The sequence below is a fragment of the Streptomyces diacarni genome (assembly GCF_003323715.1).
Lineage (GTDB): Bacteria > Actinomycetota > Actinomycetes > Streptomycetales > Streptomycetaceae > Streptomyces > Streptomyces diacarni.
On sequence record NZ_QOIN01000024.1, the window covers coordinates 57,672 to 114,944 of the forward strand.

Annotated in this window: 47 protein-coding genes, 2 pseudogenes and 1 riboswitch (2 of these 50 running past the window's edge); of the genes and pseudogenes, 14 read left to right on the plus strand and 35 right to left on the minus strand. The window is 71.0% G+C overall.

The window, feature by feature from the left end:
• From hemA to DTL70_RS35035, 4 genes and pseudogenes are all read right to left on the minus strand, one after another.
• Positions 1-465 carry the beginning of a 5-aminolevulinate synthase gene (gene hemA / locus DTL70_RS01390; RefSeq protein ID WP_114019968.1) on the minus strand. It extends 795 nt beyond the left edge of the window, so 465 of the gene's 1,260 nt are visible here — the first part of the coding sequence; its start codon is at positions 463-465; its stop codon lies off the left edge, out of view.
• A 55-nt stretch (positions 466-520) separates the two neighbouring features.
• Positions 521-2,104: a class I adenylate-forming enzyme family protein gene (locus DTL70_RS01395; protein WP_114019969.1), complete on the minus strand. Its 1,584-nt coding sequence runs from the start codon at positions 2,102-2,104 to the stop codon at positions 521-523.
• Positions 2,105-3,309: 1,205 nt separating this feature from the next.
• Positions 3,310-4,092 (minus strand): thioesterase II family protein, encoded by a 783-nt coding sequence (locus DTL70_RS01400; protein WP_114019970.1) that lies wholly within the window; start codon positions 4,090-4,092, stop codon positions 3,310-3,312.
• Between the two features lie 172 nt (positions 4,093-4,264).
• Positions 4,265-4,740, minus strand: a pseudogene (locus tag DTL70_RS35035) (carboxyl transferase domain-containing protein).
• Between the two features lie 766 nt (positions 4,741-5,506).
• Between DTL70_RS35035 and DTL70_RS01420 the strand changes: the two are divergent.
• The 4 genes and pseudogenes from DTL70_RS01420 to DTL70_RS01435 all read left to right on the plus strand — a co-directional run.
• On the plus strand, positions 5,507-7,084 hold the full coding sequence (locus DTL70_RS01420; protein WP_114019973.1) for an MFS transporter: 1,578 nt from the start codon (positions 5,507-5,509) through the stop codon (positions 7,082-7,084).
• Between the two features lie 278 nt (positions 7,085-7,362).
• Positions 7,363-9,390: a HelD family protein gene (locus DTL70_RS01425; RefSeq protein ID WP_245978908.1), complete on the plus strand. Its 2,028-nt coding sequence runs from the start codon at positions 7,363-7,365 to the stop codon at positions 9,388-9,390.
• Between the two features lie 947 nt (positions 9,391-10,337).
• Complete coding sequence (locus DTL70_RS01430) at positions 10,338-10,925, plus strand: helix-turn-helix transcriptional regulator (RefSeq protein WP_181860729.1); 588 nt, start codon at positions 10,338-10,340, stop codon at positions 10,923-10,925.
• Positions 10,915-11,404 (plus strand): annotated as a pseudogene (locus tag DTL70_RS01435) (transposase family protein); the annotation flags it as partial. The gene DTL70_RS01430 and the pseudogene DTL70_RS01435, both read left to right, overlap by 11 nt.
• A gap of 194 nt (positions 11,405-11,598) precedes the next feature.
• Here the strand turns inward: DTL70_RS01435 and DTL70_RS01440 are convergent.
• The 4 genes from DTL70_RS01440 to DTL70_RS01455 all read right to left on the minus strand — a co-directional run bounded on the left by DTL70_RS01440 (position 11,599) and on the right by DTL70_RS01455 (position 15,852).
• Positions 11,599-11,991: a type II toxin-antitoxin system death-on-curing family toxin gene (locus DTL70_RS01440; RefSeq protein ID WP_114019975.1), complete on the minus strand. Its 393-nt coding sequence runs from the start codon at positions 11,989-11,991 to the stop codon at positions 11,599-11,601.
• The gene (locus DTL70_RS01445; protein WP_114019976.1) at positions 11,988-12,182 is read right to left on the minus strand and encodes a ribbon-helix-helix protein, CopG family; all 195 of its coding nucleotides are present in this window, start codon (positions 12,180-12,182) and stop codon (positions 11,988-11,990) included. Before DTL70_RS01445 ends, DTL70_RS01440 begins: the two co-directional genes overlap by 4 nt.
• Before the next feature lie 138 nt (positions 12,183-12,320).
• Positions 12,321-13,676, minus strand: coding sequence for a class I SAM-dependent RNA methyltransferase (locus tag DTL70_RS01450; protein ID WP_114019977.1), 1,356 nt, complete (start codon positions 13,674-13,676; stop codon positions 12,321-12,323).
• 85 nt (positions 13,677-13,761) lie between these two features.
• Positions 13,762-15,852 carry an APC family permease gene (locus tag DTL70_RS01455; RefSeq protein WP_114019978.1) on the minus strand — a complete coding sequence of 697 codons (2,091 nt, stop codon included), beginning with the start codon at positions 15,850-15,852 and terminating at the stop codon, positions 13,762-13,764.
• A 69-nt stretch (positions 15,853-15,921) separates the two neighbouring features.
• On the opposite strand from DTL70_RS01455, the gene DTL70_RS01460 reads away from it, so the two are divergent.
• Positions 15,922-16,581 (plus strand): potassium channel family protein, encoded by a 660-nt coding sequence (locus DTL70_RS01460; RefSeq protein WP_114019979.1) that lies wholly within the window; start codon positions 15,922-15,924, stop codon positions 16,579-16,581.
• A 25-nt stretch (positions 16,582-16,606) separates the two neighbouring features.
• Positions 16,607-17,269: a potassium channel family protein gene (locus DTL70_RS01465; RefSeq protein ID WP_114019980.1), complete on the plus strand. Its 663-nt coding sequence runs from the start codon at positions 16,607-16,609 to the stop codon at positions 17,267-17,269.
• 196 nt (positions 17,270-17,465) lie between these two features.
• Here DTL70_RS01465 and DTL70_RS01470 read toward each other — a convergent pair whose 3' ends face one another.
• From DTL70_RS01470 to kdpF, 9 genes are all read right to left on the minus strand, one after another.
• Positions 17,466-18,290, minus strand: a complete 825-nt coding sequence (locus DTL70_RS01470; protein WP_181860730.1) for a DUF3159 domain-containing protein — start codon at positions 18,288-18,290, stop codon at positions 17,466-17,468.
• Between the two features lie 3 nt (positions 18,291-18,293).
• Complete coding sequence (locus tag DTL70_RS01475; protein WP_114019981.1) at positions 18,294-18,698, minus strand: OB-fold nucleic acid binding domain-containing protein; 405 nt, start codon at positions 18,696-18,698, stop codon at positions 18,294-18,296.
• Between the two features lie 30 nt (positions 18,699-18,728).
• Complete coding sequence (locus DTL70_RS01480) at positions 18,729-19,415, minus strand: response regulator (protein ID WP_114019982.1); 687 nt, start codon at positions 19,413-19,415, stop codon at positions 18,729-18,731.
• A 32-nt stretch (positions 19,416-19,447) separates the two neighbouring features.
• The gene (locus DTL70_RS01485) at positions 19,448-22,156 is read right to left on the minus strand and encodes a sensor histidine kinase (RefSeq protein ID WP_114019983.1); all 2,709 of its coding nucleotides are present in this window, start codon (positions 22,154-22,156) and stop codon (positions 19,448-19,450) included.
• A 56-nt stretch (positions 22,157-22,212) separates the two neighbouring features.
• Positions 22,213-22,980 (minus strand): ABC transporter ATP-binding protein, encoded by a 768-nt coding sequence (locus DTL70_RS01490; protein ID WP_114019984.1) that lies wholly within the window; start codon positions 22,978-22,980, stop codon positions 22,213-22,215.
• A 108-nt stretch (positions 22,981-23,088) separates the two neighbouring features.
• Positions 23,089-23,691 carry a potassium-transporting ATPase subunit KdpC gene (gene kdpC, locus DTL70_RS01495; protein WP_114019985.1) on the minus strand — a complete coding sequence of 201 codons (603 nt, stop codon included), beginning with the start codon at positions 23,689-23,691 and terminating at the stop codon, positions 23,089-23,091.
• Position 23,692: 1 nt separating this feature from the next.
• On the minus strand, positions 23,693-25,840 hold the full coding sequence (gene kdpB, locus DTL70_RS01500) for a potassium-transporting ATPase subunit KdpB (RefSeq protein ID WP_114019986.1): 2,148 nt from the start codon (positions 25,838-25,840) through the stop codon (positions 23,693-23,695).
• Positions 25,840-27,549: a potassium-transporting ATPase subunit KdpA gene (kdpA, locus tag DTL70_RS01505; protein ID WP_114019987.1), complete on the minus strand. Its 1,710-nt coding sequence runs from the start codon at positions 27,547-27,549 to the stop codon at positions 25,840-25,842. Before kdpA ends, kdpB begins: the two co-directional genes overlap by 1 nt.
• Positions 27,550-27,557: 8 nt before the next feature.
• A complete protein-coding gene (kdpF, locus tag DTL70_RS01510; protein WP_114019988.1) occupies positions 27,558-27,647 on the minus strand; it encodes a K(+)-transporting ATPase subunit F in 90 nt (29 codons plus the stop codon).
• 239 nt (positions 27,648-27,886) lie between these two features.
• Between kdpF and DTL70_RS01515 the strand changes: the two genes are divergently transcribed.
• The gene (locus DTL70_RS01515; protein ID WP_114019989.1) at positions 27,887-29,107 is read left to right on the plus strand and encodes an IS110 family RNA-guided transposase; all 1,221 of its coding nucleotides are present in this window, start codon (positions 27,887-27,889) and stop codon (positions 29,105-29,107) included.
• A gap of 419 nt (positions 29,108-29,526) precedes the next feature.
• On the opposite strand, the gene DTL70_RS01520 is transcribed toward DTL70_RS01515, so the two are convergent.
• From DTL70_RS01520 to DTL70_RS01530, 3 genes are read right to left on the minus strand one after another with little or no spacing between them, the layout of a single operon-like run.
• Positions 29,527-30,321: a DUF3710 domain-containing protein gene (locus tag DTL70_RS01520; protein ID WP_114019990.1), complete on the minus strand. Its 795-nt coding sequence runs from the start codon at positions 30,319-30,321 to the stop codon at positions 29,527-29,529.
• A gap of 1 nt (position 30,322) precedes the next feature.
• Positions 30,323-30,934, minus strand: a complete 612-nt coding sequence (gene dut / locus DTL70_RS01525) for a dUTP diphosphatase (RefSeq protein WP_114020035.1) — start codon at positions 30,932-30,934, stop codon at positions 30,323-30,325.
• A gap of 44 nt (positions 30,935-30,978) precedes the next feature.
• Positions 30,979-31,581 carry a PaaI family thioesterase gene (locus DTL70_RS01530; RefSeq protein ID WP_114019991.1) on the minus strand — a complete coding sequence of 201 codons (603 nt, stop codon included), beginning with the start codon at positions 31,579-31,581 and terminating at the stop codon, positions 30,979-30,981.
• A 57-nt stretch (positions 31,582-31,638) separates the two neighbouring features.
• Between DTL70_RS01530 and DTL70_RS01535 the strand changes: the two genes are divergently transcribed.
• Entirely contained in the window at positions 31,639-32,106 is a 468-nt protein-coding gene (locus tag DTL70_RS01535; protein WP_114019992.1) for a DUF3093 domain-containing protein, read from the plus strand.
• Between the two features lie 69 nt (positions 32,107-32,175).
• Here the strand turns inward: DTL70_RS01535 and DTL70_RS01540 are convergent, their stop codons facing one another.
• From DTL70_RS01540 to DTL70_RS01555, 4 genes are all read right to left on the minus strand, one after another.
• Positions 32,176-32,901, minus strand: coding sequence for a hypothetical protein (locus DTL70_RS01540; RefSeq protein WP_114019993.1), 726 nt, complete (start codon positions 32,899-32,901; stop codon positions 32,176-32,178).
• A gap of 18 nt (positions 32,902-32,919) precedes the next feature.
• Positions 32,920-33,219 (minus strand): DUF4193 domain-containing protein, encoded by a 300-nt coding sequence (locus tag DTL70_RS01545; protein WP_114019403.1) that lies wholly within the window; start codon positions 33,217-33,219, stop codon positions 32,920-32,922.
• 458 nt (positions 33,220-33,677) lie between these two features.
• On the minus strand, positions 33,678-34,952 hold the full coding sequence (locus tag DTL70_RS01550) for a sensor histidine kinase (RefSeq protein WP_114019994.1): 1,275 nt from the start codon (positions 34,950-34,952) through the stop codon (positions 33,678-33,680).
• A gap of 6 nt (positions 34,953-34,958) precedes the next feature.
• On the minus strand, positions 34,959-35,612 hold the full coding sequence (locus DTL70_RS01555; protein WP_114019995.1) for a response regulator transcription factor: 654 nt from the start codon (positions 35,610-35,612) through the stop codon (positions 34,959-34,961).
• Positions 35,613-35,999: 387 nt separating this feature from the next.
• Here DTL70_RS01555 and DTL70_RS33375 point away from each other — a divergent pair, with 387 nt between their 5' ends.
• On the plus strand, positions 36,000-36,161 hold the full coding sequence (locus DTL70_RS33375; protein ID WP_181856676.1) for a hypothetical protein: 162 nt from the start codon (positions 36,000-36,002) through the stop codon (positions 36,159-36,161).
• A 74-nt stretch (positions 36,162-36,235) separates the two neighbouring features.
• On the opposite strand, the gene DTL70_RS01560 is transcribed toward DTL70_RS33375, so the two are convergent.
• Together DTL70_RS01560 and DTL70_RS01565 are read right to left on the minus strand one after the other, a co-directional pair.
• Positions 36,236-37,069 carry an inositol monophosphatase family protein gene (locus tag DTL70_RS01560; RefSeq protein ID WP_114019996.1) on the minus strand — a complete coding sequence of 278 codons (834 nt, stop codon included), beginning with the start codon at positions 37,067-37,069 and terminating at the stop codon, positions 36,236-36,238.
• Between the two features lie 76 nt (positions 37,070-37,145).
• The gene (locus DTL70_RS01565; RefSeq protein ID WP_114019997.1) at positions 37,146-38,306 is read right to left on the minus strand and encodes a ferrochelatase; all 1,161 of its coding nucleotides are present in this window, start codon (positions 38,304-38,306) and stop codon (positions 37,146-37,148) included.
• 233 nt (positions 38,307-38,539) lie between these two features.
• On the opposite strand from DTL70_RS01565, the gene DTL70_RS01570 reads away from it, so the two are divergent.
• Positions 38,540-39,865 (plus strand): D-arabinono-1,4-lactone oxidase, encoded by a 1,326-nt coding sequence (locus DTL70_RS01570; protein ID WP_181860734.1) that lies wholly within the window; start codon positions 38,540-38,542, stop codon positions 39,863-39,865.
• Between the two features lie 129 nt (positions 39,866-39,994).
• On the opposite strand, the gene DTL70_RS01575 is transcribed toward DTL70_RS01570, so the two are convergent.
• Positions 39,995-41,359 carry a hypothetical protein gene (locus tag DTL70_RS01575; RefSeq protein WP_114019999.1) on the minus strand — a complete coding sequence of 455 codons (1,365 nt, stop codon included), beginning with the start codon at positions 41,357-41,359 and terminating at the stop codon, positions 39,995-39,997.
• Between the two features lie 459 nt (positions 41,360-41,818).
• Between DTL70_RS01575 and sepH the strand changes: the two genes are divergently transcribed.
• Positions 41,819-42,943: a septation protein SepH gene (sepH, locus tag DTL70_RS01580; protein WP_114020000.1), complete on the plus strand. Its 1,125-nt coding sequence runs from the start codon at positions 41,819-41,821 to the stop codon at positions 42,941-42,943.
• Positions 42,944-43,106: 163 nt separating this feature from the next.
• On the opposite strand, the gene DTL70_RS01585 is transcribed toward sepH, so the two are convergent.
• A complete protein-coding gene (locus DTL70_RS01585) occupies positions 43,107-43,955 on the minus strand; it encodes a sulfurtransferase (RefSeq protein ID WP_114020001.1) in 849 nt (282 codons plus the stop codon).
• A 229-nt stretch (positions 43,956-44,184) separates the two neighbouring features.
• Here DTL70_RS01585 and DTL70_RS01590 point away from each other — a divergent pair, with 229 nt between their 5' ends.
• Positions 44,185-44,979, plus strand: coding sequence for a VOC family protein (locus tag DTL70_RS01590; RefSeq protein ID WP_114020002.1), 795 nt, complete (start codon positions 44,185-44,187; stop codon positions 44,977-44,979).
• A gap of 21 nt (positions 44,980-45,000) precedes the next feature.
• On the opposite strand, the gene DTL70_RS01595 is transcribed toward DTL70_RS01590, so the two are convergent.
• The 4 genes from DTL70_RS01595 to DTL70_RS01610 form a co-directional block, all read right to left on the minus strand.
• Complete coding sequence (locus DTL70_RS01595) at positions 45,001-45,681, minus strand: thymidine kinase (RefSeq protein WP_114020003.1); 681 nt, start codon at positions 45,679-45,681, stop codon at positions 45,001-45,003.
• A 134-nt stretch (positions 45,682-45,815) separates the two neighbouring features.
• Positions 45,816-47,036, minus strand: a complete 1,221-nt coding sequence (locus DTL70_RS01600; protein WP_425470296.1) for an alkaline phosphatase family protein — start codon at positions 47,034-47,036, stop codon at positions 45,816-45,818.
• Positions 47,033-47,641, minus strand: coding sequence for a DUF5998 family protein (locus tag DTL70_RS01605; protein WP_114020004.1), 609 nt, complete (start codon positions 47,639-47,641; stop codon positions 47,033-47,035). The genes DTL70_RS01600 and DTL70_RS01605 overlap by 4 nt, the downstream gene beginning before the upstream one ends.
• A 70-nt stretch (positions 47,642-47,711) precedes the next feature.
• Positions 47,712-50,459: a bifunctional acetate--CoA ligase family protein/GNAT family N-acetyltransferase gene (locus tag DTL70_RS01610; RefSeq protein WP_114020005.1), complete on the minus strand. Its 2,748-nt coding sequence runs from the start codon at positions 50,457-50,459 to the stop codon at positions 47,712-47,714.
• 147 nt (positions 50,460-50,606) lie between these two features.
• Between DTL70_RS01610 and DTL70_RS01615 the strand changes: the two genes are divergently transcribed.
• A complete protein-coding gene (locus tag DTL70_RS01615; protein WP_114019415.1) occupies positions 50,607-50,888 on the plus strand; it encodes an HPr family phosphocarrier protein in 282 nt (93 codons plus the stop codon).
• 144 nt (positions 50,889-51,032) lie between these two features.
• Here the strand turns inward: DTL70_RS01615 and DTL70_RS01620 are convergent, their stop codons facing one another.
• From DTL70_RS01620 to DTL70_RS01630, 3 genes are all read right to left on the minus strand, one after another.
• A complete protein-coding gene (locus DTL70_RS01620; protein WP_114020006.1) occupies positions 51,033-51,854 on the minus strand; it encodes a M23 family metallopeptidase in 822 nt (273 codons plus the stop codon).
• A 13-nt stretch (positions 51,855-51,867) separates the two neighbouring features.
• Positions 51,868-52,029, minus strand: a riboswitch (cyclic di-AMP (ydaO/yuaA leader).
• A gap of 214 nt (positions 52,030-52,243) precedes the next feature.
• Positions 52,244-53,614, minus strand: a complete 1,371-nt coding sequence (locus DTL70_RS01625) for a M16 family metallopeptidase (protein ID WP_114020037.1) — start codon at positions 53,612-53,614, stop codon at positions 52,244-52,246.
• A 65-nt stretch (positions 53,615-53,679) separates the two neighbouring features.
• Positions 53,680-55,011, minus strand: coding sequence for a M16 family metallopeptidase (locus DTL70_RS01630; RefSeq protein WP_114020007.1), 1,332 nt, complete (start codon positions 55,009-55,011; stop codon positions 53,680-53,682).
• A gap of 348 nt (positions 55,012-55,359) precedes the next feature.
• On the opposite strand from DTL70_RS01630, the gene DTL70_RS01635 reads away from it, so the two are divergent.
• Positions 55,360-57,273, plus strand: partial view of a DNA gyrase/topoisomerase IV subunit A gene (locus DTL70_RS01635; RefSeq protein ID WP_114020008.1) — the 5' portion only. The gene runs 546 nt beyond the window's last position; the window shows 1,914 of its 2,460 coding nt (coding positions 1-1,914); it begins with the start codon at positions 55,360-55,362; its stop codon lies off the right edge, out of view.

Here is a 57,273-nt window from a genome sequence, read left to right on the forward strand (position 1 = left end):
CTGCGCACCGCTGTGCCGTAGACCATCGATGATCGAGGCGTGGTTCTTCGCGTCGGAAAACACGACGGTGTCCTTGGGCGTCCCCGCCAGCACGGTGAGAGAGCCTTCGTTGGCCGTGTAGCCCGAGGTGAAGAGGAGCGCGGCTTCCTTACCGTGCAGATCCGCCAGCTCATTTTCGAGAGAAACGTGATGGTGGTTGGTTCCACCGATGTTCCGGGAGCCTCCGGAGCCCACGCCATGGGTGTCGATCGCGGCCTGCATGGCCGCGATGGTCTGGCGATTCTGACCCATCCCCAGATAGTCGTTACTGCACCAGACGCTTACTTCGGAATCCACCCCATCGCGCCGCGCAGTCGCCATGGGGTAGTTACCGGAACGACGGCCGATCTCCAGGAACTCGCGCTTGCTTTGAGCAAGATCGCCAGCGATATTCCCGTCCAGATACGATGCCAGGTGAGCGTGCATTCATTTGCCTTCTCGACGTAGCGGGTGTGTGGATGTGCGGACCAGCGGGCCTACGCTAGACATACTGCGATCGCAGGAGCACCTTGTCGGGCTTGTCGTTGCGATTCAGCGGTAGCCTGTCCAGTACGTGAATCTTCTCGGGTACGTGAATCGGGGACAGCGACTCAGCGATTCCCGCGCGGATGTCGGCCACTTCGACCACCGCGCCCGGATCACATTCGATGGCGGCGTGGATGTGCTCACTGCCATCCTCGTCTCGCACGCCGTAGACAGCGGCGTGCCGGACGCCTGCGTGGGCAAGAATTTCCGCCTCGAGAACTATGGGATGAACCTTGACGCCACCGACCTTGATCACATCGGCCACCCGACCCAAGAGAGTCAAATAGCCTCGCTCGTCGAGATATCCGATATCTCCGGTGGAATACATGCCGTCCCGAAGAACCCGTGCAGTCAATTCCGGGTCGCCGTTGTAGCCGTCCATCATCTGAGGTGAGCGGACGTGGACCTCACCGACTTCCCCCGTCGCCAGCTGCGCACCCGTATCCGAGTTGCAGACTGTGACCTCCACCTGGGGAAGGGGCTGCCCGACGGTGCCGGCGAGATCGGGGTCGCCGTGGTCCTGAGGTGTGAGGTACGCGATGTGACCGCACTCGCTCGTGGCATACCCCTGCGTCACAACAGGGCCGAGAAGCTGAAAAGCCTGTGCAATTCTGGCGGGTGCTGCCGGGCTACCGCCATAGGGGATCAGTTTCAGCGAAGACAAGCCCGCGGCTGCCACCGCGTCACGGTCGCAGATTCCCCGCTCAAGCAAATGGTCGACGAGTTGGAACACGTGGTTTGTCGCCATGAAGGTCCATGAGATTTCCTTCTCCGTGGAGAGCGTGTCCACGATGTTCTTGGCATCGAAGCTCTCATGGAGATGGATCGTTCCACCCAGGGCGAAGACCGCGTCTGCCAACGGGGCAACGGCATGGCTCAGCGGGGTCGACAGCAGCGTCGAGACGCAGTCGTGTCGACGACCAAGGTCCATCCACGCACGCACGGTGGCTTCCCACGCGCGGCCGGACAACCGGATGCCCTTCGGTCGTCCTGTGCTGCCACTCGTGAAGTTGAGGGCGGCCAGCGCATCCGGGTCCCAGGGCACGGCGTCCGGGGTGGCGGCGCCATCGGCCCGGCCGGCCTCATCGCGGCCCCCCTGCTGACGCCGCGTTACCGGGATGCCACTCCGCTCGGCGAGCTCTGTCGCGCGCTCCGCCCCTTCGGTATCGGCATAGACGGTGACGGCTCCGGTGTCGTGCAGCATTTGGATTTGGTGATCCACGGGAAGGACCGTGTCCCTGGTACCAGGGTTGGTGGTGCGCAAATAGCACACGGCGCCGCCGAGCAGATGTGCCGCATACCGCACGGTGAGCATCTCGGGACTGTTGGGGGCGACCAGAATCGCCACTACATCCCCCTTGCCCACTCCACGATCGCGCAGCGCAAGGAACGTCTCAGTCACGTACTGAATCAAGTCGCCTGCGGAGAAGGCTTCGCCACGCCAATAGACGACATCTCGACCCGGCTCGGCTGCGAGCAGGGAGAGGGTCTCCGACGCATAACTTTGACTTGCGCTCCACCAATGCTCGCGCAGGCTCATGGAATCCCCTTTGATATTGCCGGCATAACGACGCCATCCAATTGGCGGATTCAATCTTCGCCACACAGCCGAAGTGATCGGCAGATCGTTCGAGTAGGTATAACGGAGCGTCGGCAGGGGCGTCGGTAGGAGCGTCGGTAGGCGCCCCGGTCGGGGTAGCCGTTCGGGGCAGCCGTACGGCTGCCCAGGGCGGTCGGCGTCCTCGATCGGGTGCCGGTGGAGTCGTCGTTCGAGGCGATCGAGGCCGAAGAGGCCGTGGCCCGGGTGCCTGTGGAAGAACCCGGAGGCCCGGTGGCCGAGTTGGCGGTGCGGATGGAGGCCGGGGCGTGAGCGGCTGCCTCGGCTGGCGATCGCACAGGGGGCGGCCGGCGGGCTTCTCGCGAGGACGGTCTTCGATGATCCGGGAGAGACAGTGCGGGAAACGCCGCAGGCGCGGTGGAAGAGGTGTCGTCGTTCGAGGCGAAGCGGCGGGTCGTGAAGGTTCTGGCGGCACCGAGTGGCGGCCGGACCTGGAGCCGGGTGTGCTGCCACGGGCCCACCAGGACATCCAGGAGGTCGCGGGGGACGCTCCGGGGCCGTGCGGGCCAAGCAGATCGGCCGCGGTCCGGCCTTGCGGCCGAGACCGCGAAGATCGGGGGAGCACGCGCGAAGCCGATGCGTCTGGTCGAACGAGGCTGTCCCGGTCCGCCCACCTCGCCCTGACAAGCGCCCCCTCGCTCGTATCGGGCCGCCACTCGTGCGGAGAGCACGACGGACAGCTCCTCGAAGGTCACGCCGCTGTGCCAGGCCGTCGCCATCCGGGAGGTGTGCAGGTGGCCGTGCACCACCGACCGGGCGCGGAATGCGGCGGCGCCAATCGGCCGTCCGCACAGTGCCACACCGTTGCGCGAACTCAGGGTGCTACGGGATCCGGGAGTGGATGGCGCACCAGCGGAGAGTGGTCGATCAGCACCCCCGGAGCCGCACCGGGTCGCGCGGGGCGTCCCCAGCTCATCGTCGCCCGGCGACGCCCAGACGACCTTGGCGAAGTGGCCCGCAGCGTGCTCAGCGGCCGCTCGGTGTCCTCGGTCAGCTCCCCGACATCACCGGCGACCAGCAGCCAGATGTTGTCCCCCGTCGGCCGCGGGTTCTCCACCGATCTCGCGGTTCCCCGGACGGCTGACGTGCACATCGCTCACGCCGAGCGGGTTCGCGGGGGCCATCCGTCACCGGTCCGACGCGGGCGGGCCGGTCATCGACGGCTCCGCGATACCGGCCGAGATCACCTCCAGCACCGCCGCGGTATGGGAGTTGAGGTAGAAGTGACCGCCCTCGTACACCTTGAGTGCGAAGCCGCCGACCGTGTGCTCGCTCCAGGCCGTCGCCTCGTCGAGCGTCACCTGCGGGTCGTCGTCGCCGGTGAGGGCGACGACGGGACAGTCCAGCCGAGGGCCTGGAGTGTGGCGGTACGACTCCACCGCCTTGTAGTCGCTCCTGACCGCCGGGAGGATCATCCGCAGCATGTCCGGGTCGTCCAGGATCTGGGAGTCGGTCCCGCTCAGCTTCTTGAGCTCGTCTATCAGGCCGTTGTCGTCGCGCTGCCGCACACGTCCGCCCCGCGTACGCGACGGGGCGCGCCGGCCGGAGACGAAGAGGCGCAGGGGCTTGATCTCCTTGCTCTCCAGACGCCTGGCGACCTCGTACGCCACCACGGCGCCCATGCTGTGACCGAAGAGGGCCAGCGGCTTGGTGTTCAGGGACAGCAGCTCCTCGACCACGCGGTCAGCCAGCTCGCCGATGTCACTGACGCACGGTTCGCCGCGCCGTTCCTGCCGGCCCGGGTACTGGACCGGCACCACCTCGATCGACGGTGACAGCATGCGGGAGACAGGCAAGTAGAAGGTCGCCGAGCCTCCCGCGTGCGGGAAGCAGACCAGCCGCACACCGGCATCCGGGGCCGGGTGGAATCGGCGCAGCCACGCTCCGCCGTGCCTGGTGTTACCTGTCATGGTTCCTGAACATCCCCTCTGTCTCGGGCTCTTGCCGTCTCTGTCCTGCGTTCTGCGGTCTTGCCGGATCACGTCGGCGGGTTGTTCCGCCCACGCGAGGACAGCCGGGCGCCCTTCGTGGGCGGTACCTCAAGTGCTCGGGCCACTACGGGTTTTGTCTCGGTGGGGCCGTTCACGATGTCCGCGATCCCGCGTTCGGCGGCGTAAGAAGGACGCAGTGATAAGGACGCCTCAGCTCCTGTTGGTACTCCTTGATCCGCCGGCCCGCACATCCTCGGGGCCGCGATCTCCTGGCAGAACACCACGTTCGCCGCGTCTTGCCCTCCATGACGGCCATCTCATCGGCCGGAGGGGCGAAGGACAGGTCCGCACCGATGGAACGCGAGTCGATGACGAAGAGGACCCGCCGTACGCCTTGCGGAGAATAACCCGGATTCGGGCGCACCGTAGCATTGCGGCAGGCATAGAGCAGCTGCGCCCCGTGACGCATGATGCCGTCGTGCTCCTGCTCGCTGCCGGCAGAAATGCCGGTACGTCGACGAGCGTGATCAGCGGCAAGCCGAACACGTCGTAGCGCTGCACGAACCGCGCGGCCTCTTCCGCGACTCGGGTGTCCCACGCCCCGGCCGACGCCGGGGGCCGGACCACCCGAGCGCTCGACTCAACGACCCGAAGAAACAGTGGTTTCAAGGCCGAGGCAGCGGAACCGAACGTGTCCGCGCGGCCACCAGGCCGAGGGCGTCACCCCGCCCCACTCCGCGGCCACGGGCGCGTATGGCGCACACGGCAAGGGGAGCACGCGCCCCGCCCGGTCATGCCGCTGAGCGAGGAAGCGTTGCAGTGCGCCCGGCATCTGGCGGATGGCGCCGCGGCTCTCCTTGCGGGACGGCGCGGGGTGATCCTCCCGGGAGCGCGTATCGGCTTCCTCGGCCTGGGCACAGGTCGGTGAACTCGTCATTGCCGACGGCCTTCAGGGACGTGACAGAGAAGTGACGTTGTTCCTCTTCCAACTCCTCCGAACCGTCGGCGTCGTCATCGCCCCCCTCCGCCTCCTGTACTGCCTCGGTCGCCGGAGACTCCCGCTGCTCGGCAAGGGACAGCACACGGGCGGCCGACGGCGGCGAACCGAAGTCATCGGCCGACTGATCGAAAAGAGCCAGGGCGACCTCTTCACGGGGCCCAGCTCCTTCATCCGGCGGAGGGGCAGGCCCTCCGGGCGTCCATGCGGGCTTCGGCCCAGGTGACCGAAGCCTTTACCGTCAGAGGCATAAAATTGTTCAGTCCGCAAATCCCGGAGAGGCATATAGCGCGCTGGGTCGCAAGTATTTTGGCGAGTAAGTCCAAGGTTGACAGCGTTGTGGAGCTTGCTTATAGTCCACACGTTCTGTGCTCCCGCTGATATTCAAAGGTGGCCATGGCTACGCCTCCCACACTGTCGAAGTTCAGGCAGCGGTTGATTCTTTCCGTTCTCATGGTGTGTTCGCTGCTGATTTGGCTGGACAACACCGTTCTCAGTATCACTCTGGAGACCCTCGCGGACCCGGTCCTTGGACTGGGGGCCGACCCCGGTGAGCTGCAATGGGCCACGGGTGCCTACACCCTGGTCTTCGCCACCTTGATGTTCACCGCCGGCGCGCTGGGCGACAGCTTCGGCCACCGGAATGTCCTCGCAGTCGGCTTGGTGATCTTCGCCGGGGCTTCGATCTGGGCCGCATACGCAGGCGATGCCGGCCAGCTGATTGCCGCCAGGGCCGCGATGGGAGTCGGCGCCGCATTGATCATGCCCGCCAACTTCGCCGTCCTGTTGTGGACCTTCACCGGCCCCACCCGGGCGACCGCAATCGCCATTTCCTCGACCTCCACCGGCGTCGGAATGGCAGCGGGCCCGGTATTGGCAGGACTCCTGCTCAGCCATTTCTGGTGGGGTTCGGTCTTCCTTGTCAACGTCCCGATCGTCGTGGTGGCATTGGCCGGAGTCATCCTGCTGGTCCCCAATTTCCGCAGTCCCGTCGTGCGGCCCCTGGACCCGACTGGCATTCTGCTGTCGATCAGCGGACTCGCGGCATTGACCTACGGTCTGATCCGCGCGGGGCAGGTGGACGCCTGGAGCCGTTGGGACGTGTGGGCACCGATCGCGGCCGGGCTCGTCCTGATGGCCGCGTTCGTGCTCGTCGAACTGAGGACCAGGGAACCGAGCTTCGACCCCCGGATGCTTGCACAGCGGATGTTCGGTGGCGGCAACGTGTCCATGGCGTTGCTGTTCTTCTCCGTGGCAGCCATCACCTTCTACAACGCCTTCTACATGCAAGGCGCACTGGGCTACTCCCCGATGAAGGCCGGCCTGGCCAACGTCCCCACCGCCCTCGGCGCAGTCGTAGGCGCCCCCCTGGGCGCACGCCTGGTCCGCCGATGGTCACTGCGCCCTGTCGCCTTGCCCGCGCTCACGGCGGCGGCACTCAGCTTCGGCGCGGTCGGCTTCCTCGGGCTGCACACCCCGCTCGTCTGGATCGAAATCCTGCTGCTGGTGCAGGGCCTGTCCGTCGGTCTGGTGATGGCCCCCGTAACCGGAGCGCTGATCAGCAGCCTGCCGCTGGAACAATCCGGTGCCGGATCCGCCGTCACCAACACGGCACGACAGGTCGGCAGCGTGATCGGCATCGCGGTAGGCGGCACCATCCTGTCGATCGCCTACCGAAGCGCGATCGAACCCGCACTGAACGATGTCCCGGCATCACTCCAAGACAGCGCACGGGTATCCGCGGAACAGGCCCGGCACGCCGCCGCCACAGCCGACCGGCCCGCCCTGGCGCAGTCCGCCGATCACGCGTTCATCCACGCCATGCACGTCGGCGTCGTCTGGATCATGTTCATCGCACTCTTCGCAACAGCCGTACTGGCCTACGCCCTGTCCGCTGCCAAAAAGAAGAAGGATCCGACACCGGAGCTGGACCACGAAGAGGCCCGTGTCTCCGAGTCTCCCTCCCCCGCGTGACGGGCTGTGCGTGGACGGCATCGCGCAAGCCGATTTCCCTACGACGATCCGGCCGGCCGAGCGGTGCGGGCTGCCCGCCATGGTGGCCGAGAAGGCGAGACGTGTCGGCGTGGCCAACGTACCGCGAGGCCGCCGACGTGAAGGCACTGTCGCTCGTGGGTGGGACGGTGGCTGGGGACGACCCGGACGTGCAGCCCCTGTGTTGAAGAAGAAGGAGTCCCCTGTTGTCGGAAATGAATGATCCTGCTGTGCGTGAGGTCGAAGCGGAGCGGGATTATGTGTCGTCCTTGTACGAGCTGCTGACCGAGCGGCTTTCCGAGGCGCGAGTACAGCGGGTGAGTGTGCTGAAGGCCCCGACGGAAAGCGCCGGTGAGGCATACGAGCGGGAAATCGCCGCCGAGCGTCTTGCCAAGGAAATCGGCCGACTGGAGGGCGCCGAAAGGGGGCTGATCTTCGGGCGCATCGACTGGACGGACGGCATGGCCCTGCGCATCGGGCGGATCGGACTCCAGAGGGAGGAGGACGAGCTGCCTCTGCTCGTGGACTGGCGCGCGAACGCGGCGCGGCCTTTCTACGAGGCGACACCGGTCCACCCGATGGGCCTGCGGCGGCGCCGGCACCTGCGCCTCGAAGAGCGCACGGTCATCTCGGTGAGCGACGAGTTGCTGGACGGCAGCGCCCCGACCGACGGGGATGTCGTGGGAGACGGCCCGTTGACCGAGGCTCTGTCGGCACGGCGTACGGGCAAGATGCACACGGCAGTCGCGACACTGCAGTCCGAGCAGGACGAGATCGTCCGCTCCGCCCATCGCGGGGTGACCGTGGTGCAGGGCGGGCCCGGCACCGGCAAGACGGTGGTCGCCCTGCATCGGGCAGCCTACGTCCTGTACGCGTTCCCACGCGCCGCGGAAGAGGGCGTCCTGGTGGTGGGCCCGAACGCCCGGTTCCTCGACTACATCTCCCAGGTTCTTCCCTCGCTTGGAGAGAACGACGTCGATCTGGCGACCTGCCGGGAACTGGGCGGCGTGTCCACGGACACGGTGAGCCCGTTCGACGCGACACGCGTGAAGGGCCACTCCGACCTCGCCGAAGCTTTGGCCGGCCTGCTGCGCATCCACCAAGCCCCCGCCGGTGACTTCACCGTGCGGGTCGGCCAGCAACTGGTTCACCTCTCCGGCGAGGAAGTCGCCACGGCGCGCGATTCCGCCTTGGCGGCCGCACTGGGGCACAACCCCGCGCGCCAGGTCTTCAAAGAGCTCGTGGTCGATGCCGTCGCCGACGCGATGCAACGAGACATGGGCGACGTCCTGGAGCAGATCGACGCCGATGCCGAAAAGATGACGGGCATCAACCTCGACCGGTTCACGGGAGCCGCCCAGCGCCGTGCCGAAGGTGCGCCCGAGCCGGGTCCGGCCCACGAGTTGGACTTGGACGCCATCCGCGCCGATCTCCTTGCCGACGCCGACGTCGACCGGCTGATCGAGGTGTTGTGGCCGCGGTTGGTACCCGGTGACCTCGTGAAGGCGCTCCTGACGAGTGCCGACGCTCTCGCCGAGTACCTGCCCCGTCTGACCGCGCAGGAGCGGTCCCTTCTGCTGCGCGGTCCCGACGACCCGTGGACCGATGCCGATGTGCCGTTGCTGGACGAGGCGGCGAGCCTGGTCGACGGCCCCCCCGAGCGGACGTACGGGCACGTCGTCGTCGACGAGGCGCAGGAACTGACCGCCATGCAGTGGCGGATGATCGTCCGCCGCTGCCCGGCGCGGGCGATGACGCTGGTGGGTGACTTCGCCCAGGCAGGCCCCGTCGCGACGGCACGCGACTGGAAGGAAGCACTGAGCCCCCACGTCGGACCGCGGTTCAATCTGCACAACCTGACCGTCAGCTACCGCACCACGCAGGAGATCCTGGAGAGCGTCCAGGATCTGCTCAGACGGATCGCCCCGGACCAGAAGCCCACACGGTCACTGCGCAGCGGAGAGAACCCGCGCACCGTGACCACACCTGTGGACGGGTTGGTCGCCGCAGTCGTTCAGGAACTCCGCGCCCAGAGCAGCGCGCACCCGGGCGAGCTTCTGGGAGTGATCTGCGCGGACGCCAGGGTGAGCGAGCTGACGACCCAAGGCGTCGCTCACCACGCACGCATCGTGCCGGCATCCGAAGCACGCGGTCTGGAATTCGACGGGGTCGTCGTCATCAACCCCGAGGAAATCACCACGGCCCGTCCCGGTGGGGAAAGGGACCTGTACGTGGCCCTGACCCGGGCCACCAAGCGCCTTTGCACCATCACCGCCCAGCCCGCCTGACGGCTCGGCGCCCGCGGCGTCGCCGCGGGCGCGCCCGGCGCGGTACAGACATCGGCCCCGCGTGTACGGGACTGCCCGCTGCCTTACTGCTCTCGGCCGTACCCGGCAGCATGCGGCTGTGCATGCCGACGGTGTTCAAACAGACCGCTTCGCGCAGCAGGGTGACGTCGCTGGTGGCCGCCGTGGGCCACCAGCTCGGCGGCCCACGCTGCCTCCTCACGCAGCGGCGCGAAGAACAAGTACAGCTCGTGCGCGGTGATCCGCCGCCGGAACGGCGCACACGCCGCCGGCAGACGCGACAGGCCACAGGCCACCTTGGCGCAGCACGTCCAGGTCGTCGATGCTGTCCGCCCCAGCCACCATTCCGCGCGATCGACAGCGCCTTCTCGTCGGCGGCCGTCCCCGCGCCGTTGGCCACGTCCACGAATTCCACCATTCTCGGCCATCAGGGCGGGCAGAGCGCATCGCTCGGCCAACCGGATATTCGGGATGAACCTGGCATGCATCATGCACGATTAAGCCGGGGCCATCGGACGCGGTAAACAGTTTCGCGATCCTTTATGAAACTTTAACTTTTTGCGGGTGACTCCCCCTACCGTAGGCAGCAGGCGCCTCTTCCTATTCCTCGTCCACCAACAGTCCGTCACGCTGTGACTAGTTCGGGGTGGACAGGTCGAGTCACTCTGTGCCATCCTAATCTACCAGTGATTGAACCTACTAGGTTTTAACGTGCGCAAATGCGGGATCACTGATAGAGGGCAACGGGGGGCTCTGACATGAGTAGGTCGACGTGGCAATCGATCTCCAGCAGCGGAAGCAGCCAGGCAGGCCGCTTGGCGCCTGATGCATATGGCGGCCAAGCCTCCCTGCGGGCCAGACGCTCCCTGTTGCAGACGGAGATAACGCTGATAATCGACGACTCCTTTCGTCGATACAGCATCGAGGGAATGCTTCGTTCCCTCGACATCCAGTTCACAGCGCAGTCCGTTGCAGATTTCGTCGCTCTCTCGGTGTTCTGCGACGGCCAACTGATCATTTCAGACAGCGCTGCTTTGGGGTCTGTACCTGGCGAGATCGCTGAAAATCTACGCCTCCAGAACATTCCTATACTGATCCTGGTGGATTCGGCAGACGTTGTTGAACCGCCCTGGGTCGATCACGCAAACGGTTTTCTGGACTGGGCAGGCCTCCACCCCGAGACTCTGCGCGAAGCGATCGTCGACGTGAAGGCTGGACGCTTTCATGTGTCGGCGAACCTGGCACGACGCTCTTTGACGGCACCCGACAAAGCCGGTGAGGATGCCGCCTCGAAGCGCGCGTCGATGATTGCGCTGACGGCACGTGAGCACCAGGTACTGCGCTTGATTGCCGAGGGGCTGAGCAACCGAGAAGTTGCTCGATCGCTGGGTATATCCGAACACGGAGTCAAACGCGCGGTCGGCATCATTTTAGCCAAGCTCAACTGTCCGAACCGGACCCTTGCGGTGGTTCGGGCCATAGAGTCGGGCCTCCTCGTCATGTCAGGTGCCGAATGATCGGCGCTGCTTCGGGGAACTGGTGACCGTGGCCCGGCGCGAGCAGGCAGCCTATGTGCGGCGGGGACGTCCGTGGAGTCCCCGCCGCGAGACCGCTTTTTGCTGGTCGCGGCCTACTGGCGCACGACCCTGACGGCGCGTCAGCTGACGCCGTCGTTCGGGATCGCCAAGTCGGCCGCGGCCGGGCCGTCGACCATCTGGGGCCGATACTCGCGGCAGCCGCGCAAGCGGTTCGCCAGGGACGCCGTGCTCATCGTCGAAGGGACCCTTGCGCCTACCCGCGACCACCGCATCGCCGAGCAGTCGAAGAACTCCTGCTATTCCACGGCGCATCAGGTGGTCATTCGACGCCGCGAGCTGCCTGGGTGGTCGTGGCCGGCCTCCCCTCCCCGGCAACAGCCACGACGCCCGGCTGAGAGGAATTCGACGCAAAGGACATCGTCGGCAAGACCACAATCACCGCCGGCGGCCGACGCCCCGCCGAAGCCGATGGCCAAGGACAAGGAGCAGCAGCTGCCGCTCGGTGGGCCCTACACCCGGCACGAGACCCGTCGCCGCCACTCGCCTGCCCGCAGCCCGATTCAGACCGATCCAGGCCCCGGCGGACTGCCAGGAGCCATCACCGCTCCCCGAACCTCATTCCGTCCCGTACCTACCCTCACGACGTCGAACGTCAGGAAAGGGGGAACCAGCCCGACAGGTGCTTGGCAATGGCCGGTACAGCGATGTGGTCCTGCGCGACTTCCTCGACAAACGGGCCGGCGACGGAGAAGTGCGGCGGGACAGTACTGGCGCTGACGCCGTTGAACCGCAGGAAGACGCGCATGGCAAGCCAAGCGGTGCGTTCATTGCCGTCGATCAGCGCGTGATTGCGGGCGACGGAGTGCAGTAGCGCCGCCGCCTTCTCGTGCAGCGTGGGATACAACTCGGCCCCGAACACGTTCGTCCGGGGCCGTTCGATCGCCGACACCAGAAGACCCACGTCGCGCACGCCGTGCTCGGTGCCGTTGACCGTGCGGGCGATGGCCAGGAGCTCGTCGATCTGGATGTAGCGCACGTCGATCACTTCAGGTAGTCCAGGATCTCCGCATCGCTGTCCATGAGCTCGGTCAGGACGTCGTCGACCTTCAGCTCGGCCCGGTTCTGGGCGTCACGGATGGCCTCGATGGCAAGTTCCTGCTTGCTGCGGCCCTCCCGACGAGCCCGCTCGGTGAGCTGCGCGTCCAGGTCGTCGGGGAGCCGGAGTGTCATCGCCATACGCAGATGATACCTGGCCGGTATCAATGGCGCAGTCGGGCGTTCTCGACGCCCGGACCATGGGGCCCGGATGGTCACTCGCACCGCTGCACGGAGGGAAACAGTTCGAGCACCCCACCCGGCCAAGAAATGCGCAGGTCAGGACCCCTTCTCGGCAGGCTCCAAAATTGCCACGCACTCCACGTGCTGCGTCATCGGGAACAGGTCGAACGCTCTCAGGAAGCGGGGGCGGTAGCCCGTGGTGGAGAAGTAGGCGAGGTCGCGGGCCAGGGCCGCGGGGTCGCAGGCGACGTAGGCGATGCGGCGGGGGGCGAGGGAGGCGATGCGCTCGACGAGGGATTTGCCGGCGCCCGCGCGGGGTGGGTCGAGGACGACGAGGTCGGCCTCGGTGATGCCGGTGCGGGGTAGCACCTTGTCGACTTTGCCGTGCTCGACGCGGACGCGCGGGAAGTCGGCGAGGTTCTTGCGGGCGTCGGCGACCGCGCGTTTGCCGGACTCGATGCCGAGTACGGCCCCGCGTTCGCCGACGCGGTCGGCGAGCGCGCCGGCGAACAGGCCGACGCCGCAGTACAGGTCGAGGGCCATCTCGCCCTTGCGGGGGGTGAGGCCGCGCATCACGGCGTCGACGAGGAGGTCGGCGGCCTGCGGGTGCACCTGCCAGAAGCCGCCCTCGCCGACGCGCCAGGTGCGGTCGTCGGCGCGTTCGCGGACGAAGTCGCGGCCGTGTACGCGGTGGACGGCGCGGTCCTTCTCGCCGACGCGGAGGACGGAGACCTCGCGGTCGAGTTCGACCAGCGGGAGGCGCCCGCCGGGGCGGGGGGTGAGGACGACCTGGCGGTCGGCGGATCCGGTGGCGGCGATGGCGTCGACGGAGGCGAGGGTGGGCCACTCGCGGGCCTCGATGCCCAGTTCGTCGACGCCGGGGGCCGCGATCAGGCAGTGGTCGATGCGCTGCACTTCGTGCGAGCGGTGCTTGAGCAGTCCGGGGTGGCCGTCGGCGTCGATGGTGTAGTGCACGCGGGTGCGCCAGGCGGGGACCTCGCCGGGGGCGACCTTGTCGCCGGGGGCCGGTTCGACGGTGCCGTCCCAGGAGACGTCCTCGGGGGTCAGGCCGGCCAGCCGCTGGAGTTGTTCGGTCAGCACGTCGGCCTTGAGGCGTCGCTGCGCGCCCGGCTTGACGTGCTGCCAGTCGCAGCCGCCGCAGCGTCCTGGGCCCGAGAAGGGGCAGGGGGCCTCGATGCGGTCTTTGGCCGGTTCGAGGATCTCTACCGCGTCCGCCCGCAGGAAGCGGGAGTCGGCACGCCCCTCGGTCACCTGTGCGACGACCCGCTCGCCCGGCAGTGTGTGCCGTACGAAGAGCACCTGGCCGCTCTCCGTGCGGGCGACGCAGTGGCCGCCGTGTGCCACCGGGCCGACCTCGACCTCGTACTCCTCCCCCACCAGGGAGGGAGCTACGTGCTCGGACGCGCTGTCGGACGCGCTGGTTTCGGGCATGAGGGGGTGACTCCACAGACGTCGGGTTCGCCCCTGGTGGGCGAGGTGAGCGGGAGGCACGCCGCCTGCGCCGCAGCCGCCGAGTCTACTTGCCGCGCTGCCGGGTCAGACTCCCCGCACTGCCCTCGGGGCCGCCGCCGTCTCTGCCGGACTTCCGGGGCGGGATCACCGGGCCGCGCCGCACCGCGCCCGGGGCGTTCCACTGCTCGCGCCTGCGGGCCCGCTTCTTCGCGACCTCGGAGGACTCCAGCTGGTAGGGGACGGAAGTCACCATCACGCCGGGGGTGAACAGCAGCCTGCCCTTGAGCCGCAGTGCGCTCTGGTTGTGGAGCAGGTGTTCGTACCAGTGGCCGACCACGTACTCGGGGATGAAGACGCTGACGACGTCGCGGGGCTGTTCCTGGCGGAGGCGTTTGACGTAGTCGATGACGGGGCGCGAGATCTCGCGGTAGGGCGAGTCGAGGATGGTGAGCGGGATGTCGATGTCGCTCTCCTCCCACTCGCGGCGCAGCAGTTCCGTCTCGTCGTGGTCGACGTTGACGGTGACGGCCTCGAGGGTGTCGGAGCGCATCAGCTTGGCGTAGCGCAGGGCGCGCAGCGTGGGCCGGTGGATCTTGGAGACGAGCACGAACGAGTGAACCCGCGCGGGGCGCAGTTGCGGTTCGGCCGTCTCGTCGGCCGCCAGTTCCTCGGAGATCCGGTCGTAGTGGCGGCGGATGGCGGACATCACGGCGAAGAAGAGCGCCATGCCCACCAGCGAGACCCAGGCACCGTGGGTGAACTTGGTCACCAGCACCACCACGAGCACCAGTCCGGTCAGGAACGCGCCGAAGGCGTTGATGGCGCGGGAGCGGTGCATGTGGCGGCGGCGGGCCGGGTCGCTCTCGGTGGTCAGCAGCCGGTTCCAGTGCCGGACCATGCCGGTCTGGCTGAGGGTGAAGGAGACGAAGACGCCCACGATGTAGAGCTGGATCAGCCGGGTGGAGTCGGCCTCGTAGACCACCACGAGTATCGCGGCGGCTCCGGCCAGCAGCACGATGCCGTTGGAGAAGGCGAGCCGGTCGCCCCTGGTGTGCAGCTGACGCGGCAGGTAGCGGTCCTGGGCGAGGATCGAGCCGAGCAGCGGGAAGCCGTTGTAGGCGGTGTTGGCCGCCAGGAACAGCACCAGCGCGGTGGCGGCGGCGAGGAAGACGAAGGGGGCCGTTCCGTCGCCGAAGACCGCGGCCGCGACCTGGGAGATCACCGGGTTCTGAGTGTAGCCATCGCCTGCCGGGTGCCCGTCGATCAGCAGGTCCTTGGCGGGGTTCTCCGCCATCTTCACGCCGGTGACCATGGCGAACGCGATGATGCCGCAGAACATGGTGACGGCGAGCCCGCCCATCAGGGCGAGGGTGGTCGCCGCGTTCCGCGACTTGGGCTTGCGGAACGCGGGCACGCCGTTGCTGATGGCCTCGACGCCGGTGAGCGCCGCGCAGCCGGAGGAGAAGGCGCGCAGCAGCAGGAACGCCAGCGCGAACCCGGCGATGCCGTGCTGCTCGGTGTGGATCTCGTAGTCGGCCGTGGGGGCGCGCATGTCGTCGCCCAGCAGGACTCCCCGCACCAGGCCCCAGATGATCAGGGCGAAGACGCCGACGACGAAGCAGTAGGTGGGGACGGCGAACAGCTTGCCTGACTCGCGTACCCCGCGCAGGTTCATCAGCGTCAGCAGCACGATGACCGCGACCGCGCAGAAGGTCTTGTGTTCGACGACGAAGGGGATGGCCGAGCCGAGGTTCTCCACTCCGGAGGAGATGGAGACGGCGACGGTTAGCACGTAGTCGACCAGCAGTGCGCTGGCGACGGTCAGACCCGCTCTGCGTCCGAGGTTGGTGGTCGCCACCTCGTAGTCGCCGCCGCCGCTCGGGTAGGCGCGGACGTTTTGCCGGTAGGAGGCCACCACCGTGAACATCAGGACGACGACCGCCACGGCGATCCACGGGCTGAAGTGGTAGGCGGACACCCCGGCGACCGAGAGGACCAGCAGTACCTCGCCCGGGGCATAGGCGACCGAGGAGAGCGGGTCCGAGGCGAAGACGGGGAGGGCGACACGCTTGGGAAGCAGCGTCTCGCCGAGCCTGTCGCTGCGGAGCGCCCTCCCGAGCAGAAGTCGTTTCGGTACGTCGGTCATCCTGGACACGCAGAGGATCGTATGCGGTCGGTCGTGCGATGCTGAGACGGCCCGCTGTACGGGACGAAGGGACGGGCGTTGCACATTGTGATCATGGGCTGCGGACGCGTGGGAGCGGAGCTCGCGCAGACCCTGGAGCAACAGGGCCACACGGTGGCGGTCATCGACCGGGACCCCACCGCCTTCCGGCGCCTCGGCTCGGGCTTCGGCGGCCGCAGGGTCACCGGCATCGGCTTCGACCAGGACACCCTGCGAGAGGCCGGGATAGAGGAGGCCGGGGCCTTCGCCGCGGTCAGCAGCGGCGACAACTCCAACATCATCGCCGCTCGCGTCGCACGTGAGATGTTCGGCACAGACCATGTGGCCGCCCGCATCTACGACCCCCGGCGCGCGGAGGTCTACCAGCGCCTGGGCATCCCGACGGTGGCGACCGTGCGGTGGACCGCCGACCAGATGCTGCGCCGGCTGCTGCCCTCGGGCTCCGAGCCGCTGTGGCGGGACCCCAGCGGTGCGGTGCAGCTCGCGGAGGTGCACACCTCGCCTGCGTGGGTCGGCCAGCGGGTGAGCAGGCTCCAGGACGACGCGGGGGTGCGTATCGCCTTTCTCACCCGCCTGGGTGAGGCCGTGCTGCCCACCCCGCAGACGGTGCTGCAAGAGGGCGACCTCGTGCATGTGATGATGCGCTGCGGGGACGTCGCCCGAGTCGAAGAAGTTTTTGCCGTAGGACCGGAATCGTGAGCGAAGCGAACAAGGGGAAAGCGGCATGAGGGTCGCTATTGCGGGGGCGGGCGCTGTCGGCCGGTCCATCGCGGGTGAGCTGCTGGAGAACGGGCACGAGGTCCTGCTGATCGACAAGGCGCCGACGGCGATCTCGGTCGAGCGGGTGCCCCAGGCGGAGTGGCTGCTGGCGGACGCGTGCGAGATCACCTCGCTCGACGAGGCCGCACTGGAGCGCTGCCACACGGTGATCGCCGCGACCGGCGACGACAAGGTGAATCTGGTCGTCTCGCTGCTGGCCAAGACGGAGTACGGCGTCCCGCGTGTCGTGGCCCGCGTCAACAACCCGAAGAACGAGTGGCTGTTCAACGAGTCGTGGGGCGTGGACGTCGCCGTCTCGACGCCGCGTCTGATGTCGGCGCTCGTCGAGGAGGCCGTCAGCGTCGGCGATCTGGTGCGGCTGATGCGGTTCTCGCAGGGCGACGCCAACCTGGTCGAGCTGACGCTGCCGCCGGAGTCCACGCTGGCCGGCGTGCGGGTCGGTGACGTCAACTGGCCGGAGGACACCTCGCTGGTCACCGTCATCAGGGGCAACCGGGTGCTCACCCCCGACCGGGACGACGCGCTGGAAGTGGGCGACGAGCTCCTCTTCGTGGCCGCGCCCGCGCGCGAGGAGCAGCTGGAGGAGCTGCTCTCGGCCCGCTCGTAGCGCGCCGCTGCCGGTGCGACGCGAGAGCGCGTGCCTCTGCCCGTACGGCGAGAGGGCGCGTGTCTGTGCCCGTACGACGCGAGGGTGCTCGCCCGTTAAGGCCGTCGCCCGTCCCACCGGGCCCCAGGAGCCGTACGGCGCCGGGAGAGCCGACGGCAGGCAGGCGGTGGGCGAGCCGCGGAAGGTGAGCTGGGGATCAGCGGCGGTGGCGGCCCGGGGTGCCGGCCTCGGCCGTGGCGGCCTTCGCCGCGGCCTTCTCGGCCTTGGCGGCCTCCTCCTCGGCCTCCATCTCGGCGATGACGTTGATCGGCGGGGGCGCCTTCGCCAGGAAGATCCACGTGAGGTAGACGGCCAGCAGGAACGGCGGGATCTTCAGCACGACCGTGACCCAGCCGAACTGGGTGGTCTCGCCCCAGAAGTAGAGCGGGAAGAGCACGGCCGACTTGCCGAGCAGGATGAAGCCCCAGGCGTAGCTGGCCTTCGTGTAGGCCTTCTTGCGGCCGGGGTTGCGCTTGCGCCAGGAGAGGTTCTCCTTGAACACAGGACCGAGCACCAGCCCGAGCAGGGGCACGCCCGCCAGTGACGTGACGATGTAGCCGAGCGCCAGGCCGAGCGTGTAGAGCATGCCCGGCAGGTAGAAGTCCTTGGCGTTGCCGGTCATCATCGCGAACAGCACGCCGAAGCCGACGCCGAAGATCCCGCTGAACGCGTGTTTGACGGTGTCCCTGCGCAGCAGCCGGACGACGACCATCACACCGGAGATCACCAACGCGGTGATGGCCGCGGTGTGGAGGTCCTTGTTCACCGTGAACATCGCGATGAAGACCAGGCCGGGGACGGTCGTCTCGACCAGCCCCCGCACCCCGCCGAACGCCTCGAACAGCGCGGCCTCCGTCACGGCCTGCGAGCCGCCTTCGGCCCGCGAGGCGCCCGCGTCGGCCGGCCGCTCGTCGCCGGTGCCGGTCGCGCCGGGCTCGACGGCCGGACCGGCCGCGTCCGTCTGCTTGTCGGGAGGGGTCACCCGCTACTCCTGTCCGAGTGGTCGCAACTCGTACTTGGGGTTGAACATCACGGGACGGCCGTGGCTGGTGGTGATCCGTCCCCAGACGATCAGCTTGCGGCCCGGCTCGATGCCCGCGATGGAGCGGCGGCCCAGCCAGACGACGTCCAGTGGCGCCGAGCCGTCGAACAGCTCGGCCTCCAACGTGGGCACCCCGGCGCGCGGCCGCAGAGTCACGGTGCGCAGCGTACCGGTCACCCGCACCATGTCGCGGTCGCTGCACTCGGCAATCCGCGTGCAGCCGGTGTCCTCGGCTTCCTCACGCAGTTCGGCGGAGCGCAGGTCCTCCTCGGAGGAGGAGAGCCGTTCGAGGAAGCGTCGGAAGCGCCCGCTTCCCGTTCCCCGCTGCTCTCGGGTGGCGCCAGTCATAACCGCCAGGGTACCCGCCGGGAACCCCCGCTATTTCTCGAACCTGTACCCCATCCCCGCCTCCGTCACGAAGTGCCGCGGGTGCGCGGGGTCGGTCTCCAGTTTGCGGCGCAGCTGTGCCATGTAGACGCGCAGGTAGTTGGTCTCGGTGCCGTAGGAGGGGCCCCAGACCTCCCGCAGCAGCTGCTTCTGGCTCACCAGCCGGCCCGGGCTGCGGACCAGCGCCTCCAGCAGGTGCCACTCGGTGGGCGTGAGCCGCACGTCGCCGCCGTCGCGCCGCACCTTCTTCGCGGCCAGGTCCACCGTGAAGGTCGCGGTCTCGATGACGCCCGAGCCCTCGGGCATCCCGGCGGGCGGCTCGGATCTGCGCACGGCGGCCCGCAGCCGGGCCAGCAGTTCGTCCATGCCGAACGGCTTGGTGACGTAGTCGTCGGCGCCCGCGTCGAGCGCCTCGACCTTCTCGTCGCTGGTCTGGCGGGCGGACAGGACAAGGATCGGTATGCGGGTCCAGCCGCGGATGCCGCGGATGACATCCACGCCGTCCATGTCGGGCAGGCCCAGGTCGAGGATGACGACGTCGGGGTGGCGGTCGGCGGCCATGCGCAGCGCGGTCGCGGCGTCGTGCGCGGCGTCCACCTCGTACTTGCGTGCCTTGAGGTTGATCACGAGGGCGCGGACGATCTGCGGCTCGTCGTCGACCACGAGCACCCGGTGCATGCTTGCTTCCTCTCGGTTTTCCGTTGTGGCGCTCAGAATCCGGAGCGTTGCGGCTGCTGCCGTGCCCCGGAGCGCGGGTGGTGGGGCGCTGTGCCGGAGCGCGGCGGCTGGAGCGGCGCACCGGTGCGCTGTGCGGCGTGGCCGGGCGCGGCGTGCGCGGGCGTGCGGGGGCGTGCGGGGGCGCGGCCGTGTGCCGCGCGGAGCGTGAGCACCATGGTCATCCCGCCGCCCGGGGTGTCCTCGGCCTCCAGGCTGCCGCCCATCGCCTCGGCGAAGCCGCGGGCGACGGCGAGGCCGAGGCCCACTCCCGCGCCGCCCGGCGCGTCCCCGTAGCGCTGGAACGGCTCGAAGATGCGGTCCTTGTCGCTGTCGGGGACGCCCGGGCCGCGGTCGGTGACCCGTACCTCCACCCGGTCTGCCAGCGCGCTCGCCTTGATCAGCACTTTCTTGCCGTCGGGGCTGTACTTGACCGCGTTCTCCACCAGGTTGGCCACGGTCCGCTCCAGCAGCCCTGGATCGACCGCGACCAGCGGCAGCGCCTCGGCCACGGCGAGCCTGACGCTGCCCTCGGGAACGCCGCCCAGCGCCTTGGGGACGACCTCTTCGAGGCTGATGTCCTTGATGAGGGGGCGCACCGTGCCGGTGTGCAGGCGGGACATGTCCAGCAGGTTGCCGACGAGGTTGTCCAGCTTGTCGGCGCCCTCCTCGATGGCGCCCAGCAGCTCCGCCTCGTCCTCGTCGGACCACTGCACGTCGTCGGAGCGCAGCGAGGAGACGGACGCCTTGATGGCGGCCAGCGGGGTGCGCAGGTCGTGGCTGACGGCGGCCAGCAGCGCGGTGCGGATGCGGTTGCCCTCCGCCAGCTCGCGCGCCTGTTCGGCCTCGCCCAGCAGCCGCTGCCGGTCGAGGACGCCGACGGCCTGCGCGGCGAAGGCGGCGAGCACCCTGCGGTCCTCGGCCGGCAGCACCCGGCCTGAGAGCACGAGCATCATGTGGTCGCCGACCGGCATGTCCGTGTCGCCGTCCTCGGGGCCGGCCGGCGGCTCGCCGCCGGCGACCGCGCCGACACTGCCCGCGCACGTCCACGGTGCCCGTTCGTCGGCCCGCTCCAGCAGGGCCACGCAGTCCATGGCGAACGTCTCGCGCACCCTTTCCAACAGCGCGTCCAGGCTCGGCCCAGGGCCGCCGTGCTCCTGCTGCGCCTCGCCGCGCAGAACGCTGCCCGCCAGCACGGAGAGGATCTCCGACTCGGCGCGCAGCCTGGCGGCCTGCTGGGTGCGGCGGGCCGCCAGGTCCACCACCGAGGCGACGGCGGCGGCCACTCCGAAGAAGACGGCCAGCGAGACGATGTTGCGGCCGCTGCTGATGGTCCAGGTGTGGACCGGATCGGTGAAGAAGTAGTTGAGCAGCGCCGAGCAGACGGCGGCCGAGACCAGCGCGGGCAACAGCCCGCCCACCATCCCCGCGGTCACCGTCAGCACCAGGAAGAGCAGGACGTCGTTGGCGAAGCCGACGTCCGGTTCGAAGGCCAGCATGAGGAGGGCCAGCAGCGCGGGGGCGCCGAACGCGGTCAGCCATCCCGCGACGACCCGGGCCCGGCCCAGCCGTGCCGCCCGCGACACCGGCAGCCCCCGGCCCCTGGCGACCTCCTCGTGGGTGACGATGTGCACGTCCAGGTCCGGGCCCGAGTCCCGCGCCACGGTCGCGCCCACACCGGGCCCGAAGACGTACTGCCAGGTCTTGCGGCGCGAGGAGCCGAGCACGATCTGGGTGGCGTTGACGCCCCGTGCGAACTCCAGCAGCGCCGGGGGGATGTCGTCCCCAATGACGTGGTGGTAGGTGCCGCCCAGGTCCTCGACGAGCGAGCGCTGGACGGCCAGCTCCTTGGGCGAGGCGGAGGTGAGGCCGTCGGCACGGGAGATGTGCACGGCAAGGATCTCACTGCCCGAGCCCTTGGCCGCCATGCGGGCCGCGCGCCGGATGAGGGTGCGGCCCTCGGGCCCGCCCGTGAGTCCGACGACGATGCGTTCGCGGGCCTGCCAGGTGGAGCGTATGCGGTGCTCGGAGCGGTACTGCTGGAGGTACTCGTCGACCCGGTCGGCGGTCCACAGCAGCGCCAGTTCGCGCAGCGCGGTCAGGTTGCCGGGGCGGAAGTAGTTGGAGAGCGCGGCGTCGACCTTGTCCGGCGCGTAGACGTTGCCGTGCGCCATGCGGCGCCGCAGGGCCTGCGGCGACATGTCCACCAGCTCGATCTGGTCGGCGCGCCGCACCACCTCGTCGGGCACGGTCTCGCGCTGCCGCACCCCGGTGATCGACTCCACGACGTCGCCGAGGGACTCCAGGTGCTGGATGTTGACGGTGGAGACCACGTCGATACCGGCGGCCAGCAGCTCCTCGATGTCCTGCCAGCGCTTCGCGTTGCGCGACCCGGGCACGTTGGTGTGCGCCAGCTCGTCCACCACGGCGACGGCGGGGCGGCGGGCCAGCACCGCGTCCGTGTCCATCTCGGTGAGCTGGGCGTCACGGTGGGTCAGGGTGTGGCGCGGCACCTGTTCGAGGCCGTGCAGCAGCGCCTCGGTGCGCGACCTGTCGTGGTGCTCGACGAATCCGACCACCACGTCGGTCCCCCGCTCCACGCGGCGGTGCGCCTCGGCCAGTACGGCGTAGGTCTTGCCGACCCCGGGCGCCGCCCCGAGAAAGACCCGCAGCTGACCCCGGTGCGGCTGGGCTCCCAACGACATGCCCCCATTGTCACCGCTGCCGCCGTCTTCCCCTCCTCCGCGTGTCGGCTACGGCGTCAGGGTTCCGTAAGGATCGTGGGGCCTGAGCCCGCACCACCGGGCCTGGGTACGGCCCGCGACGGGTCGGACGCCGCCGCACGGGACTGGTCCTTCAGGGTGCCGTCGGCCAGCTCGACCACCCGGTCGGCGAGGTCCAGCAGGGTCGCGTCGTGGGTGGCCACCAGGGCGGTGACGGGTTCGCTGTCCTCACCCTCGCCGCGGACGACGGCGCGCAGCAGTTCCATCACGGCGTGCCCGGTCTCGGCGTCGAGCTGGCCCGTGGGCTCGTCGGCCAGCAGCAGCGCAGGGCGGTTCGCCAGCGCGCGGGCGATGGCCACCCGCTGCTGCTGGCCTCCCGACAGCTCTTCGGGGCGCTGCCTGGCGTGGTCGGCGAGCCCGACCATGGCGAGCAGCAGCGCGACGCGTTCCTCGCGTTCGGCCACCGGCAGCCTGCGCATCCGCATCGGGACGCCGACGTTCTCCGCAGCCGTGAGGACGGGCAGCAGGGCGAAGGACTGGAAGACGAAACCGATTCGGTCGCGGCGCAGCGCCAGGTTCTCGCTCTCGCCGAGCGTCGCCAGATCGGTGCCGTCCAGGGCGATCCGCCCCCCGTCGGGCGCGTCCAGGCCGCCCACCAGGTTGAGCAGCGTCGTCTTGCCCGAGCCCGAACGGCCCCTGACGGCGACCAGTTCACCGCGCGCGACGGTGAGGGAGACGCCGCGCAGCGCGTGCACGGCGGTCGGGCCGCGACCATAGGTGCGGTGCACCTCTGTGAGCTCGACCATGGGGTGTGTCAACGCGTCACCTGTGCGTGTGGGTTCGGGGCGTGGGGGTCGGCTGGTCGCGCGTCAGTATGCGGGGGTTCGGGGCGGGTGGCAAGGGGCGAGGCCGGCTCAGCGAGCGGCGGCCGCCGCCTTCCGCACCGCCACGTTCAGCTTCAGCACGTTCACCCGCGGCTCGCCCAGGAAGCCGAGGTCGCGGCCCTCCGTGTGCGCGTCCACCAGTTCCCGGACGGCGCCCTTGGTCAGATGGTTGGCCCGCGCGACACGGGAGGTCTGAATGCGCGCGTACTCCGGTGAGACATCGGGGTCGATCGCGGATCCTGAGCCGGTGACGGCGTCGGGCGGGACGGCGGCGGTGGGCACGCCGTTGTAGTCGGCGACCGCCTGCCGGTTTTCGCGCACCGTCCGCACCAGCCGCGGGTCGCTCGCCCCCAGCTGCCCGGAGCCGGTGGCGCGCGGGTCGTAGTCGGAGTGCGAGGGCCTGCCGTGGAACCATTCGCGGCCACTCCAGCGCTGGCCGACGAGCGCGGAACCGACGTCCCTTCCGTCCGCGCGTACGGGGGTGCCGTCGGCCCGGTCGGGGAAGGCGGCCTGGGCGATACCCGTCACGGCCAGGGGGTAGAGGAGTCCGCAGACGACGGTCAGGACGAGCAGCGCACGGCACGCGGCCCACGCGAGCCTTCCCGTCCTGCGCGGGGAGAGGGTGGCCGTCATGTCAGTTCACTCCCGGGATGGCACTCAGCAGCAGGTCGATCAGTTTGATGCCGACGAAGGGGGCGACGAGCCCGCCCGCCCCGTAGACGGCGAGGTTGCGCCGCAGCATGCCAGCGGCGCTCAGCGGCCTGTACCGCACACCGCGCAGGGCGAGCGGGACGAGGGCGACGATGATCAGAGCGTTGAAGATGACCGCGGAGAGGATCGCCGACTGCGGTGAGGCAAGCCGCATCAGGTTGAGCGCGTCCAGCCCCGGGTAAGCGGTGGCGAACATCGCCGGGATGATGGCGAAGTACTTGGCGACGTCGTTGGCGAGGGAGAACGTCGTCAGCGCCCCGCGGGTGATCAGCAGTTGCTTGCCGATCGCCACGATCTCGATGAGTTTGGTGGGATCGGAGTCGAGATCCACCATGTTCGCGGCCTCCTTGGCGGCGGAGGTCCCGGTGTTCATGGCGACTCCGACGTCGGCCTGGGCGAGCGCGGGCGCGTCGTTGGTGCCGTCGCCCGTCATGGCCACGAGCCGCCCCGAGGACTGTTCGCGGCGGATGAACGCCATCTTGTCCTCGGGTGTGGCCTCGGCGAGGAAGTCGTCGACGCCCGCCTCCCCTGCGATGGCCCGGGCGGTCAGCGGATTGTCGCCGGTGATCATGACGGTCCTGATGCCCATGCCGCGCAGCTCGGTGAAGCGTGCGCGCATGCCGTCCTTGACGACGTCCTTGAGGTGGACGACGCCGAGCACCCGCGCGCCGTGCGCGTCCTCGACGCCGACGACCAGTGGGGTGCCGCCGGCCTCGGCGACCTCCCGCACCACGCGGTCCACCTCGTCTCCGGCGCCCCGGGCGCCCCCGGCTCCCCCGGCGCACTGTTCGACCCAGGCGCGGACGGCGGAGGCAGCGCCCTTGCGTACCCGTACGAGGCGGCCGTCCTGCCCTTCGAGGTCGACGCCCGACATCCGGGTCCGGGCGGTGAACGGCACCCAGACGGCGCCCTTCAGCCCGCCCTCGTGGCTGCCGCGCAGCCCGTGGCGCTCCTCGGCCAGGGCGACGACGGAGCGGCCTTCGGGGGTCTCGTCGGCGAGCGAACCCAGATGAGCGGCCTCGGCCAGTGCCGCTTCGGTCGCACCGCCGACGGGGACGAAGGCGGTGGCGCGGCGGTCGCCGAACGTGATGGTGCCGGTCTTGTCGAGCAGCAGTGTGGACACGTCCCCCGCGGCCTCCACGGCGCGCCCCGAGGTGGCCAGCACGTTGCGGCGCACCAGCCGGTCCATACCGGCGATGCCGATGGCCGACAGCAGCGCCCCGATGGTGGTGGGGATGAGGCAGACCAGCAGCGCGGTCAGCACCGTGAGGGACTGTTCGGCCCCCGCGTAGCGCGCGAACGGCTGGAGCGTGACGACGGCGAGGAGAAAGACCACGGTGAGCGAGGCCAGCAGGATGCCGAGCGCTGTCTCGTTCGGCGTCTTGCGCCGGGCCGCACCCTCCACCAGCGAGATCATCCGGTCGATGAAGCTCTCGCCCGGCCTGGTGGTGATCGCCACGACGATGCGGTCGGAGAGCACACTGGTGCCGCCCGTCACGGCACAGCGGTCGCCGCCCGACTCGCGGATGACCGGGGCCGACTCGCCCGTGATGGCGGACTCGTCGACGGAGGCGACCCCCTCGACCACGTCGCCGTCCCCGGGGATCACGTCCCCGGCCTCGCAGACGACGCGGTCACCCACGCGCAGCGCGGCTCCGGACACCGTCTCCTCGCCGCCCTCCTCGGTCAGCCGCCGGGCGACGCTCTCGGTCCTGGTCCTGCGCAGGGAGTCCGCCTGGGCCTTGCCGCGCCCCTCGGCGACGGCCTCGGCGAGGTTGGCGAACAACACGGTCAGCCAGAGCCAGCAGGTGACGACCCAGCCGAACCACTCGCCCGGGTGGCGGACGGCGAGCACGGTGGTGACCACCGAACCGACCTCGACCACGAACATCACGGGCGCCTTGGCCATCGTCCGCGGGTCCAGCTTGCGCAGCGCCACCGGGAGCGCGCGCACCAGCAGGCGCGGATCGGACAGCCCACCGCCTGCCGGGCCACCGGGCGGGGCAGCGGCCTCGGCCGTGCCGGGCGCCGCGGGGGTCTGCGGGGGGCGGACGCGGGTTGTCGTACTCATCAGGAGAGTCCCTCCGCGAGCGGCCCCAGAGCGAGGGCCGGGAAGAAGGTGAGCCCGGTGACGATCAGCACGGAGCCGACCAGCATGCCGGAGAAGAGGGGTTTTTCGGTGCGCAGGGTGCCGGCCGTCGCGGGCGCCGGAGCCCGGCGGGCCAGCGATCCGGCCAGGGCCAGCGCGAACACCATGGGCAGGAACCGGCCCAGCAGCATGCACAGGCCCAGCGTGGTGTTGAAGAAGGGGGTGTCGGCGCCGAGCCCGGCGAAGGCGCTGCCGTTGTTGTTCGCGGCGGAAGTGTAGGCGTACAGCACCTCGGTGAAGCCGTGCGCGCCGATGTTGGTCATGGCTTCCTCGCCGTCGGGCAGCGCCATGGCCAGCGCGGTGCCGCTCAGCACCAGGGCCGGGGTGACCAGGAAGGAGCAGGCCGCGCAGGTGATCTCACGGGTCCCGATCTTCTTGCCCAGGTACTCGGGGGTGCGCCCGACCATGAGCCCGGCGAGGAAGACGGCGACGACGGCCATGACCAGCATGCCGTAGAGCCCGGACCCCACGCCGCCCGGGGCGATCTCGCCGAGCATCATGCCCAGCAGCGTCGCGCCGCCGCCGAGCGCCGTGAACGAGTCGTGGAAGGCGTTGACGGCACCCGTCGAGGTCATCGTCGTCGACGCCGCGAACAGCGCGGAAGCGCCCTCGCCGAACCGCTGTTCCTTGCCCTCCATGGCGCCGCCGGCCGCTTGCGCGGCGGTGCCCGGGTGCGCGAACTCCGAGGCGGTGACGGCCAGGACGGCACCGAGCCACAGGACGCCCATCGCGCCGAGGAGGGCGTACCCCTGGCGCACGTTGCCTGCCATGGTGCCGAAGGTGCGGGTGAGCGAGAACGGGATGACGAGGATGAGGAAGACCTCCAGCAGGTCGCTGAGGCCGCTCGGGTTCTCGAAGGGATGCGCGGAGTTGGCGTTGAAGAATCCGCCGCCGTTGGTTCCCAGCTCCTTGATGGCCTCCTGCGAGGCGACGGGCCCGCCCGGTATGTGCTGCGTCGCACCGGAGAGGGTGTGCACCTCGTGCGCTCCGGCGAGGTTTTGCACCACACCGGTGGCCACCAGCGCGAGCGCGCTGACGAAGGCGACGGGCAGCAGGATGCGGACGACGCCGCGTACCAGGTCGGTCCAGAAGTTGCCCAACTCGCCGGAGCGGGCGGCTCCCTCGTGGGCGCGGGCGGCCCCCTCCCGGGACCGAGCGGAACGGTGGACGAATCCGCGTACGACGGCGACGGCGACGGCCATGCCCACGGCGGCGGAGACGAAGTTCTGCACCGCGAGGCCGGTCAGCTGCACCAAGTGTCCCATGGCGGACTCGCCCGCGTAGGACTGCCAGTTGGTGTTGGAGACGAACGAGGCGGCGGTGTTGAACGCCTGGTCGGGGTCGATCGCCTCGAAGCCGAGCGAGAGCGGCAGCTTGTCCTGGAGGCGCTGGAGCGCGTAGAGGAGCAGCACCCCGGCGGCGGAGAAGGCCAGCACCGCGCGCAGGTACGCGGCCGGGCGCAGCCGCGCGTCGGGGTCGACGCCGACGCAGCGGTAGAGGCACCGCTCGATACGCAGGTGCCTGGGCGAGGTGTAGACGGCGGCCATGTAGTCGCCGAACGGCCGGTGGACCAGGGCGAGCGCTCCGACGAGCGCGAGCAGTTGCAGTGCGGTGGCGAGGATCGGGCTCATCTCGGTGCTCAGAACCTCTCCGGGAAGAGGAGGGCCGCGACGAGGTAGCCCAGCAGGGAGACGGCCACGACCAGTCCCACGGCGTTCTCGGCGCTCATTAGAGGACCATCCCTTCTGCAGCCCTCTTCGGTAGGGTTGTGACCTCTCGGTCCCGGCGGGTGCATGGCTTGTGGCGCGAGCCATTCGATGGCCACTGTGAGTTGTGCCAGCCCCGCCGGGCCGAGGCCGTCTGATCGGCATCAGGGACACGCCCCGCAGAGGGCCGATTAATGAGCTCCCGGCAGACGTCCTCACCACCGGGCAGGTGCTCCGCGCACGACACAGGAGTACTTCTTTCGTGTACATCGGATGGGACTGGGCGACCGAGACCCACGACGTGACGGTCATGGACAACACCGGCGCACGCGTGGCCCGCTGGGAGTTCGCGCACACCGAGGAAGGCATCGCCAGGACGCTGGCCAAGCTCGCGAAGCACGGCAGCCCGGCGGACCTGCCGGTAGCCATCGAGACCACCCGCGGCCTGGTCGTGGACCGACTGCTCCAGGCCGGCCACCCGGTCGTGCCGGTGCACCCGAACGCCTTCCATGCGATGCGCCCGCGCTGGGGCGCATCCAAGGCCAAGACCGACGCGGGCGACAGCCTCAAGCTCGCCGACTACCTGCGCACCGACGGGCACTTCCTGCCCCGTCTTGAGCCGACCGAGCAGGCCACGATGGAGCTGCAGGCCCTGACCCGGCAGCGGGCCGACCACGTCGCGGCCCGCATCGCAGCCGTCAACCAGCTCGCCGCACTGCTGGACATGCACTGGCCCGGCGGCAAGGCCGTCTTCTCCAGCCTCGACAGCGACATCGCCCTGGCGTTCCTGGACCGCTGCCCGACACCGGCCTCGGCCGCCAAGCTCACCGCCGGACGGCTGGAAGCCTGGTGCAAGCGCCACAGCTACACCGGCAAGCGGCCCGGCAGCGTCCTCATCGAACGCCTTCGCTCCGCTCCTCAGCCGGCTTCCCGGCTCGGTGAGAGCGTGATCGAGCAGCTCGTCCGGGTCCAGGTCCAGCTGGTCAAGAGCATCAGGGCGACGATCCGGGTGCTGGACTCGGCCATCGCCGACGCCGTCGCCTTGCACCCCTACGCGCCGCTCCTCGCGACCATGCCCCGGATCGGCACGATCAACCTGGGGCAGATCATCGGCGAGATCGGCCCGATCCTGGAACGCTCCCGCACCAGCGAGCAGTTCATCGCCGAGACCGGTGCCGTTCCCGTGACCCGGGCGTCGGGCAAGTCCCGCGTGGTGAGCTTCCGCCACGCGGCCAACCGCCGTGCCCGACTGGCCATCGTCGGCTACGCCGACAACAGCCGACACGCCAGCGACTGGGCAGCGAAGATCTACAACAACGCGCGAGCGGACCGCAAGCGCCATCCCCACGCCGCCCGCATCCTCGCCCGCGCGTGGCTGCGTGTGATGTGGGCCTGCTGGCGCGACGGAACCTGCTACGACCCCGACACCCACCGAGCCAACAACAAGATCAAAACCGATCCCGAGGCGGCTCTGGCGGCATAGAGGTTGACTCAGGGAACTCACAGCCTGTCCACCCCCCTGGCGATGAGGGCCACCAGTGCGAAGACGGCGAGGGTGGCGGCGACGAAGGCCAGATCGGCCATCGCGTGCTCCTAGGTGAGTCGGTACGTGCTGACCCACTCAGACAAACCCCTGTTCGGGGCGTACACCGGCTCCGTTGACACCCCTCATACGCGCCCCCGCACGCTCTTGACGAGCCCCATACGGAGCCGCCGGGACGGCGCACACGGAAGCACTGGGGCGCGCCCATACAGAGCCGCGCGGAGAGAAGCGCCGGTGCGCGCAGGGAGAGGCTCCAGTGCGCGCCGGGGGCGAGGTGTCAGGGGGAACCGGACCCGCACACGACGGCGGCCGGCGCCCTTTGCGGGGGCCGGCCGCCGTCGAACGACAGGTGGAGGGGGTCAGCGCACCTCGGAGATCTCCGGACCGCGCTGGAGCTTGTCGAGGCCACCCGCGAAGCGGGAGCCCTCCTCGACCGTCTCCTGCTGCACCCCGTCAGGGACCATCTGCGCGTCCTGCGGCAGCTTGAGGACGATCGGGTCACGGGGCGCCATCGGGCCCTCACCGCGCACCACCACGGCGTCGCGGAAGATCTGCTCCAGCACGCCCGCGGCCTCCGGCTGCACGGCGCCCTGGCCGGAGATCACACCGCGCAGGAACCAGCGCGGGCCGTCCACGCCGACGAAGCGCACGACCTGCACCCCGCCCGTGCCGTCGGGCAGCTGCACCGGCACCTGTGCCCGCAGCTCCCAGCCCAGCGGGCCGTCGACCGCGTCGATGACCCCGCCCTGCTGGGTGATGCCCGAAGCGATCTCCTCACGCACCTCGTCCCAGATGCCCTCACGCTTGGGCGCGGCGAAGGCCTGGAGCTGCACGGCGCTGTCCTGGAGCACGACGGTCGCGGCGACGATCGCGTCACCCGCGACCTCGACCCGCAGCTCCATGCCCTCGACACCGGGGATGAACAGGCCGCCGAGGTCCACCCTGCCGGAGCCGGGGTCGCTGACCTCGTCGCTGTCCCAGGGGCCGTCGGGGCGGGGCGCCGGGGGCAGCTTGACCCTGGTCTCGTCCGACGCGGCCTCGTCGGCCTCCGCGGCGTCGGCCGGTTCGTCACGGGCGTCCTGCTCCTGTTCCGTCTCGAACTCGTCCGAGGTGCCCTCAGGCTCTTCGCTCTTCTTGCGACGACGTCCGAACACGTCACTGTCCTCTCAGGTCGGAAGCTCGATCAGCACCGACCGCAACGTAATCCTTCTGCTGTGCGGCTGTCTGCGGGGTGTCGCGGGGTTCCTCGGGCGCGGCGGCGGCCCGCCCGGCGGGACGGGCCGCGTGGCCGCCCGTCGAGCCGAACCCGCCCGCGGCGCGCGCTGAGCCGGGCAACTGGTCGACCTCGCGGAAACGCACCTTCTCCACCTGCTGGACAACGAGTTGGGCGATACGGTCGAACCGCTCGAACCGCACGGACTCGCGCGGATCCAGATTGGCCACGATCACCTTGATCTCCCCACGGTACCCGGCATCCACCGTTCCCGGTGCATTCACCAACGCGACGCCGCAGCGGGCCGCGAGACCGGACCGCGGGTGGACGAAGGCGGCGTAGCCGTCCGGGAGAGCGAGGGAGACGCCCGTCGGCAGCACGGTCCGCTCCCCCGGCGCCAACTCGGCGGCCTCGGTGGTCACCAGATCGCACCCGGCGTCGCCGGGGTGCTGGTAGGAGGGCAGGGGCACGTCGGGGTCCGTACGCCGGAGCAGCACCTCGAGAGGCCGCCGTACGCCGCCGACAGCCCCGGGTACCTCGTCAGCGCCCGGCAGGCCGTCGGCCCCGGGCGCCTCGTCCCGCAGGAGATCTTCGTCTGTCACGGGTTCACCTCGAAGGCGCGGGCGCGCCTGACCTGGTCGGGGTCGTCCATGGCCGCCTGGATCTCCTCGCTGCGGCCGTTGTCGATGAAGTGCTCGACCTTCACCTCGATGAAGACGGCGTCGGCGCGTACGGCCACCGGCCCGTCGGGGCCGCCTATCCGGCCGGTCGCGCCGCAGTAGATCTTGCGCCCGTGCACCGCGGTGACCCGCGCGTCGAGGTGCAGCACGGTGTCGACCGGGACGGGCAGCAGGAAGTCGGTCTCCAGCCGTCCCGTCACGGCGATCACGTGCATCAGCCAGTTCAGCGAGCCGAGCGTCTCGTCCAGCGCGCTCGTCAGCACCCCGCCGTGGGCGAGGCCTGGAGCGCCCTGGTGCGCGGGCTTGACGGTGAACTCTGCGGTGACGCTCACGCCTTCCCCGGCGCGGGCCTCCAGATGCAGGCCGTGCGGCTGACCAGCGCCGCAGCCGAAGCACATGTCGTAATGGGCGCCCAGCACGGTGCCCGGGGCGGGGGCTTCGGCATGACGGACCGGTGCCACGGCGTCGGGCGGGGGCACCAGCGAGGTCTTCGGTGAACCGGGGGGATTGACTGCACTCACGGGTGCAGACCCTACCGCCGTGCGGGGGCCGCCGGGACGCCGTGCCAAGCTGGAGACATGCCTCCCGCCCCCGCGCCCTACGACGAACGCCTGACCGCTCCCCGTTCCTGGTGGCTGATCGCCGCCGGAGTCGGCGTGGGCTGCGCCCTGATGCTCTTCCCCTTCGGCGTGCTGCCGCTGCTGTGCGGGCTGGTGGGCGGTGCCGCCCTGGCCGCCGTGTGCGTGAGCGCGTACGGCGGCGTACGGGTGCGGGTGGTGGCGGGGTCCCTGGTGGCGGGCGAGGCGAAGATCCCGGTCACCGCGCTGGGCGAGGCCGAGCCGCTCGACGAGGAGGAGGCCCGCGCCTGGCGCACGTACAAGGCGGACACCCGCGCGCACATGGTGCTGCGGGGTTACGTGCCCACGGCGGTACGGATCGAGGTCACCGACCCGGAGGATCCGACACCGTACGTGTACGTCTCCACGCGTCACCCTCGGGAGCTGGCCGCGTCGCTGCGTGCCGCCCGGGAGACCGCGCGGCCCTGAGAGCACGCTCAGAGGGCCCACGGAGCCGTTCGGGGAGCCGCACAGGCCGTCGGGTTCCGCCCGGCGGAGTCAGGCAGCGGGACCGCGGCGCAGGTCCGCGCGGACGCGGGCGGCGAGCTTCGCGGTGTCCTGTCGGTTCAGGTAGGCGCCGACGGCCGCACCGATCAGGAACGGGGTCAGGTTCGGCAGGTTGCGCAGCGTGCGCTTCATGATCTGCTGCCGCAGCCGGCGGCGGAGCTGCCCGCCCATGGCCGCGTTCACGGTGGAGGGTCTGGCCAGGTCGATGCCGCGCTCGCCTGTCCAGGCGCTCAGATACGCCATCGCCCGCTCGCGCGTGCCGCCTGGGGCGCGCCGCCCGTAGACCTCGTGCAGCTCGGCGATGAGCTTGAGCTCGACACCGGCGACACCGGCGATCTCGGCAGCCAGCTCGGCGGGCATGGCCGGCGGTACGGGCATCATGGCCGCAGCACCGACACCGGCACCGACGGTGGCCGAGCTCTTGGTGGCTCCGGCGACCAGCTTGTCGGCCAGCTCCTCGGTGCCCAGACCGGGAAACTGTGCGCGCAGGGTGTCCAGATTCCGCACCGGCACACGCGGCGCGGTCTCGATGATGCGGTCCGCGACGACGCGCAGGAAGGCGCGTGTACGGCGCCCCCGCGCGCGCCGCGACCGCTTGTCGTGCTCGTTGCTCTCGGACAGCGCTGCGCCGTCCGCCGTGCCGTCCCCGTACGGCACGAGCGAGGCCGACCGGTCATGAGGGCCCCGCTCGTCGTCACGTGCGTCGTCGACCGCCACGAGCAGCAGTCCGCCCGCTCAGGCCGCGCAGTCGCGGCAGATCGGCTGGCCGTTCTTCTCCGCCGCGAGCTGCGAGCGGTGGTGCACGAGGAAGCACTCCATGCACGTGAACTCGTCGGCCTGGCGCGGCAGCACGCGGACGGACAGCTCCTCGTTGGAGAGGTCCGCTCCGGGCAGCTCGAGACCCTCGGCCTGCTCGAACTCGTCCACGTCGACATTGGTCGCGGACTTGTCGTTCCGCCGGGCCTTCAGCTCCTCGATGCTGTCTTCGTTGACATCGTCGTCGGTCTTGCGTGGAGTGTCGTAATCCGTTGCCATTTCGCTCTCCCCCTCTGGGTGTCTTTGGTGTCTCCAGCGCACGTAACGCGTGAGAGGCCGGACTTGTGCCCGGCCCGAGGCGGAGATTTTGCCTCACATCAAGGTCTGTTACTCAATCGACACCCAACCGCACCCCTGAAGAGGTGATCACGTCAGCTGTCGAGGAGGACCATAAACGGTCCCCGGTAGCGCTCCGCACACGCCATCCCGGGTACTGCCCACGATCTCCACCTGCGGAAACCTGGACTTTCCCGGATTTCTTCCCGCCTGGAGGACACAGTGTGCACACCCCTGGAAATTCGCGTGTGTGATCGATCACAGCGCCTCCGCAAGCGGAGCGGAAGCCGCCGGATTCCGCGAACGGCGAACCCGGCCTGGGCCACTCTCAGTCCCGATCCGTCACGCACGTCACCCCCACGGTCCTCTCTTCGTGACAGCCTCACAGCTCTCCGTGAGCCTCACAGCGGCAGCGTCACCCGCATGACCAGACCGCCCTCCTCGCGCGGCACGGCCGAAACCGTGCCACCGTGTGCTCGCGCAACCGAACGCACGATCGACAGCCCGAGCCCGACCCCCTTGTCGCTGCCCGTCCGCTCCGTACGCAGACGCCGGAACGGCTCGAAGAGGTTGTCCACCTCATAGGCCGGGACGACGGGACCGGTGTTCTCGACCACCAGGACCGCCCACCCCGGCTGGGCCTCCGTACCGACCGAGACCCATCCACCGTCACGCAGGTTGTAGCGCACGGCATTCTGCACCAGGTTCAGGGCGACCCGCTCCAGCAGTACCCCGTTGCCCTGCACATATGTGGGCTGACGCACCCCGCGCAACTCCACACCCTTGGTGTCCGCCTCCCCGCGGGCCTGCTCCACGGCCTGCGAGGCGACCTCCGCGAGATCCACGGGTTTCCGGTCCACCAGCTCGTTCTCACTCCGTGCGAGCAGCAGCAGGCCCTCCACCAGCTGCTCGCTGCGCTCGTTGGTGGCCAGCAGCGTCTTGGCGAGCTGCTGGAGCTCCGGAGACCCCTCCGGGTCGGCGAGCTGCACCTCCAGGAGGGTGCGGTTGATCGCCAGCGGGGTGCGCAGCTCGTGCGAGGCGTTGGCCACGAACCGCTGCTGCGCCGTGAAAGCACGGTTGAGCCGGTCCAACATCTCGTCGAAGGTGTCGGCCAGCTCCTTGAGCTCGTCGTCCGGGCCCTCCAGCTCGATCCGCTTGTGCAGGTCGGAACCCGCCACCTGGCGGGCCGTACGCGTGATGCGGCCCAGCGGCGAGAGCACCCGCCCCGCCATCACGTAACCGAAGGCGAAGGCGGCCACCGCAAGGCCCAGCAGAGCCAGCAGGGAACGCCGCAGCAGCCCGTCCAGGGCGATCCTGCGCTGGGCGTCCAGGCAGGCGGAGAGACGGTCCATGAAGGCGTCGCTGGGCAGCGTCCCGGTCAGCCCCGGGCACCGGTCGGAGGTGGGCTGGGTCTTCCCGCTGAGGATGCGGAAGGGCAGCTCGCTGAGGTTGTCCATCGCCTGCGCCGCCAGCAGGTAGATGATCGCCAGCAGCAGCATGCCGGCGATCAGGAACATGCCGCCGTACAGCAGGGTGAGCCGTATCCGGATGGTCGGCCGCAGCCAGGGCGACGGGCGGGGCGTCTCGCGCGGGTCCCAGTTCGGTTTGGGCGGCGTGCGGGGCGCGGAGGAGCCGCCGCCCCAGTCGGAACCCGTCGGGGTGGGGGAGGTAGCCATCGACGATCAGATCCGGTACCCCGCGCCGGGCACGGTGACGATCACCGGCGGTTCGCCGAGTTTGCGGCGCAGTGTCATCACCGTCACCCGCACCACGTTGGTGAACGGGTCGGTGTTCTCGTCCCACGCCTTTTCGAGCAACTGTTCGGCTGAGACGACGGTTCCCTCCGCGCGCATCAGCACCTCCAGCACCGCGAACTCCTTGGGCGCCAGCTGCACCTCCTCGCCGTCCCGTGACACCTCGCGCCGCCCGGGATCGAGCTTGATCCCGGACCGCTCCAGAACGGGCGGCAGCGCCGTCGTCGTACGCCGCCCCAGCGCCCGGACGCGGGCCGTCAGCTCGGAGAACGCGAACGGCTTGGGAAGATAGTCGTCCGCGCCCAGCTCCAGACCCTCCACACGGTCACTGACGTCGCCGGACGCGGTGAGCATCAGCACCCGGGTGGGCAGCCCCAGCTCCACGATGCGGCGGCAGACGTCGTCACCGTGGACCAGCGGCAGGTCGCGGTCGAGGACGACGACGTCGTAGTCGTTGATGTCGATGCGCTCCTGCGCCGCGGCGCCGTCGTAGACCACATCGACGGCCATGGCCTCCCTGCGGAGGCCCGTCGCCACGGCATCGGCGAGCAGCTGCTCGTCCTCGACGACGAGTACGCGCACAGCGCTTTTCCTTCCCTGTGGTGGAGCGGGGGGGTCCCCGGACGGAGCGGGGCGATGATGGCTCCCATCCTGCCTCGGATGCCGGTAAACCGGCGGTAAGAGGCGAGGTGGGGAGCGCCCCGAGGGGCGGGACGGGAGCGGACCGGGGAGCCGGGCACACGGCCGGGCGCGGGGCCGGGCGGAGGGTCCGTGCGATTTTTTTCGCCCCGGTTGAGGTTTCTCTGAGGTTTTCGTTGGGGAGGACGTGAGCACCACCCGCGATCACGCCCCGTGCGCAGCGTGCCACAAGCCGCCGCTGACGCAGCCCGGGGACCACGCCGTGACCGGGCCCGGCACCACAAACCCTCGGCACACCCGTGCCACCGACCCGCGACGAGGGGGCACATCATGGACGCGTTCACCGCAGGCATCCTGCAGCGCATAAGGACCACGGAGTCCGACCTGCACCGCGCACGTGAATCGGGCGACGACTTCCTCGTGGACGTCGAGCAGTCGGAGCTGGAAGATCTCCACCGACTCGCCGCCGAACACGGCGTGCAGGTCGCCTGACGACCCACACGCCCCACAGCACAGGGTGCGGCCCCCCCCCGGGGGCCGCACCTTTCGTGTACCGGGACCGGGCCTCAGTCGTGCCAGGCGCCCAGACGCTCCAGCAGGGGTTGCAGGATGTCGAAGACGCCCGGAGAGGCGGCGAGGGTCAGCTCGCCGTCGGCCGGCCGGCCGGGACGGCCGCCCGTCAGGGCGCCCGCCTCCCGCGCGATGAGGTCGCCTGCTGCCAGGTCCCAGGGGTTGAGGCCGCGCTCGTAGTAGCCGTCCAGCCGGCCCGTGGCCACGTCGCACAGGTCGATGGCGGCCGAGCCGCCGCGCCGGATGTCGCGCACCTGCGGTACCAGTTCCCTGACCACCGCCGCCTGGGCGGCGCGCCGCTCGGCGATGTAGCCGAAGCCGGTGCCGATCAGGGCCTGGTCCAGCGGCGGGGAGGGACGGCAGCGCACCGGACGGCCGTCCAGGAAGGCGCCCTCCCCCAGCACGGCGTGCCAGGTCTCACCGCGTACGGGGGCCGCCACGACGCCCACGACCCGCTCGCCGCGGTACTCGGCGGCGATGGAGACGGACCAGTCGGGCCGCCCGTAGAGATAGTTGACGGTGCCGTCCACCGGGTCGATCACCCAGCGGACCCCGGAGGTGCCCGCGCTGGAGGCGCCCTCCTCGCCGAGGAAGCCGTCCTGGGGCCGGTGCTCGGACAGGTATCCGGTGATCAGCTTCTCGGAGGCCAGGTCCATCTCGGTGACCACGTCGATGGGGCTCGTCTTGGTCGCGGCCACTCCCAGGTCGGCGGGGCGTCCGTCCCGCAGGAGGGTCCCCGCGCGCTCGGCGGCCTCCCTGGCGAGGGCGAGCAGCTCGGCCTTCAGCGCGTCGTCGGCGGCCTCGGGGGCGGACTGCGGCGTCTCAGTCACGTGTTCTTCCGCTCCTGTCGTACGTGAGTGCGGTCTGGGGTGGTCCGTGCGGGCGGCAGGGTGGGCGCAGGGCGGCTCAGAACGCGGGCGCGTCGGCGCCGGCCGCCGCGGGCTTGGGCGTGCGCGCCGGGCAGCAGCCGACGGGGCACAGGTCGTGGCTCGGTCCGAGCGCGCCCAGCGCGCACCGCACGGGAGCCTGGCCGCGCTCGGTCGCGGCCCGTTCCAGCACCAGATCGCGGACTGCCGCGGCGAAGCGCGGGTCCGCGCCGACGGTGGGCGAGCGGCGGGCCGGCAGGCCCAGCTCCGCCGCCTTGGCCATGGCCTCGGTGTCCAGGTCGTAGAGGACCTCCATGTGGTCCGAGACGAAGCCGATGGGCACCATCACGGCGGCGGGTACGCCCTGGCCGTGCAGCTCTTCGAGGTGGTCGCAGATGTCGGGCTCCAGCCACGGCACGGACGGCGGGCCGCTGCGCGACTGGTAGACGAGGCTGTGGGGATGTGCCCTGCCGGTGCGCTCCCGCACGGCCTCGGTGATCACGGCGGCGACGTCCAGGTGCTCCGCCACGTAGGCGCCCCCGTCACCGTGGACCTCGACCGGGCCCGAGGTGTCGGCAGCGGCTGTGGGGATGGAGTGGGTACAAAAGGCCAGGTGGGCGCCGGAGCGGACGTCCTCGGGGAGCTCGGCGAGCGCGGCCACCACCCCGTCGACCACGGGCTCGACGAAGCCGGGGTGGTTGAAGTAGTGCCGCAGCTTGTCCACGCGGGGCACCTCCAGGCCCTCGGCACGCAGGGCGGCCAGCGACTCGGCGAGGTTCTCGCGGTACTGGCGGCACCCCGAGTAGGAGGCGTAGGCACTGGTCGCCAGCGTCAGGACGCGCCGGTGCCCGTCCCGGACGATCTGACGCAGCGCGTCGGTCAGGTACGGCGCCCAGTTCCGGTTGCCCCAGTAGACGGGCAGGTCGAGGCCGTGCCCGGCGAAGTCCTCGCGGAGCGCCTCGAGCAGTGCGCGGTTCTGCGCGTTGATCGGGCTGACCCCGTCGAAGAGGTAGTAGTGCCGGCCCACCTCTTCGAGGCGCTCGCGGGGGATGCCGCGCCCCCGGGTGACGTTCTCCAGGAACGGAACGACGTCGTCGACCCCTTCGGGACCGCCGAAGGAGAGCAGCAGAAGTGCGTCGTAAGGGGCCGGGGAGGCGTCCCGCTCGGGGGCGGGTGGTGCGGTGGGCAGCGCGTCGGACATGTCTCGATCCTGCCACCCTGCCCGCTGAGCGGGCGGGCGCCCTCCCGTCCGCGACGCGGACGTCCCCCCGTCCGCCCAACAACGAGGTGCGCCCGCGGGCGCGGCCTCCGGCGCCCCGGACGGCACACGAGAGCCGTGAGTATGATCCCACTCCAACTTGTGGGGCGGCCGGGGCGCGTGACCCGGCCACCGCCGGCCGGTGCCGCGGCGAGAGGGGACGGGCAGTGACGAGCGTGCGGTCAGCGGACAGCCGAGCGGTCACCTGGCGGAACTGGGCGGGCAACGTGACCGCCTCTCCCCAGCGGACGGTCTCTCCCTCGTCGACGGAGGCCCTTGCGGAGGTGGTGCGCCGGGCCGCGGCCGACGGCCTGCGGGTCAAGGCGGCCGGTACAGGTCACTCGTTCACGGCCGCCGCCGCCACGGACGGGGTGCTGATACGCCCCGAACGGCTGGCCGGGATACGGCGGATCGACCGGGAGGCGGGCACGGTCACCGTCGCGGCGGGCACCCCCCTCAAAGCGCTGAACGCGGCGCTGGCCGCGCGGGGCCTGTCGCTGACGAACATGGGCGACATCATGGAGCAGACCGTCTCCGGGGCCGTCAGCACCGGAACCCACGGCACGGGGCGCGACTCGGCCTCGGTGGCGGCCCAGATCAGGGAACTGGAGCTGGTGCTGGCGGACGGCTCGGTCACGCGCTGCTCGGCGGAGGGGAGCGGGGAGGAGCGCGCGCTCTTCGACGCCGCCCGCGTGGGCCTGGGGGCGCTGGGGGTGATCAGCGAGGTGACCTTCGGGGTGGAGCCGGAGTTCCTGCTCACGGCGCGCGAGGAACCGATGCCGTTCGACCGGGTGATCACCGAGTTCGACCAGCTGGTGGCCGAGAACGAGCACTTCGAGTTCTACTGGTTCCCCCACACCGACAGCTGCAACACCAAGCGCAACAACCGCAGCACGGGCCCCGCGGCTCCCCTCCCGCGGATGCGCGGCTGGGTCGACGACGAACTGCTCTCCAACGGCGTCTTCCAGGCCGTCTGCGCGCTCGGCAGGGCGGTGCCCGCCACCGTGCCCGGCATCGCCCGCGTCTCCAGCCGCGCACTGTCGGCCCGTACGTACACCGACATCCCCTACAGGGTCTTCACCAGCCCGCGCCGGGTGCGGTTCGTGGAGATGGAGTACGCCGTCCCGCGGGCCGCGCTCACCGGCGCGCTGCGGGAGCTCAAGTCCCTGGTGGAACGGTCCGACTTCCGGGTGAGCTTCCCCGTCGAAGTGCGCACGGCGCCCGCGGACGACATCCCGCTGTCGACCGCGGGCGGGCGCGACACGGCGTACGTGGCGGTGCACATGTACCGGGGCACGCCCCACGAGGCCTACTTCAGCGCCGTCGAGCGCATCATGACCGCGCACGCGGGGCGTCCGCACTGGGGAAAGCTGCACAGCAGGGACGCCGCGTACCTCGCGGGCGTGTACCCGAGGTTCACCGAGTTCACCGCGCTGCGCGACCGGCTCGACCCGGACCGCGTCTTCGCCAACCCCTACCTGCGGCGGGTACTGGGCGAGTGAGGACCGGGCCGTGAGCGCCGAGCGCGCACGGCCGTTGACGAGCGAACGGGCCGGGCCCCTCCAGCCGAGGGGCCCGGCCCGTTCCCCGGGGGGGGCGTCCTGGGCCGCCCCCGGAGCCTCGGCTCCGGTTCAGCCCTGGCCGCCGAGATCCCGCTGTGTGCCCTGGGGCAGCCGGCCGGAGCCGTCCGCGCCGTTGCCGGTGTCCGCACCGCCTTCACCGCCGTCCTGGCTGTCCGAGCCACCGGGGTCCCCTGGCGTGGTCTCGGTGTCACCGTCGCCGCTTCCGGAGCCGTCCGTCTCGCCCGGGCGGGGCTCGGACGGGTCGGGGGCCGGCGTCGAGTTGTCGGTGTCCTGGGAGCCGGGCGCTTCGCTGTGCTCGTCCCCACGGTCACCGGGGTCGGTGGCGGGCTGGGAGTCCTCGGGCGTCGGCGTCGGGCTCTCGCCGTTCTCCGACTGGCCGGGCTCCGGGGTGGCGGGCGGCGCGTCCGGACCGCTGTCGCCGGAGGAGCCGTGGCCGGGCCGGAAGACGTCGCTGATGGAGGTGCCGTCGCCGCCGGAGATCGAGTGCCCCGAGATCGCCTCGTACAGCGTGATGCCGCCGATCGCGATCACGAACACCACCACGGCGGGCATCAGCGTGCGCCGCCAGCCGCGCCACTTGGTGCCGTGGGTCGTCGCGTCGGTGAACTCCCCGTTCCCCGGCGGCCCGTCGGGGCCGGCGGCGCGGGACGGCCGCCCGACGGTGCCCAGCACCCGCGTCGCGTCGTCGCCCGGCAGTGCCCCGGTCGGGTCCTCGGAACCGTCCTGGCGCGGCAGTGCCCTGGCCGTGTGCCCGGAACCGCCCTGGCGGGGCAGTGCCCGGGTCGCGTCCGCGGCATCGGCACCGTCCTGGCGACGCAGTGCGCGCGTCGCCTCGTCGAGCCGCTCGCCATCCTCGACCGGCCTGCCGGTCCGCAGGGCGCGCGTGACCTGATCGACGCTGAGGGCGTGCGTGGCATCGTCGGCGCCGCGCCAGGCGCCGGCCGTGCCGGCCGAGCCAGCTGCGGTCCCGCTCTCGCGCGGCGCGGCCGGAAGCAGCCGGGTCGCCCCGGTCTCCTGGAGCGCCTCCGCGTTGTGGGCGGCCTGAGCGGTGTGGTGGCCCTCGTCGTCCTTCCAGTCGGGCGCCGGGTCCCGTACGGGCACCTGGCGCGCCTTCGGCGGGACCGTGACGTCCTTGATCTGCTTGCCGGTCCTGCTGAAGAAGTGCTGGAAGATCGGGCCGCCGCTGGTGGCGACGAGGCTCATCACCCCGGCGCCCAGGAAGGTGCCGTAGACGCCCAGCTGGCCCGCCGCGAACGCGGCGACGACCGCGGCGACGGCGCTGCCCAGCACCTGCGCCAGGCTCAGATTGAACTTGCTGTCACCCTTGCCCTCTTCCCGTTCAGGAGCAGGCTGTTCCGGAATACGTCCATGATCCCGGTAGCCGGTTATGGGGTGGTTATCCTTCTTGTCCATTTACCGCCCTTGATCGCACACTCCAACCACTGTGCACGAATAGGGGACTTTCAGGAGAGGCCATAGGTTCCACTTCGGGTGGTTCTGTGACGCTTCCCACCCCCGTATCCAGGCCAAATGGATTCTTTGGGCGTCAACTCCCTTACTCGCGAGCAACTTCGGTGGCGCGGCGGTCCACCCGGATGGCACTAATGGAGTAGTGTGACGAGCCCTGGTCTCGGTTCTGACCCGGCGCCGAATGCACACGGTGACCACCTCGGCCACCGTGCGTTGTGAGGAGGTAACCGTGCCGTAGCGGCGGTTCCGGGTGGTTCCGTAGGATCGAACAGCGATCTGAACACTGCCTCGGACCCCGAGGAAGTCGGCAAGGTTGTGGCAGGCTGCACCCGGGCAGGCCACACTCGTCTAGCGGGAGCAGCGACGCACGTGACGTCGGCAGGCACCACCCGGGAGGTTCCCATGCCCGAACTGCGTGTCGTGGCCGTCAGCAACGACGGCACACGACTGGTGCTCAAAGCTGCCGACAGCACGGAATACACGCTTCCGATCGACGAGCGGCTGAGAGCCGCCGTCAGAAACGACCGCGCGCGGCTCGGCCAGATCGAGATCGAGGTCGAGAGCCATCTGCGGCCCCGCGACATCCAGGCGCGTATACGAGCCGGTGCCTCCGCTGAGGAGGTCGCCTCCCTCGCGGGCATCCCCGTCGACCGCGTACGCCGGTTCGAGGGCCCCGTGCTCGCCGAGCGCGCGTTCATGGCCGAGCGCGCCCGCAAGACACCCGTGCGCCGCCCCGGCGAGAACGCGGGGCCCCAGCTCGGCGAGGCCGTCAGCGAGCGCCTGCTGCTGCGCGGCGCCGACAAGGAGTCCGTCCACTGGGACTCCTGGCGACGCGACGACGGCACCTGGGAGGTCCTGCTCGCCTACCGCGTCGCCGGCCAGCCCCACGCCGCGACCTGGACCTACGACCCGCCGCGCCGCCTCGTCCAGGCTGCCGACGACGAGGCGCGGGCGCTGATCGGCGAGACGGACGACACACCGGAGCCCAGCTTCCCGTTCGTGCCGCGCATCGCCAGGCTGCCCAGGGAGCGGACCGACCGTGCGGAGCGCGCCGAGCGCACCGACAGGTTCGGACGGCCCGAGCTGGAGCCCGCCTCCCTCTCCCCCGCGCCCGGCGACGAGGACGACCAGCCGCCCGGCACGGACGAGGCCGTCGGCGGCCCGGACTCGCTGACCAGCCTGCTGGAGGCGGTGCCCAGCTTCCGGGGGGACCTGGTCGTGCCCGAGCAGTCCCCCGGGTACGAGGACGCGGCGGCGTCCGCCGCCTCGGCGGTCCCGGACGCGGAAGAGGAGACGGAGAGCGAGCAGGCCGAGGAGCCCGAGGTGGTCGAACCGCCCGCTCCCGCGGCCAGTGCCGGGTCCGCCTACGCTGACGTGCTGATGCCGCGCTCTGTGGGCGCCCACCGCGACCGGCTCAAGGGCACCACCGACCGGCAGGCGGAAGCGGACGGCGTCCGGCCGGGGCGCCGGGCCGCCGTGCCCAGCTGGGACGAGATCGTCTTCGGTACGCGCCGCAAGAAGGAGTAGCGCCGCCTCCCCTCGTCGCCGCGGCCCTCGCCCGCACTTCCCGGTGCGTTTCCCGGCGCGGGGGCACAGGACCCGGTCGTCCAGTGCCCCCGCGCCCCTACCGCGCGCCGCGCTCAGATGGGCGGGTGCCGTCCGGGGTCCGGGCGCCGACGGCCCGACCGCCTCAGCCGCGCTCGGGGCCCGTCGCCACCGGCCTGCGGGACTCCGCCGTCCACTCGCTCCAGGAGCCGACGTAGAGGGCCGCGTCGATCCCGGCGAGGTGGAGGGCGAGGACCTCCTGGGCGGCGGAGACACCGGAGCCGCAGTAGACACCGACCTCGGCTCCGGGCGTGGCGCCCAAGGCCTCGAAACGCTCCGTGAGGGCGTGCGGGGAGCGGAAGGTGCCGGCGTCGGTGAGGTTCTCCGTGGTGGGGGCCGAGACGGCGCCCGGGATGTGCCCCGCGACCGGGTCCAGGGGCTCGACCTCGCCGCGGTAGCGCTCCGCGGCGCGGGCGTCCATGAGGATCCCGTGGCGGGCCAGCGCCGCCGCCTCGTCGGCGTCCAGCGTGGGCATGCCGCCGGGCGAGGGCGTGAAGTCGCCGGGCTCCGGGTCGGGCGTACCGGTGCTCAGCGGGTTTCCCGCGGCCTCCCAGGCGGCGAGGCCGCCGTCCAGGACGCGGACGTCCGGGTGCCCGGCCCAGCGCAGCAGCCACCAGCAGCGCGCCGCCGCCCAGCCGCCGCCCAGGCCCCCGGCGTCGTAGACCACGACGGGACGGCCGCCGCTGACGCCCGCACGGCGCATGGCGGCGCCGAAGGCGTCGAGGGAGGGCAGCGGATGGCGTCCGGTGCCCGCGGCGGGCTTGGCGGCCAGCTCGCTCTCCAGGTCGATGTAGACGGCGCCGGGAAGGTGGCCCTTGTGGTAAAGCGGCAGTCCCGGGGGGTCGCCCGGCTTGTACCGCACGTCGAGCAGCACGGGTGCCGACCCGGCGGCGAGATCGCTCGCGAGCGTGGCTGCGGAGATGATGGCTGTCATGGCGCCATCTTCGCGCACCGGGTGCCCCGCGGCCCGGTGGGTTCCGGGACGGCACACGGATCGGGGATTCTCGCCCTGAAGCGGAGAAAAGCGGCGCGGCCGGGGAGCGCGGCGCGACAGGTGGTGACAGCATCTGCACTGAGCGAGTAGTCACGAAGCCGCGGCAAGGACGCCGGGGCAGCACTTCCACCCGTACGACCGCATCGATGATGGTCAAGGAGCGAAGCAGATGACCGAGGCAGCGGCTCGGCTACGTCACACCCCTGGGGCGCCCGCGTGGGCGAGCCTCATGGTGGACGGGCTGGACGTCGGCAAGGAGTTCTACCAGGGTTTGTTCGGCTGGGAGTTCCGCACGGGGCCCCAGCAGCTCGGCCCGTACGTGCGCGCGGTCGCGGGTGGCCACGAGGTGGCGGGGCTGGGGAAGAAGGCGGACGGGCGGCAGGTGCCGGTCGCGTGGCTGCCGTATCTGGCGAGCACCGACGCCGACGAGACGGCGGCCGCCGTGCGTTCGTACGGCGGGACGGTGGCGGTGGGGCCGCTGGACGCGGAGACGGCCGGGCGGATGGCCATCGCCTCCGACCCCCTCGGCGCTCCCTTCGGTGTGTGGCGGGACGCCCACTACCCGGGCCTGGGGACGGCCCCGCTGGGCATGTTGGGGGCACCCGTCTGGTTCGAGCTGGTCACCCGGGAGACGAGCCCGGTCGTGAAGTTCTACCAGGCGGTGTTCGGTTACGAGGCGAAGGCCGTCGAGGCACCCGGCTTCGACTATCTGACGCTCTACGCGGACGGGCAGCCGGTGGCCGGGATCCACGGGGTGGGGGACGCGCTGCCCCGTGACCGGGGGCCGCACTGGCGCACGTACTTCGCGGTCGAGGACCCGGACGCGGTGGCGCGGCACGCGGGCGAGCTGGGTGGACGGGTGGTGCGCGGTCCCGACGACTCCCCGTACGGGCGGCTGGTGACGCTCGCGGACCCGGAGGGCGCGCACTTCAGCGTCATCAGGCCCGTGGCGATGGAGGGCTGAGCCCCGGCGGCGGGGGCCTGCTCAGCGCCGTGGTGGCGGTGCCGGTGGCGGCGCGGCCTCGTCCACGGGCAGCACATCGGGCGAGAGCGCCCCGGCCCCCGCCGAGACCGCCGTCAGCCGTCTGCGGTGGTGGCGCCGGCACAGCACCTCGTAGCCGACCTCTCGGCGGAGTTCGCCCACGTCGCCGACGACGACCTGGGCCCCCTCGACCACCATGCGGCCGTCGACCGTACGCGCGTTGTGCGTGGCGCGCGCCCCGCACCAGCACAACGCCTCCACCTGGAGCGTCTCGAGCCGGTCGGCGAGCTCCATCAGCCGCTGGGAGCCGGGGAAGAGGCGGGTGCGGAAGTCGGTGGCGATGCCGAAGGCGTAGACGTCGATGCCCAGTTCGTCGACCACGCGGGCGAGCTGTTCGACCTGCTCGGGCGCCAGGAACTGGGCCTCGTCGACGATCACGTAGTCGGTGCGTCCGCCCGCGGTCAGGTGCCTGACCACGTGCTGCTGGAAGTTGAGGTCCTCGGCCACCTCGACGGCCTCGGCGACCAGGCCGAGGCGGGAGGAGAGCTTGCCCTCGCCGGCACGGTCGTCCCGGGTGAAGATCATGCCGCCCAGCCCGCGCGCCGAGCGGTTGTGCTCTATCTGGAGGGCGAGCGTGCTCTTCCCGCAGTCCATCGTTCCGGAGAAGAACACCAGCTCTGGCATGGGGTACGGCCTTTCGTCTGGGCGGACAGCCGCTCTGGGCGGAGGGCGGCTGTGGGCAGGCTCTGGGCGGGCAGGGGGCTCTCGCGGGCGGATTCTCGCAGCCGGGTGCCGCGCGGGCCATGTGAGGCGCACCCTCAGGTGCGGACCTCCAGGAGCGGGACGAGCTGCTCGGCGGGGGTCGCCGAGCCGTGCATGCCGATCAGCTCGGACTCCTTGGGCTCCCGGCGGGTGGCGACGATGGCGATGTCGTCACGCATCGCCGCGACCACGTCACCGATCCTGCCGCTGACGCGCGGCTCGACCACGGGGCCGAACCAGCCCAGCTCGACGGCCTCCTGCCTGGTGGCCACCCACGCCTGCTCGGCGAGCACTTCGCGCCAGACCGCGTGGACGTCGCCTGCCGCGCCGGGGACGGCGTAGACGTGGCGCATCCGGCCCTCGCCGCCCAGCTGGGCGACGCCGGCGCCGAGCTCCCAGTCCTCGTCGAAGTCGAGGCGCGCCTCGGGGCGTTGCGGGATGTCCACCATGCCGTGGTCGGCGGTGATGTAGAGCGCCGAGCGGGGCGGCAGCTGCTCGGCGAGGCGCCTGGCGAGGCGGTCCACGTGGGAGAGCTGGCCGCGCCAGGCGTCGGAGTCCATGCCGTAGCGGTGTCCGTTGCCGTCCAGTTCGGCGTAGTAGGTGTAGACGAGTGCGCGGTCGGATGCGGCGAGGCGTTCGGCGGCCAGGTCCATGCGGTCCTCGGCGGCCAGCCGGCCGAGGAAGGTGCCGCCGGACAGGGCGATCTTGGTGAGCGGGGTGTGCTCGAAGTGCGGGGCCGTCACCTGGCAGGCGGCCACTCCGGCGGCCTCGGCCTGCTGGAAGACGGTCGGGTAGGGCTGCCACAGGTGCGGGTCGGTCCAGGGCTGCCAGCGCAGCTGGTTCATGAGCTGCCCCGTGGCCGGGTCGAGCGCCGTGTAGCCGGGCAGCCCGTGCTCGCCGGGGACGCGTCCGGTGCCCACGGAGGCGAGTGAGGTCGCCGTGGTGGAGGGGAAACCCGAGGTGATCGGCGCACCGGTGCCGTTCGCAGAGCCCGGCAGCAGGGAGGTGAGGAACGGGGCCTGCTCGGGGTGCGCTCTGAGCGCCTCCCAGCCCATGCCGTCCACCAGGAAGACGCAGGCGCGGTCGGCGGGCTCCAGCGGCAGTCCCGCGCTCATGCCGGGGACGCCGAGCCCTGCCGCGACGGAGGGCAGCAGGTCGGCGAGGGAGCCGGCGCCGTAGCGGGGCACGGGGGCCGTGCGCGGGTCCAGCGGTGCGTCCGTCGGCACGGCGTCGTGCGGTGCCGCGGGGTAGGTGTGGGGGGTGCTCTCGGGTGTCACTGCGAGGGTCCGACCCGGGTGCTCGGGGTACCGGCGGTGGCCTCGGACAGCGCCTGCGCGAAGGCGAGGGTCTGGCGGACGGTGTCGGGACCGTCTCCCGCCTCGCTGACGCGCAGCGACAGGTCGTCGGCCGTGGCCGAGCCCGTGTAGCCGTGGTCCGCCTCGCAGTTGGGGTCGCCGCAGGTGGCGGGCTCCATGTCGAGACGGGAGACGGCGCCCCAGCCGATGGTCAGCACCACCTCGCGGGGCAGGGTGCCGGGGGTGTAGGACTCGGGGTTGGCCACGACGCGGGAGAGCACGACGGAGGAGATCCGCTCCAGCTTCACGGACTCGGTCGACGTCGTCGCGTAGGGCGACGGAGAGGTGCCGTCCGCTGCCTGCTCGTCGGTGTGACTGACGAGGAAGCGGGTGCGGGTGAGCACCAGCACCGTGACGTGACGGCGCACCTCGTTCGAGTCGAACGTGGTCTCCTGATGCACAAGATAGGAGGCCACGGGCTCGCCGCCCACCGCCGCCTCGACGGCCTCGGCCACGAGAGCCGGGTAGTAACCGCTGCGCTCGATCGCCTCGCGCAGCCCCTGGGTCGTCGTACCGGTCTTCGCCATGACAGCCATCCTACGGGGCCGTACGGCGGCGCAGACCCGCCCGTTCCCCCGCGCGCACGCCCCGGGCCGGTCAGTACGCCGGGAGCCTGCGCGCCCCCAGGTCGGGACGGAGCCCCGGGTCGGCGACGCGGACCGCGGCGCCCAGCACCGTCACGCCCCGCGGAGCGACCACCACCGGATCGAGTTCCACGGCCAGCACCTGGGGATGGTCGTCCATCAGCAGGGAGACCCGCAGCAGCACCTCCTCCAGCGCGGCCGTGTCCGAGGGTTCGGCGCCGCGCCAGCCGAACAGCAGCGGCGCCGAGCGGATGCCGCGCACCAGAGCGGCGGCCTCCTTGTCCGTGACCGGCACCAGCCGGTGCGCCGTGTCCTCCAGCAGGTCGGAGGCGGTGCCCGCCAGGCCGAAGGAGAGCACGGCGCCGATGGCCGGATCGAGGGTCCCCCGGATGACGGTGCCGACGCCGCGCGGGGCCATCGCCTGGACGACAGGACGCAGCTGCTCGGGGGCGCCCAGCACGTCGGTCAGCTCCGCGTAGGCGCGCCGCAGCCCGGCCTCCCCCGCGATGTCCAGCCGGACCCCTCCCAGGTCGGCGCGGTGCCGCAGGTGCGGGGCCGTGGTCTTGAGGGCGACCGGGTAGCCGAGGCGGTCGGCCGCCCGGGCAGCCGCGTCGGCGTCGGGTGCGGCCAGCGCGGGCCGCACGTGGATCCCGTAGCAGCGCAGCAGCCTGGAGGTCTCCTCGTCGGTGAGGGCGCGCCCGCGGTCGGGCGCCGGCGGCGTCGCGCGGTCGAGCAGCCGCGCGGCGGCGGACTCCTCGGCGTCGAGGTCGGGCACCTTGCCCGGCGCCCCCGACTCGGCCCGCCACCGGGAGTGGCGCACCGCCTCGGCCAGGGCGCGGGACGCGCGTTCGGGTGTCGGGTAGGAGGGCAGGCCGCGGGCGGCGAGCGCTTTCTGCAGCCCTTCCATCGCCAGGTGTACGACGGCGACGGGCTTGCGCGGTGCGCCCTCGTGCGCGGCGACCGCGTCCGCCGCCTCCCGCAGCGCGTCGGCGAGGGCCTCGATGTGGCCGTCGGGCGGGGTGTCCGGCTGGTGGGTTCCGGTGCGGCCGGGCAGCTCGGCGGGGACGGTGGGCACGAGGGTGAGCAGCACCGCGTCGGTGGCCGCGTCCCTGAGCGCCTCGCGCAGCGCCCGGCCGAAGTCGCCGGGGCCCGCGCCGCCGGGCAGCGCCACCACGGGGCGGGGGCGGAGGCCGTCGTTGAGGCAGGCGTCGTAGGCCAGTAGGCTCATCGCGTCGGTGTTGCCGACGATGCCGACGTGCGGGCCCGCGGGCGGCGGCTGGTCGGCGAGGAGCACTCCGGTGTCGATCAGCTCGGTGAAGCTGTCGACCATCAGCACACCAGCCTGGCGCAGCAGGGCCTGGACGGTCGCGTCGGGCGTGCGGGAGGCCGGCGCGGCGTGTCCCGGCGGGGGCGCGCTGCCGCGCTGCCGGGCGCCCTTGACGACCACGAGGGGTTTGCGGGCCGCGGTGCGCCGCGCGAGCCGGGTGAACTTGCGCGGGTTGCCGATCGACTCCAGGTACATCAAGGCGACGTCGGTGTCGGGATCCTCGTCCCAGTGCTGGAGCAGGTCGTTGCCGGAGACGTCGGCGCGGTTCCCGGCGGAGACGAAGGAGGAGGGGCCGATGCCGCGCCGGTCGAGCCCGTCGAGGAGGGCGATGCCGATGGCTCCCGACTGGGTGAAGACGCCGATGCGGCCCCGCGCGGGCATCCGGATGGAGGGCGTCGCGTTCAGCCGCACGTCGGGCGAGGTGTTGATGAGGCCGAGCGCGCCGGGGCCGATGAGCCGCATGCCGTAGGAGCGGGCGAGCCGCACCAGGGCGCGCTGCTCGTCGCGGCCGACGCCCTCGGAGAGCACGACGAGCCCTTGGAGCGCCGCTTGGCCGCACTCCCTGACCACGTGTTCGAGCTGCTCGGCGGGGACGGCGACGACGGCCAGATCGACGCGCTCGGGCAGGTGCCGCACGGACCCGTAGGCGGGCACTCCGGCCACTACCGCAGGGCCTTCGGGGTCGAGCGCGTGGTTGACGGCGTACAGGCGCCCGGTGAAGCCGCCCGCGCTCAGGCTGCCCAGGGCCGCGCGCCCGGCGCCGCCGGGGCTGCGGCTGGCACCGATGACGACGACCGCGCCGGGGGCCAGCAGCCGGGCGACGGAGCGGGCCTCGGCGCGCTGTTCGCGGGCCTGCATCACGGCCAGGGAGCGTTCGGTGGGCTCCAGGTCGAGGGTGAGGTGGACGGAGCCGTCCTCGAAGCTGCGCTTCTGGGAGTATCCGGCGTCCGTGAACACCTTGATCATCTTGTTGTTGGCGGGCAGTACCTCGGCGGCGAAGCGGCGGATGCCGCGCTCCCTGGCGACGGCCCCGATGTGTTCGAGGAGCGCGGAAGCCACTCCCCTGCCCTGCTGGTCGTCGCGGACCAGGAAGGCGACCTCGGCCTCGTCGGCGGGTTCGCTCGCGGGGCGGCCGTGCGGGTCGATGCGGTCGTAGCGGACGGTCGCGATGAACTCCCCGCGGATGGTCACTGCCAGGCCGACCCGGTCGACGTAGTCGTGGTGCGTGAAGCGGCGCACGTCCCGGTCGGACAGCCGCGGGTAGGGGGCGAAGAACCGGTAGTACTTCGACTCGTCGGAGACCTGCTCGTAGAAGCTGACCAGGCGTTCCGCGTCGTCGGGGGTGATCGGGCGTACCTGCGCCGTACCGCCGTCACGCAGGACGATGTCCGCTTCCCAGTGGGTCGGGTAGGCGCGCTCCTCGGGGCTCGGCATGCGCTCAGCGTACGGCGGTGAGCGGGCTCACGGAGCGCTCGCGCGGTGCGTCGTATGGTCGCGGTACCACACAGACGACCGTGCGGTGCGCGAAGGCCGCCGTGCGAGACTGGTCTAGACAACCTCACCGACTCGAAGGGCAACACCATGGTTGAGCGCCGCGTCACCGTCGGCTGGGCCGAGGGGCTGCACGCCCGCCCCGCCTCCATCTTCGTCCGTGCCGCCTCGGCCGCCGGCGTTCCGGTCACCGTGCGGAAGGCCGAGGGCAACCCCGTCAACGCGGCCTCCATGCTCGGCGTGCTCGGCCTGGGCGCCGAGGGCGGCGAGGAGATCGTCCTGGCCTCCGAGGCGGACGACGCAGAGGCGGCCCTCGACCGGCTCGCGAAGCTGGTCTCCGAGGGGCTGGAGGAGCTTCCGGAGACGGTCTGAAGGCCCCCGCCGCACGTCCGCGGTCGGTGGGGGCCCACAGACGCGGAACGCGACGCGCACGAGCCCCCGGCCCAGCAGGCCGGGGGCTCGTCGCATGCCCGCGAGTGCGCCGTGCAGGCGTCGGACCTTGAAGCCGCGCCGGCGTCAGACCTTGAGGCCGTGCTGGCGCAGATAGGCGACCGGGTCGATGTCCGAGCCGTACTCCGGGCCCGAACGGGCCTCGAAGTGCAGGTGCGGACCCGAGGAGTTGCCGGTCGAGCCCGACAGGGCGATCTGCTGGCCCGACTTCACGCTCTGGCCGACCGAGACACCGATCGAGTTCAGGTGGCCGTACTGCGTGTACGTGCCGTCCTTGTGCTTGATGACGATGTTGTTGCCGTAGGCACCGCCGTTGCCGGCCTCCACGACCTCACCTGCGGCCACGGAGTGGACCGGAGTGTTCATGCCGGCGTGGAAGTCGATCCCGGTGTGGCTGCCGGACGACCACATGCCGCCGCCCTGCTGGTAGCCCGTGGAGACGTAGGAGCCCTCGACCGGCAGCACGTAGGCGTTGAGCTTCGCGCGCTCCGCGGCCCGTGCGGCCCTGACCTTGGCCTCGTGCTCCTTCTGCGCCTTCTCGGCGGCGGCCTTGCGCTTGGCCTCGTCGGCCTTCCGCTTCGCCTCGGCCTTCGCCTTGGCGGCCTCCTCCTTGGCCTCGGACTCGGCCTTCGCCTGCTCGGCCCTCAGCGCCTGGTCGTACGCCTGCTCGTCCAGGGTGTCCGAGATGGGGGCGGCGAGAGCCTCGCGCAACTGCGGGCTCTGCTGCAGATTGTTCTGGCCCTGCCCGCCGCCGGCGGCGAACGCGGGAGAGGCGATGGAGCCCACGACACCCACGGTGGCGAGGCCGGCTATGCCCGCCGCTCCCGCCGTGGCCCTGCGGGTCTTACTCGGGCGCCGGTGCTTCCCGGTGGCACGGGTGAACGCCATACGGAGGCGTACTCCTTTCCTTCCTTCTCGCCTACCGGGTTAGCTGACGGGTTCGGAGCAGGAAGGTCTCCTACGGACCGCCTCTTTTCGAGGCCGTCCGATTCACCCCATGGGACAAGGTGGGTCCCCGGTCCCCCTCGGGCAGTTCCCCTCGGGGATTCGGCGATCACCGTCCGTCGGCCGCGGGTGCGGTCACTTCTGACGGACAGCGGCCACGACGCTAGACGGCGCCAACTCCGAGCGGCAAACAAATCCCTGGCTTTGTCATCTTCGCCACACTCCAACTCACCACAACCGCAACAGAAACGGACATCGCGAAGGGCCCGGAAGGAGTGATTCCTCCTCCCGGGCCCCACTTTCCCCCGCTGCCGCGCCCCGGGACGGGGACGTCAGGAGCCGGAGACCACCTTGACCTCGCCGATCCCCAACTCCCGCACGGAGTCGGCGATCTGGGACGCGTCACCGACGAGCACCGTCACCAGCCGGTCCGCCGGCAGCGCGCTGACCGCGGCGGCCGTGGCCTCCACCGTGCCGGTCTCGGCCAGCTGCGCGTACACCCGCGCCTGGTAGTCGTCCGGCAGGTACTGCTCCACCTGGTCGGCGAGCGTGCCGGCCACCGCGGCCGCCGTCTCGTAGCGCAACGGGGCGACACCCACCAGATTGCGCACCGCCACGTCCCGCTCCTCGTCCGTCAGCCCCTCGGCCGCCAGCACACGCAACACCTGCCACAGGTCGGCCAGCGCGGGCCCCGTGACATCCGTGGCGACCGAACCGCTGATGGCCAGCATGGCGGCCCCGCTGCCGTCCTCGGCCGAACGCAGCACCTGCCCGAAGGCCCGCACCCCGTAGGTGTAGCCCTTCTCCTCGCGCAGCACCCGGTCGAGCCGGGAGGTGAGGGTGCCGCCCAGGCAGTAGACGCCCAGCAGCTGCGCCGGCCACACCCGGTCGTGCCGATCGGGGCCGACGCGCCCGATCAGCAGCTGCGTCTGCACCGCACCCGGGCGGTCCACGATGACGACGCGGCCGGTGTCGTCCGCGGAGATCGGCGGCATCGCGCGGGCCTCGGCCGCCGTACCGGTCCAGGCGCCGAGCGTCTCGGTCAGCGCCTCGTCCAGATCCACGCCCTCCAGATCGCCGACCACCACGACCGTCGCCGTCACGGGACGCACATGGGCCTCGTAGAAGGCGCGGACGGCCGCCGCGTCGATACGGCTCACCGTCTCCTCGGTGCCCTGCCGGGGCCGCGACATCCGCGACGTGGCGGGGAAGAGCTCCTTCGACAGCTCCTTGGCGGCGCGGCGGGCCGGGTTGGCCAGCTCGTGCGGGATCTCATCCAGCCGGTTGGCGACCAGCCGCTCCACCTCGCCGTCGGGGAAGGCGGGGGCGCGCAGCGCGTCCGACAGCAGCCCCAGCGCCTTGCGCAGCCGGGAGACCGGCACCTCCAGGGAGACGCGCACGCCCGGGTGGTCGGCGTGCGCGTCGAGCGTGGCGCCGCAGCGCTCCAGCTCGGCGGCGAACTCCTCGGCCGTGTGCTTGTCGGTGCCCTCGCTCAGCGCGCGGGCCATCAGGGTGGCGACACCGTCGAGCCCCTCGGGCTCCGCGTCCAGCGGCGCCATCAGGTTCACCTCGACGGCCACCACCTGCTGGCCAGGACGGTGGCAGCGCAGCACCGTCAGCCCGTTGGGCAGCACATCGCGCCGCGGCGTGGGAAAGGCCCACGGCTTCGGCGTGCCGCCTGCGGGCTGGGGGTGGAAGTCCATGGTCGTGCCCGCGCCCGGCACGGTGCCCGCCGGGGCGGTGCCCGCCGGCGTCTGTGGAGTCTCGCTCACTGCCCGCTCTCCTCGTTCTCCTCGGCCTCGTTCGCCAGCGGCTCGTAGACCAGCACGGCACGGTTGTCGGGGTGCAGCCGCTGTGCGGCGATCTCGCGCACCTCCTCGCGCGTGACCTCGAGGACCCGGCCCACCGCCGTCAGCGCGAGCTGCGGGTCACCGAAGAGGACCGCGTACCGGCACAGTTCGTCCGCGCGGCCGCCGACCGTGGCCAGCCTGTCCAGCCACTCGCGCTCCAGCTGGGCCTGGGCGCGCTCCATCTCCTCCGCGCTGGGGCCCTCCTGCGCGAAACGCCGCAGCTCGTCGTCGACCGCGGCCTCGATGTCGGCCACCTCGGCGCCGCTGGACGCCTTCACGTCCAGCCAGCCCAGGGAGGGGGCGCCCGCCAGGCGCAGCATGCCGAATCCCGCGGCGACCGCCGAGCGGTCGTGCCGCACCAGCCGGGCGTAGAGGCGGGAGGACTCGCCCCCGCCGAGCACGGTCAGCGCCAGGTCGGCGGCGTCCGCCTCACGCGTGCCGTCGTGCGGCAGCCGGTAGGCCGCCATCAGCGCGCGGGAGGGCACCTCCTCCTCGACGACCTCGCGCGTCTCCTCGCCCCGCACCTCGGGCAGCGAGCCGTCCCGCGGCGGCTGCTTGCCCTCGTGCCCCGGGATGGAGCCGAAGTACTTCTCGACCCAGGCCAGCGTCTGCTCCGGGTCGATGTCGCCGACGACCGCCAGCACGGCGTTGTTCGGCGCGTAGTTCGTACGGAAGAACTCCTGCGCGTCCCTCAGCGAGGCGGCGTCCAGGTCGGCCATGGACCCGATCGGGGTGTGGTGGTAGGGGTGGCCCTCGGGGAAGACCATGGCCGTCATGCGCTCGAACGCGGTGCCGTAGGGCACGTTGTCGTACCGCTGGCGGCGCTCGTTCTTGACCACGTCCCGCTGGTTTTCCAGCGACTCCTCGTCCAGCGCGGCCAGCAGCGACCCCATGCGGTCGGCCTCCAGCCACAGGGCGAGCTCCAGCTCGTGCGCGGGCATCGTCTCGAAGTAGTTGGTGCGCTCGAAGCTCGTGGTGCCGTTCAGGGAGCCGCCCGCGCCCTGCACCAGCTCGAAGTGCCCGTTGCCCTCGACCTGGGCCGAGCCTTGGAACATCAGGTGCTCGAAGAGGTGTGCCAGGCCCGTGCGGCCCTTCACCTCGTGGCGGGAACCGACGTCGTACCAGAGGCAGACAGCGGCGACGGGGGTCAGATGATCCTCGGAGAGCACCACACGCAGGCCGTTGGCCAGCCGGTGCTCCGTCGCTGTCAGCCCACCGGTGGCCGGCGGGGGCGTGGCCGTGTGACCCATGGGCGGGGAGTCCCTTCCGCTCGCGGAGGTTTCCCGGCCGGACGCCGGGAACTGCCGACCGCCCGTGCGTCTCACGCGACCGGCGGTGCTGTCACTGTATGCAACCACGCCGACAACGTGCGAAGTTCCCGTACGGTCTACCGAGCGGCCGGCTGTCAGTGGAGCGGTCCACAATGGTCGCGCGAAGCCGCACGCACGCCCGGACCCGAGCACAAGCCCGGACCCGGGCACAGCAGCGCACCCAGCACGAGCGCGCGCGACAAGCGCGCGTACCCGAGAGCAGGCGCCGTGAACAAGCGCCCGCACACAAGAGCGACAGCACGAAGCAGCGAAGGAGCCGCAGCCGCGATGGCCCGCCGCAGTAAGAGCCGTACACCGGCACCGGAGCCCGGAGAGGACTTCGAGGAGCGCATCCTCGACATCGACGTCGTCGACGAGATGCAGAGCTCCTACCTGGAGTACGCGTATTCGGTCATCTACTCGCGCGCGCTCCCGGACGCCCGCGACGGAATGAAGCCCGTACAGCGCCGGATCCTGTACCAGATGCACGAGATGGGGCTGCGCCCCGAGCGCGCCCACGTCAAATGCGCCCGCGTCGTGGGCGAGGTGATGGGAAAGCTCCACCCCCACGGTGACAGCGCGATCTACGACGCGCTGGTGCGCATGGCGCAGGACTTCTCCATGCGGCTGCCGCTGGTGGACGGGCACGGCAACTTCGGCTCGCTGGGCAACGACGACCCGCCGGCCGCGATGCGGTACACCGAGTGCAGGGCCGCCCCGGCCGCCGGTCTGATGGTCGACTCGATCGACGAGGACACGGTCGACTTCGGCGCCAACTACGACGGCAGCGAGCAGGAGCCCGTCACCCTGCCGGCCGCCTATCCGAACCTCCTGGTGAACGGCTCCGCCGGGATCGCGGTCGGTATGGCGACCAACATGCCGCCGCACAACCTGACCGAGGTCATCGCCGCGGCCCGGCACCTGATCAAGCACCCGGGCGCCGACCTGGAGACCCTGATGGGCTTCATCCCCGGGCCCGACCTGCCCACGGGCGGCAAGATCGTCGGCCGCGAGGGCATCCAGGACGCCTACCGCTCGGGCCGCGGCACCTTCAGGATCCGCGCCACGGCGACGGTCGAGCAGGTCACAGCGCGGCGCAAGGGCGTCGTGGTCACCGAGCTGCCGTTCGCCGTCGGCCCCGAGAAGGTCATCACCAAGATCAAGGACCTGGTCAACGCGAAGAAGCTCCAGGGCATCGCGGACGTGAAGGACCTGACCGACCGCGAGCACGGGCTGCGGCTGGTCATCGAGATCAAGAACGGTTTCCACCCCGAGGCCGTCCTCAGCCAGCTCTACAAGCTGACGCCGATGGAGGAGTCCTTCGGCATCAACAACGTCGCGCTGGTGGACGGGCAGCCGCTGACGCTCGGCCTCAAGGAGCTGCTGGAGGTCTACGTCGACCACCGGTTCGACGTGGTGCGCCGCCGCAGCGAGTTCCGCCGCAGCAAGCGGCGCGACCGGCTGCACCTCGTCGAGGGGCTGCTGGTGGCGCTCGTCGACATCGACGAGGTCATCAGAATCATCCGGTCGAGTGACAACGCCGCCGACGCGAAGGCCTCCCTGATCTCCCGCTTCGAGCTCAGCGAGATCCAGACCCAGTACATCCTCGACACCCCGCTGCGCCGGCTCACCAGGTTCGACCGCATCGAGCTCGAGGACGAGCGCGACAAGCTCAAGGCGGACATCGAGGCGCTGACCCGCATCCTGGAATCCGACGCGGAGCTGCGCAAACTCGTCTCCTCCGAGCTGTCCGGCATCGCCAAGAAATACAGCACCCCGCGCCGCACCGAGATCCTCGACGCGAACGAGGCGCCGGTGATCGCCGTGCCGCTGGAGGTCGCCGACGACCCCTGCCGGGTCATGCTCTCCTCCACCGGACTGCTCGCCCGCACCGCCAGCGGCAGCACGGAATTCGCCGAGCCCGCCAAACGCGCCAAGCACGACGTGATCGTCTCCGCCGTGCCCGCCACCACCCGCGGAGAGATCGGCGCCGTCACCTCCGGCGGACGGCTGTTGCGGATCTCCGTCGTCGACCTGCCCCAGCTCCCCGACTCGGCCACAGCGCCGAACCTGGCGGGCGGGGCGCAGGTCTCGGAGTTCCTCACCCTGGAGGGCGGCGAGACGCTGGTCTGCCTCACCACCCTGGACGAGTCCTCGCCCGGCCTGGCGATCGGCACCCAGCAGGGCGTCGTCAAACGCGTG

What these genes read in the sequence shown, in the direction of transcription:
- DTL70_RS01630 (WP_114020007.1), bottom strand. Translation starts at nt 55,011, where the DNA reads ATGGGTCACACGGCCACGCCCCCGCCGGCCACCGGTGGGCTGACAGCG.
- DTL70_RS01395 (WP_114019969.1), bottom strand. Translation starts at nt 2,104, where the DNA reads ATGAGCCTGCGCGAGCATTGGTGGAGCGCAAGTCAAAGTTATGCGTCG.
- DTL70_RS01535 (WP_114019992.1), top strand. Translation starts at nt 31,639, where the DNA reads ATGCCTCCCGCCCCCGCGCCCTACGACGAACGCCTGACCGCTCCCCGT.
- DTL70_RS01430 (WP_181860729.1), top strand. Translation starts at nt 10,338, where the DNA reads ATGCTTCGTTCCCTCGACATCCAGTTCACAGCGCAGTCCGTTGCAGAT.
- DTL70_RS01490 (WP_114019984.1), bottom strand. Translation starts at nt 22,980, where the DNA reads ATGGTCGAGCTCACAGAGGTGCACCGCACCTATGGTCGCGGCCCGACC.
- DTL70_RS01465 (WP_114019980.1), top strand. Translation starts at nt 16,607, where the DNA reads ATGAGGGTCGCTATTGCGGGGGCGGGCGCTGTCGGCCGGTCCATCGCG.
- DTL70_RS01485 (WP_114019983.1), bottom strand. Translation starts at nt 22,156, where the DNA reads ATGTCGTTGGGAGCCCAGCCGCACCGGGGTCAGCTGCGGGTCTTTCTC.
- DTL70_RS01445 (WP_114019976.1), bottom strand. Translation starts at nt 12,182, where the DNA reads ATGGCGATGACACTCCGGCTCCCCGACGACCTGGACGCGCAGCTCACC.
- DTL70_RS01450 (WP_114019977.1), bottom strand. Translation starts at nt 13,676, where the DNA reads ATGCCCGAAACCAGCGCGTCCGACAGCGCGTCCGAGCACGTAGCTCCC.
- kdpB (WP_114019986.1), bottom strand. Translation starts at nt 25,840, where the DNA reads ATGAGTACGACAACCCGCGTCCGCCCCCCGCAGACCCCCGCGGCGCCC.
- DTL70_RS01620 (WP_114020006.1), bottom strand. Translation starts at nt 51,854, where the DNA reads ATGGCGTTCACCCGTGCCACCGGGAAGCACCGGCGCCCGAGTAAGACC.
- DTL70_RS33375 (WP_181856676.1), top strand. Translation starts at nt 36,000, where the DNA reads ATGGACGCGTTCACCGCAGGCATCCTGCAGCGCATAAGGACCACGGAG.
- DTL70_RS01550 (WP_114019994.1), bottom strand. Translation starts at nt 34,952, where the DNA reads ATGGCTACCTCCCCCACCCCGACGGGTTCCGACTGGGGCGGCGGCTCC.
- DTL70_RS01625 (WP_114020037.1), bottom strand. Translation starts at nt 53,614, where the DNA reads ATGGACTTCCACCCCCAGCCCGCAGGCGGCACGCCGAAGCCGTGGGCC.
- DTL70_RS01590 (WP_114020002.1), top strand. Translation starts at nt 44,185, where the DNA reads ATGACCGAGGCAGCGGCTCGGCTACGTCACACCCCTGGGGCGCCCGCG.
- DTL70_RS01565 (WP_114019997.1), bottom strand. Translation starts at nt 38,306, where the DNA reads ATGTCCGACGCGCTGCCCACCGCACCACCCGCCCCCGAGCGGGACGCC.
- kdpC (WP_114019985.1), bottom strand. Translation starts at nt 23,691, where the DNA reads ATGACGGCCACCCTCTCCCCGCGCAGGACGGGAAGGCTCGCGTGGGCC.
- kdpF (WP_114019988.1), bottom strand. Translation starts at nt 27,647, where the DNA reads ATGAGCGCCGAGAACGCCGTGGGACTGGTCGTGGCCGTCTCCCTGCTG.
- DTL70_RS01575 (WP_114019999.1), bottom strand. Translation starts at nt 41,359, where the DNA reads ATGGACAAGAAGGATAACCACCCCATAACCGGCTACCGGGATCATGGA.
- DTL70_RS01475 (WP_114019981.1), bottom strand. Translation starts at nt 18,698, where the DNA reads ATGACTGGCGCCACCCGAGAGCAGCGGGGAACGGGAAGCGGGCGCTTC.
- DTL70_RS01595 (WP_114020003.1), bottom strand. Translation starts at nt 45,681, where the DNA reads ATGCCAGAGCTGGTGTTCTTCTCCGGAACGATGGACTGCGGGAAGAGC.
- DTL70_RS01610 (WP_114020005.1), bottom strand. Translation starts at nt 50,459, where the DNA reads ATGCCGAGCCCCGAGGAGCGCGCCTACCCGACCCACTGGGAAGCGGAC.
- DTL70_RS01400 (WP_114019970.1), bottom strand. Translation starts at nt 4,092, where the DNA reads ATGACAGGTAACACCAGGCACGGCGGAGCGTGGCTGCGCCGATTCCAC.
- DTL70_RS01615 (WP_114019415.1), top strand. Translation starts at nt 50,607, where the DNA reads ATGGTTGAGCGCCGCGTCACCGTCGGCTGGGCCGAGGGGCTGCACGCC.
- DTL70_RS01420 (WP_114019973.1), top strand. Translation starts at nt 5,507, where the DNA reads ATGGCTACGCCTCCCACACTGTCGAAGTTCAGGCAGCGGTTGATTCTT.
- kdpA (WP_114019987.1), bottom strand. Translation starts at nt 27,549, where the DNA reads ATGAGCCCGATCCTCGCCACCGCACTGCAACTGCTCGCGCTCGTCGGA.
- DTL70_RS01545 (WP_114019403.1), bottom strand. Translation starts at nt 33,219, where the DNA reads ATGGCAACGGATTACGACACTCCACGCAAGACCGACGACGATGTCAAC.
- DTL70_RS01605 (WP_114020004.1), bottom strand. Translation starts at nt 47,641, where the DNA reads ATGGCGAAGACCGGTACGACGACCCAGGGGCTGCGCGAGGCGATCGAG.
- sepH (WP_114020000.1), top strand. Translation starts at nt 41,819, where the DNA reads ATGCCCGAACTGCGTGTCGTGGCCGTCAGCAACGACGGCACACGACTG.
- DTL70_RS01480 (WP_114019982.1), bottom strand. Translation starts at nt 19,415, where the DNA reads ATGCACCGGGTGCTCGTGGTCGACGACGAGCCGCAGATCGTCCGCGCC.
- DTL70_RS01585 (WP_114020001.1), bottom strand. Translation starts at nt 43,955, where the DNA reads ATGACAGCCATCATCTCCGCAGCCACGCTCGCGAGCGATCTCGCCGCC.